The 57,671-nt window shown below is 61.2% G+C and carries 48 protein-coding genes (1 of these 48 running past the window's edge); 26 read left to right on the top strand and 22 right to left on the bottom strand.

What is annotated here, in order from left to right:
• The 3 genes from CWS72_RS21155 to amrS form a co-directional block, all read right to left on the bottom strand.
• Positions 1–1,215: the 5' portion of a leucyl aminopeptidase gene (locus tag CWS72_RS21155; RefSeq protein WP_101252635.1), read on the bottom strand. 282 nt of this gene lie to the left of the window's left edge; 1,215 of the gene's 1,497 nt are visible here — the first part of the coding sequence; the start codon lies at positions 1,213–1,215; its stop codon lies beyond the left edge, outside the window.
• An 84-nt stretch (positions 1,216–1,299) separates the two neighbouring features.
• Positions 1,300–2,256 (bottom strand): lysylphosphatidylglycerol synthase transmembrane domain-containing protein, encoded by a 957-nt coding sequence (locus tag CWS72_RS21150; protein WP_101252634.1) that lies wholly within the window; start codon positions 2,254–2,256, stop codon positions 1,300–1,302.
• Between the two features lie 127 nt (positions 2,257–2,383).
• Complete coding sequence (gene amrS, locus CWS72_RS21145; RefSeq protein WP_101252633.1) at positions 2,384–3,487, bottom strand: AmmeMemoRadiSam system radical SAM enzyme; 1,104 nt, start codon at positions 3,485–3,487, stop codon at positions 2,384–2,386.
• A gap of 116 nt (positions 3,488–3,603) precedes the next feature.
• Between amrS and CWS72_RS21140 the strand changes: the two genes are divergently transcribed.
• On the top strand, positions 3,604–5,361 hold the full coding sequence (locus tag CWS72_RS21140; protein ID WP_101252632.1) for a S49 family peptidase: 1,758 nt from the start codon (positions 3,604–3,606) through the stop codon (positions 5,359–5,361).
• A 76-nt stretch (positions 5,362–5,437) separates the two neighbouring features.
• Here the strand turns inward: CWS72_RS21140 and CWS72_RS21135 are convergent, their stop codons facing one another.
• The 3 genes from CWS72_RS21135 to CWS72_RS21125 form a co-directional block, all read right to left on the bottom strand.
• Positions 5,438–5,794: a cytochrome c3 family protein gene (locus tag CWS72_RS21135; RefSeq protein ID WP_101252631.1), complete on the bottom strand. Its 357-nt coding sequence runs from the start codon at positions 5,792–5,794 to the stop codon at positions 5,438–5,440.
• Positions 5,795–5,843: 49 nt separating this feature from the next.
• Positions 5,844–7,283: an FAD-dependent oxidoreductase gene (locus tag CWS72_RS21130; RefSeq protein ID WP_101252630.1), complete on the bottom strand. Its 1,440-nt coding sequence runs from the start codon at positions 7,281–7,283 to the stop codon at positions 5,844–5,846.
• Positions 7,284–7,513: 230 nt separating this feature from the next.
• Positions 7,514–8,803 (bottom strand): MFS transporter, encoded by a 1,290-nt coding sequence (locus tag CWS72_RS21125; protein WP_101252629.1) that lies wholly within the window; start codon positions 8,801–8,803, stop codon positions 7,514–7,516.
• Positions 8,804–9,080: 277 nt separating this feature from the next.
• On the opposite strand from CWS72_RS21125, the gene CWS72_RS21120 reads away from it, so the two are divergent.
• A complete protein-coding gene (locus CWS72_RS21120; protein WP_101252628.1) occupies positions 9,081–9,992 on the top strand; it encodes a LysR substrate-binding domain-containing protein in 912 nt (303 codons plus the stop codon).
• 4 nt (positions 9,993–9,996) lie between these two features.
• Here the strand turns inward: CWS72_RS21120 and CWS72_RS21115 are convergent, their stop codons facing one another.
• On the bottom strand, positions 9,997–10,377 hold the full coding sequence (locus CWS72_RS21115; RefSeq protein ID WP_158240753.1) for a MarR family winged helix-turn-helix transcriptional regulator: 381 nt from the start codon (positions 10,375–10,377) through the stop codon (positions 9,997–9,999).
• 207 nt (positions 10,378–10,584) lie between these two features.
• Between CWS72_RS21115 and CWS72_RS21110 the strand changes: the two genes are divergently transcribed.
• Positions 10,585–11,874 carry an MFS transporter gene (locus CWS72_RS21110; protein WP_199175854.1) on the top strand — a complete coding sequence of 430 codons (1,290 nt, stop codon included), beginning with the start codon at positions 10,585–10,587 and terminating at the stop codon, positions 11,872–11,874.
• A 3-nt stretch (positions 11,875–11,877) separates the two neighbouring features.
• Here CWS72_RS21110 and CWS72_RS21105 read toward each other — a convergent pair whose 3' ends face one another.
• The gene (locus CWS72_RS21105) at positions 11,878–12,624 is read right to left on the bottom strand and encodes a TlyA family RNA methyltransferase (RefSeq protein ID WP_101252626.1); all 747 of its coding nucleotides are present in this window, start codon (positions 12,622–12,624) and stop codon (positions 11,878–11,880) included.
• Positions 12,625–13,133: 509 nt separating this feature from the next.
• Here CWS72_RS21105 and CWS72_RS21100 point away from each other — a divergent pair.
• From CWS72_RS21100 to dxs, 3 genes are read left to right on the top strand one after another with little or no spacing between them, the layout of a single operon-like run.
• The gene (locus CWS72_RS21100) at positions 13,134–13,379 is read left to right on the top strand and encodes an exodeoxyribonuclease VII small subunit (protein ID WP_101252625.1); all 246 of its coding nucleotides are present in this window, start codon (positions 13,134–13,136) and stop codon (positions 13,377–13,379) included.
• Between the two features lie 15 nt (positions 13,380–13,394).
• Complete coding sequence (locus tag CWS72_RS21095) at positions 13,395–14,282, top strand: polyprenyl synthetase family protein (protein ID WP_241911835.1); 888 nt, start codon at positions 13,395–13,397, stop codon at positions 14,280–14,282.
• 16 nt (positions 14,283–14,298) lie between these two features.
• Positions 14,299–16,212, top strand: coding sequence for a 1-deoxy-D-xylulose-5-phosphate synthase (gene dxs / locus CWS72_RS21090; RefSeq protein WP_101252624.1), 1,914 nt, complete (start codon positions 14,299–14,301; stop codon positions 16,210–16,212).
• A 258-nt stretch (positions 16,213–16,470) separates the two neighbouring features.
• Here dxs and CWS72_RS21085 read toward each other — a convergent pair whose 3' ends face one another.
• The 4 genes from CWS72_RS21085 to CWS72_RS21070 form a co-directional block, all read right to left on the bottom strand.
• Complete coding sequence (locus CWS72_RS21085) at positions 16,471–17,484, bottom strand: MBL fold metallo-hydrolase (protein WP_241911834.1); 1,014 nt, start codon at positions 17,482–17,484, stop codon at positions 16,471–16,473.
• A 64-nt stretch (positions 17,485–17,548) separates the two neighbouring features.
• Positions 17,549–18,232, bottom strand: coding sequence for a cytidylate kinase-like family protein (locus CWS72_RS21080; RefSeq protein WP_101252622.1), 684 nt, complete (start codon positions 18,230–18,232; stop codon positions 17,549–17,551).
• A gap of 136 nt (positions 18,233–18,368) precedes the next feature.
• Complete coding sequence (locus CWS72_RS21075) at positions 18,369–19,100, bottom strand: protein phosphatase CheZ (protein WP_241911833.1); 732 nt, start codon at positions 19,098–19,100, stop codon at positions 18,369–18,371.
• Between the two features lie 74 nt (positions 19,101–19,174).
• On the bottom strand, positions 19,175–19,675 hold the full coding sequence (locus CWS72_RS21070) for a bacteriohemerythrin (protein WP_158240752.1): 501 nt from the start codon (positions 19,673–19,675) through the stop codon (positions 19,175–19,177).
• A 203-nt stretch (positions 19,676–19,878) separates the two neighbouring features.
• On the opposite strand from CWS72_RS21070, the gene CWS72_RS21065 reads away from it, so the two are divergent.
• Positions 19,879–20,883, top strand: a complete 1,005-nt coding sequence (locus tag CWS72_RS21065; RefSeq protein WP_101252620.1) for an endonuclease/exonuclease/phosphatase family protein — start codon at positions 19,879–19,881, stop codon at positions 20,881–20,883.
• The gene (locus CWS72_RS28730) at positions 20,876–22,729 is read left to right on the top strand and encodes an ROK family protein (RefSeq protein ID WP_338056213.1); all 1,854 of its coding nucleotides are present in this window, start codon (positions 20,876–20,878) and stop codon (positions 22,727–22,729) included. Before CWS72_RS21065 ends, CWS72_RS28730 begins: the two co-directional genes overlap by 8 nt.
• On the opposite strand, the gene CWS72_RS21055 is transcribed toward CWS72_RS28730, so the two are convergent.
• Positions 22,721–24,859 carry an EAL domain-containing response regulator gene (locus tag CWS72_RS21055; RefSeq protein ID WP_101252618.1) on the bottom strand — a complete coding sequence of 713 codons (2,139 nt, stop codon included), beginning with the start codon at positions 24,857–24,859 and terminating at the stop codon, positions 22,721–22,723. The genes CWS72_RS28730 and CWS72_RS21055 overlap by 9 nt on opposite strands.
• A gap of 194 nt (positions 24,860–25,053) precedes the next feature.
• Here CWS72_RS21055 and CWS72_RS21050 point away from each other — a divergent pair, with 194 nt between their 5' ends.
• Positions 25,054–26,010 (top strand): crotonase/enoyl-CoA hydratase family protein, encoded by a 957-nt coding sequence (locus tag CWS72_RS21050; protein ID WP_101252617.1) that lies wholly within the window; start codon positions 25,054–25,056, stop codon positions 26,008–26,010.
• Positions 26,011–26,064: 54 nt separating this feature from the next.
• Here CWS72_RS21050 and CWS72_RS21045 read toward each other — a convergent pair whose 3' ends face one another.
• From CWS72_RS21045 to fabD, 6 genes are all read right to left on the bottom strand, one after another.
• Positions 26,065–28,536, bottom strand: coding sequence for an ATP-binding protein (locus CWS72_RS21045; RefSeq protein ID WP_101252616.1), 2,472 nt, complete (start codon positions 28,534–28,536; stop codon positions 26,065–26,067).
• A gap of 57 nt (positions 28,537–28,593) precedes the next feature.
• Complete coding sequence (mltG, locus tag CWS72_RS21040; RefSeq protein WP_101252615.1) at positions 28,594–29,607, bottom strand: endolytic transglycosylase MltG; 1,014 nt, start codon at positions 29,605–29,607, stop codon at positions 28,594–28,596.
• A gap of 7 nt (positions 29,608–29,614) precedes the next feature.
• On the bottom strand, positions 29,615–30,874 hold the full coding sequence (fabF, locus tag CWS72_RS21035; protein ID WP_101252614.1) for a beta-ketoacyl-ACP synthase II: 1,260 nt from the start codon (positions 30,872–30,874) through the stop codon (positions 29,615–29,617).
• Between the two features lie 77 nt (positions 30,875–30,951).
• Entirely contained in the window at positions 30,952–31,185 is a 234-nt protein-coding gene (locus CWS72_RS21030; protein WP_101252613.1) for an acyl carrier protein, read from the bottom strand.
• 158 nt (positions 31,186–31,343) lie between these two features.
• Positions 31,344–32,081, bottom strand: coding sequence for a 3-oxoacyl-[acyl-carrier-protein] reductase (gene fabG, locus CWS72_RS21025; protein WP_101252612.1), 738 nt, complete (start codon positions 32,079–32,081; stop codon positions 31,344–31,346).
• Positions 32,082–32,094: 13 nt separating this feature from the next.
• Complete coding sequence (gene fabD, locus CWS72_RS21020; protein WP_101252611.1) at positions 32,095–33,033, bottom strand: ACP S-malonyltransferase; 939 nt, start codon at positions 33,031–33,033, stop codon at positions 32,095–32,097.
• Between the two features lie 160 nt (positions 33,034–33,193).
• Between fabD and CWS72_RS21015 the strand changes: the two genes are divergently transcribed.
• Complete coding sequence (locus CWS72_RS21015; RefSeq protein WP_101252610.1) at positions 33,194–34,162, top strand: D-2-hydroxyacid dehydrogenase family protein; 969 nt, start codon at positions 33,194–33,196, stop codon at positions 34,160–34,162.
• Positions 34,163–34,191: 29 nt separating this feature from the next.
• Here the strand turns inward: CWS72_RS21015 and CWS72_RS21010 are convergent, their stop codons facing one another.
• On the bottom strand, positions 34,192–36,273 hold the full coding sequence (locus CWS72_RS21010; RefSeq protein ID WP_158240751.1) for a methyl-accepting chemotaxis protein: 2,082 nt from the start codon (positions 36,271–36,273) through the stop codon (positions 34,192–34,194).
• 391 nt (positions 36,274–36,664) lie between these two features.
• Here CWS72_RS21010 and rpsF point away from each other — a divergent pair, with 391 nt between their 5' ends.
• The 15 genes from rpsF to CWS72_RS20935 all read left to right on the top strand — a co-directional run bounded on the left by rpsF (position 36,665) and on the right by CWS72_RS20935 (position 52,748).
• Positions 36,665–37,105 (top strand): 30S ribosomal protein S6, encoded by a 441-nt coding sequence (rpsF, locus tag CWS72_RS21005; RefSeq protein WP_101252608.1) that lies wholly within the window; start codon positions 36,665–36,667, stop codon positions 37,103–37,105.
• The gene (gene rpsR / locus CWS72_RS21000) at positions 37,102–37,371 is read left to right on the top strand and encodes a 30S ribosomal protein S18 (RefSeq protein ID WP_101252607.1); all 270 of its coding nucleotides are present in this window, start codon (positions 37,102–37,104) and stop codon (positions 37,369–37,371) included. Before rpsF ends, rpsR begins: the two co-directional genes overlap by 4 nt.
• A 54-nt stretch (positions 37,372–37,425) precedes the next feature.
• The gene (locus tag CWS72_RS20995) at positions 37,426–38,364 is read left to right on the top strand and encodes a DUF2232 domain-containing protein (protein WP_101252606.1); all 939 of its coding nucleotides are present in this window, start codon (positions 37,426–37,428) and stop codon (positions 38,362–38,364) included.
• Entirely contained in the window at positions 38,364–38,939 is a 576-nt protein-coding gene (rplI, locus tag CWS72_RS20990) for a 50S ribosomal protein L9 (RefSeq protein WP_101252605.1), read from the top strand. Before CWS72_RS20995 ends, rplI begins: the two co-directional genes overlap by 1 nt.
• Before the next feature lie 138 nt (positions 38,940–39,077).
• Positions 39,078–40,298 carry an SAM-dependent methyltransferase gene (locus CWS72_RS20985; protein ID WP_101252604.1) on the top strand — a complete coding sequence of 407 codons (1,221 nt, stop codon included), beginning with the start codon at positions 39,078–39,080 and terminating at the stop codon, positions 40,296–40,298.
• An 80-nt stretch (positions 40,299–40,378) separates the two neighbouring features.
• Positions 40,379–41,896, top strand: a complete 1,518-nt coding sequence (locus CWS72_RS20980) for a replicative DNA helicase (RefSeq protein WP_101252603.1) — start codon at positions 40,379–40,381, stop codon at positions 41,894–41,896.
• 102 nt (positions 41,897–41,998) lie between these two features.
• A complete protein-coding gene (gene alr / locus CWS72_RS20975) occupies positions 41,999–43,150 on the top strand; it encodes an alanine racemase (protein WP_101252602.1) in 1,152 nt (383 codons plus the stop codon).
• Positions 43,147–43,920 (top strand): MlaE family ABC transporter permease, encoded by a 774-nt coding sequence (locus tag CWS72_RS20970; RefSeq protein ID WP_101252601.1) that lies wholly within the window; start codon positions 43,147–43,149, stop codon positions 43,918–43,920. Before alr ends, CWS72_RS20970 begins: the two co-directional genes overlap by 4 nt.
• On the top strand, positions 43,917–44,690 hold the full coding sequence (locus tag CWS72_RS20965; RefSeq protein WP_101252600.1) for an ABC transporter ATP-binding protein: 774 nt from the start codon (positions 43,917–43,919) through the stop codon (positions 44,688–44,690). Before CWS72_RS20970 ends, CWS72_RS20965 begins: the two co-directional genes overlap by 4 nt.
• A 60-nt stretch (positions 44,691–44,750) precedes the next feature.
• Positions 44,751–46,151, top strand: a complete 1,401-nt coding sequence (gene radA, locus CWS72_RS20960; protein WP_101252599.1) for a DNA repair protein RadA — start codon at positions 44,751–44,753, stop codon at positions 46,149–46,151.
• 25 nt (positions 46,152–46,176) lie between these two features.
• Positions 46,177–46,833: a CvpA family protein gene (locus CWS72_RS20955; RefSeq protein ID WP_101252598.1), complete on the top strand. Its 657-nt coding sequence runs from the start codon at positions 46,177–46,179 to the stop codon at positions 46,831–46,833.
• Between the two features lie 19 nt (positions 46,834–46,852).
• Positions 46,853–48,310, top strand: coding sequence for an amidophosphoribosyltransferase (gene purF, locus CWS72_RS20950; protein WP_101252597.1), 1,458 nt, complete (start codon positions 46,853–46,855; stop codon positions 48,308–48,310).
• A 5-nt stretch (positions 48,311–48,315) separates the two neighbouring features.
• On the top strand, positions 48,316–49,029 hold the full coding sequence (locus CWS72_RS20945; protein ID WP_101252596.1) for an SDR family NAD(P)-dependent oxidoreductase: 714 nt from the start codon (positions 48,316–48,318) through the stop codon (positions 49,027–49,029).
• 172 nt (positions 49,030–49,201) lie between these two features.
• Complete coding sequence (locus CWS72_RS20940; RefSeq protein ID WP_101252595.1) at positions 49,202–52,024, top strand: EAL domain-containing protein; 2,823 nt, start codon at positions 49,202–49,204, stop codon at positions 52,022–52,024.
• 175 nt (positions 52,025–52,199) lie between these two features.
• The gene (locus CWS72_RS20935) at positions 52,200–52,748 is read left to right on the top strand and encodes a DUF4405 domain-containing protein (RefSeq protein WP_158240750.1); all 549 of its coding nucleotides are present in this window, start codon (positions 52,200–52,202) and stop codon (positions 52,746–52,748) included.
• Between the two features lie 7 nt (positions 52,749–52,755).
• Here CWS72_RS20935 and CWS72_RS20930 read toward each other — a convergent pair whose 3' ends face one another.
• Positions 52,756–54,030, bottom strand: a complete 1,275-nt coding sequence (locus CWS72_RS20930) for a nucleoside recognition domain-containing protein (RefSeq protein WP_101252593.1) — start codon at positions 54,028–54,030, stop codon at positions 52,756–52,758.
• Positions 54,031–54,175: 145 nt separating this feature from the next.
• Positions 54,176–56,683, bottom strand: coding sequence for a hemerythrin domain-containing protein (locus tag CWS72_RS20925; protein WP_241911832.1), 2,508 nt, complete (start codon positions 56,681–56,683; stop codon positions 54,176–54,178).
• Between the two features lie 392 nt (positions 56,684–57,075).
• Between CWS72_RS20925 and CWS72_RS20920 the strand changes: the two genes are divergently transcribed.
• On the top strand, positions 57,076–57,564 hold the full coding sequence (locus CWS72_RS20920; RefSeq protein WP_101252592.1) for a hypothetical protein: 489 nt from the start codon (positions 57,076–57,078) through the stop codon (positions 57,562–57,564).
• Positions 57,565–57,671: the final 107 nt, after the last annotated feature.

Below are 57,671 nucleotides of genomic sequence, written 5' to 3'. Positions count from 1 at the left end.
CTTGCCGGCGGCCAGCAGTTTTGCGGCCAGATCGTCATCGTTGGCGAAAAGGCCGGCATAATGATCGCCCAGCGAAATGATGATGGCCCCGGTCAGGGTCGCCAGATCGACCATGATCCGAGGCTTGAATCGGTCCTGGGTGTACCAAAGCGCATCGGCCAACACCAGGCGTCCCTCGGCATCGGTGTTGATCACCTCCACCGTCTGGCCTGACATGGTGGTCACCACGTCGCCCGGACGCTGCGCGGTGCCGGACGGCATATTCTCCACCAGCCCGACGACACCGACGACATTGACCTTGGCCTTGCGCAGGGCCAGTGCCTTCATCAGGCCGATGACCACGGCGGAGCCGCCCATGTCCCACTTCATGTCCTCCATGCCGCCGGCCGGCTTGATGGAGATTCCGCCCGAATCGAAAGTCACGCCCTTGCCGATGAAGGCAACCGGCGCCTGGCTGTCGTCACCCGCGCCCATCCAACGCATCACCACCAGCTGCGATTCCCGCTCGCTGCCCTGGCCGACGCCCAGCAACGCCCCCATGCCCAGCTTGCGCATCTGCTTTTCGCCCAGCACCTCGATCTCGACGCCGAGATCGCTCAAGGCCTTGGCCTGGGTCGCCAGACTTTCCGGATAGATGACATTGGCAGGCTCGGAAGCCAGATCGCGGGTCAGGAACACGCCTTCGGAGATCCCCTCCAGCGGTGCGAACAACCGCTTGGCCGCAGCTGGTTCGGCAAGGGTGACGACCAGCTTCTTGACGCTGGGCTTGTCTTCCTTCTTTTCCTTGGTCCGGTATTTATCGAACCGATAAGACCGCAGCTTGGCGCCGAAAGCGGCATGTGCGGCCAGATCAGCGGCACCGGTCGGCGCGCCTTCGATCCCATCGACGGCCAGGGTGACGATATGATCGCCGGCCGCCTGTAAATGAGCCAGGGCGTTTCCGCCGAAAGCCTGAGCAGCCAGGACATCAAAGGATTGAGACTTCCCCAACCCCAGCAGCAGCAGACGCTGCGCCGGGAGGCCTGCGGGGGCTTGCAGCAACAGGGACTGATCCTTCTTGCCCTCGAAGCGGCTGCCAGCCATGGCCCGGGCGATCAGCCCGCCGGTCTGTTCATCGATCAGTCGGGCGGTCGCCGTCAATTCGCGATTTTCCAGGATACCGACAACCAGCGCACCCTCGGTCGGCAAGGCCGCCTTGGCAAAGGAGATCTTCATCGAATGGATGTCCTCAAATCAGGAAATTGCATTTTGTTGGATCACTGTAACACCAGCCCCATCCATGAAAAGGGGGCCCTTGGATCAAGGATCGCTTGCCTGCGGGCTCTCTCCCGCGGCTTCGCGCTTGGACAAAAGCCAGAAGACACCACCGGGCAGGGAAATCAGAACGCCAACGGCTCCAAACAGCACGGACAACGCCGTGGCATGCTCTTTCGAAACGCCGATGAAGCCAAAGGCGGTGATCATCGCCATTTCGCGCGGCCCCCAGCCGGCCATGGAAATGGGCAATGTCGCCACCAGAATGACCGGAGGAACAAGCACCAGGCAGTCCACGACGCTGACGTCGATATTGAGGCCCAGGGCCAGAACATAAACCACGAAGGCCAAGTTGATATGGCCAAGCACGACGACAGCCAAAATCGGCACGGCCCGGAAAGGCCGGAAAAATATACGGCGGCTGTCGTTGGCCAACTGAATGAAGCCGCGGACGAGACGCCATCCGGGCAGGACGACGGACAGACGATCGAGCAGGCTGAAAACCGCGATGCCGGCGGCACTAGCCACCGCCAGCCCGGGGAACACCCATTCGGGGAAACGCCCTTCCAGACGATCGAACAGCAGCGGTTCACAGGCGGCAGCCAGCAAAATGAGGCCGAAAACGGTCGCGATCCGTTCAATCACCACCGAATTGACCGCCGCCGTCAGCGACAAACCCGCCCGGTGGGTCCTCCACATACGCACGGCGTCTCCCCCCACCGCTCCGGGGAGGATCTGTCCGAAGAAATTACCGATACAGAAGAGTTCGCAAGCCTGACGAAACGGCAGATCGGCGCCGAGCCCGCGCAGCACCAGCCGCCAGCGCCCCCCGCAGATCAGCACCTGAACCACCTGCAGTAGGAAGGCTGCGAGGAACATAAGTGGCGAAATGGACTTGCCGACGTTCCAGGCGGCACCGAGGTCAACCTTTGCCTGGAGGTACCAGAGCGCACCGCCGGTCAGAGCGATCTTCACCGCCCAGGAGGCCCAACGTTTAATCATTCACCAATGTCGCCTAGCCATGACGCCGGCATCGCTCCGAGGCGTCGATCCGACAAGTTGCGGACCCTAGCCAAGGCAGGCCACATTGGCAAGGAAAGAGGCGCAAGCGGTCCCGACTTTATGCTTTTCAAACGGGCCCTTGCCGCAAACGCACCGGCTGTCGCCGGGCCCCCCAGGTTCCCGCCTCGGCTTCGAAATGGCCGGAAACGACCGTGCCGCACGAACGGCAGCTCCCCGCCCCCTCCGGCGTGACGGCAAGGTTCCATCGCCCCAGGCGGTACCAGTCCCGCTCGATGAGCAAGGCGCCGCATCCCGGGCACCAGGTCGATCCGCCCCGGGGATCATGCACATTGCCCGTATAGACGAAACGCAAGCCCTCCCCCATGGCGATGGTCCGCGCCCTGGTCAGGGTCAAAGGGGGCGTGGCGGGCGTGTCGGTCATCCTCCAATCGGGATGAAAAGCGCTGAAATGCAAGGGCACGTCGCCGCCCAAACGATCGGCGATCCATCGCGCCAAAGCGCGCAACTCGTCGTCACCATCATTCTCGCCGGGAATCAGCAAGGTGGTGATCTCCAGCCACACCTCCGTCCGATGGCGCAGATAGTCGAGCGTTTCCAGCACAGGCGCCAGCTCCGCCGAACAAAGCCGCTGGTAGAAGCTCTCGCTGAATGCTTTCAGATCAACGTTGGCGGCATCCATGTGGGAGAAGAAATCCGATCGCGCCGCCGCCGTCATATAGCCGGCGGTTACCGCCACCGTCTTCAGTCCGCGGGCACGGCAGGCATCGGCGACATCGGCGGCATATTCCAGAAAAACCACAGGATCGTTGTAGGTGAAGGCGACCGAGCGGCATCCCAGGCGCACCGCCGCTTCGGCGATCGCCTCGGGCGAGGCGGCATCATTCAGCCGATCGACCTCGCGCGCTTTGCTGATATCCCAGTTCTGGCAGAATTTGCAGGTCAGATTGCAGCCGGCGGTCCCGAAGGACAAAACGGGCGTGCCGGGCAGGAAATGGTTGAGCGGTTTCTTCTCGATGGGATCGACACAAAAACCGGACGAACGGCCATAGGTGGCGAGAACCATTTCCGCGCCCTGCCGCTCTCGGACGAAACACAAGCCCTTCTGCCCATCGTGCAGTTTGCAATACCGCGGACAGACATCGCATTGCAGCCGTCCATCGGACAGCCGGTGCCAGTGACGCGCCGGAACGGGCGAAAGGCTGTCGCTCATGGATGGATTTTAGGCCGCCATCGCCGGCATCGCAACACAAGCCCGTCTATTGGATTGACCCCCAGGTCCTCACCCCCCATAACCAAGGCAGTCAACAGCACAGGGGAGATCCCATCATGCGGCTGTTCGGTCGCATCATTCTCGTGATTCTGGCAATCATCGGAACCTTGACGCTGGCGCTTGCCGGCCTTGGTACCTTCGCCGCCCTGAAACAGAGGCCCGAGCCGCTGCCCAAGCAGATGGCCCTGGTGTTGGACTTGAATGCCGGCGTCGCGGAAACGACGCCGGACGGTCCTTTCGCCCAGCTGGAGATGGGCCATGCCTATGTGCTGAAAGACATGGTCGAGAGCCTCGACCGGGCGGCGCACGATCCCAGGGTGACGGCCCTGGTGGCGCGTCTCGACGGCGGCGCCATCGGCATGGCCCGGGCGCAGGAGATTCGCGACGCCGTTCTCGCCTTCCGCAAGTCGAACAAGCGGACCGTGCTGTTTTCCTCGGGCCTCGGGGAATCGGGCAATGGCACGATCCCCTATTATATCGCCTCGGCCTTTCAGGAAATCTGGCTGCAGCCCTCGGGGGATATCGGTCTGACGGGTTTCGCCGCGGAAAGCCCCTTTTTCAAGGGCGCCCTGGACCTGTTGGGCGTCAAGGCCGAATTCGGCGCCCGCCATGAATATAAATCGGCCATCGAGGTCTTCACCCAGACCAAATTCACCAAGGAAAGCCGAGAGTCCCTGCAATTGCTGCTCGATTCCTGGACCCGGCAGGCCACCGGCGGAATTGCCGAGGGACGCGGGCTTTCCGTCGCCCAGGTCAAGACCCTGATCGATCGCGCGCCCCTACTGGCCGACGAAGCCAAGGCGGGCGGTTTGGTCGACCGTCTGGCCTATTGGGACGAGGTGGAAAAAAGCGTCACCGGAGGAGGTGCCAAGCTGGTCGGCCTGCATCGCTACGAGGACCGGCTTCAAGACGAACCCAACGCGGTCAAGATCGCCCTGATTTATGGTGTCGGCGCCGTGCAGCGAGGCGAGGGGGACGCCAGCCCGTTGGCCGAAGGCAATGTCATGTCGTCGGAGCGGATCACCAAGGCTTTCCGTGATGCGGCGAAGGATCCGGAGGTCAAGGCGATCCTGTTCCGCATCAATAGCCCCGGGGGATCCTACAGCGCGTCGGATTCCATCTGGCGGGAGGTCGGCAACGCCCGTGCCGCCGGCAAGCCGGTCGTCGTCTCCATGGGAGACATGGCCGCCTCGGGCGGTTATTTCGCCGCCATGGCGGCCGATCGCATCGTCGCCGAACCGGGAACCATCACCGGATCCATCGGCGTCTTCATGGGCAAGATGGTCCTCGCCGATTTCTGGAAAAAGCTCGGCGTCTCCTGGGATGAGATCCACAACGGCCAGAACGCCACCCTGTGGAGCAGCAACAGCGATTTCTCGGCCACCGGCTGGGAACGGGCCAACGCCATTTTGGACCATATCTACGCCGACTTCACCGAGAAGGCCCAGCAAGGCCGGAAATTGAAGACCGAGGACATGGACAAGCTGGCCCGTGGACGTATCTGGCCGGGCGATGAAGCCAAGCGCGTCGGACTGGTCGACCTGAACGGCGGTTATGCCACCGCCATCGTCCAAATTCGCGAATTGGCCAGGCTTCCATCGCAGATGCCGGTCGATCTGGTGCAATTTCCCCGCGCCAAACAGCCTTTGGATTATCTGCTCGACATGGCGCACGGCCGCCTGCCCGACGGGCTGGTCGGCACCTTCGCCGCGGAAGCCCGGATCGCCAAAGTGGCTGCCGTTCTGAAGCCGCTGACCGTGTTGATGGAATCGGGTGGATCGGAACTCAGAATGGCTCCGATCGAGATGAAATAAGGAGATCAGCCGCGCCCGATGATGGTCCGCCGTGCCGCCGGGAACCCACCCTCGCGGCACGGCGGTCAACGGGCCCTTACTCCTTCATCGGTTCGGCCTTGTGGCAGGTCCCGCAATAATTCTCGGACTGCTTATGGCCGCGATGGCAGGTCGTGCATTGCAGATCGACGAAATGGCCCTGATGCGGGTTTCTTTCCATATTCGCGGTCTTCAAGGCGACCTTCTCGTAGGACTCGTGGCATTTGACGCATTTGTCCATCGAGACCTTGCTCTTCTTCTCGCCCTCGTCATGGCAGGCGGCGCATTTGACGCCCTCGGCCTGATGCTTGTCCGCCATGAAGGACGACTTGCCCTCCTCGGCAAAGGACACGCCATGGAGCGCCGCCGCGAGACCGGCGGCCACCAGCACCATCATTATCTTTCTGAAAAACATGTCTTTCGATTCCCCTAGTCCCGAACGATTTCGGATGCGACGACGCGCCTCACTGGGCCTGCGCCAACGCAGCGGCGTTCTTTCCCGCGATCCGGCCGAACACCGAAATCGCCGTCAACGAATTGCCGCCGGCACGGTTGGTGCCGTGGATGCCACCGGTGGTTTCCCCCGCCGCGAACAAGCCGGGAATGGCGTTTCCATCGAAATCCAGAACCTGGGTCTGAGAATTGATGTGCAGGCCGCCCTGGGTGAAGTGGACGCTTTCACGCTCGACGCCGACGTAGTAAGGCGGCTTGTTGATAAGCTGCGTGAAGGTGGTCCGGCCGAATTCGGGATCCTTCTTCTGGGCAGCCATCTTGTTGTAGGCGTCCAAGGTGGCCTGGAGAGCCTTGGCATCGACGCCGATCTTCTCGGCCACTTCCTTGAGGCTGTTCAGCTTGAAAACCACGCCGCTGCGGATCTTGCCTTCGGTCGTCGCGCCCTTCACTGACTGCTCGTCGGTGATCACCCAGCACATCTGGCCCTTCTGGCGCATGATGGCCTCGGTGATGACGTCACGCCGTCCGCCTTCGTTGACGAAGCGCTTGCCGTCGGAATTGAGCCAGATATCCGCGCCGACATAGTCGGTGACACGACCGCCGGTGAAGGGAATCAACTGGATGTAGTCCATGCCGACGACATCCCCGCCGATCTTCTGGGCCATCGTGATGCCGTCGCCGGTGTTGAAGGCCGGGCCGGTTCCGGCCGGATTGGCCGTCGTCCGGAAGCTTTCGTTGAGACGCGGGTCATATTTCATCCGCATCTTGACGTTGCCGGCAAAGCCGCCGGTGGCGATGACCACGGCTTTCGCACGGAAGGTAATCGCCCCGTCCTCATCGACGGCCTTCACGCCGGTGACAGGTCCGGAGGCCCCGTCCCTGATCAGGTCGACGGCCCGGGTGTTCATATGGATATCGACGTTATGCGCCTTGGCGGCGTTGTAAAGGACGCGAACATAGTCGCGGCCTGCGGCTGCGGCGCCGGTGTTGTGCCCGCGCGGAAAAAGACCGCCGAACGGCTCGAAGACGCGGTCGGCCCACTTGACGCCCAGCGATTCGTACCAGCCCATCAGATCGGGGGCGTTGTCGACCAGCGTGCGAACCAACGCCGGATCGTTACGGTAGTCGCCGGCGGCCAGTACCTGTTGATACATCAGATCGGGAGAATCCTTGATTCCCATCTTTTCCTGGCGCAGCGGGTCGGGGAAGTTCATCGAACCACCCGAAATGATCGTGGCGCCGCCGACCGTCGGCTGCTTTTCCAGAACGATCACCTTGGCATTGGCCATCGCCGCGGTTACCGCCGCGTTCAATCCGGCGCCACCGGCGCCGATCACGAGGACGTCGCTGGATATGACCCGTTCCGGCGCATCCTGCCCGGCGAAGGCCGAGCCCCCGCTCACCAGACATAAGGCCGCCAAACCAGCCCTCAATCTATACTTTCCGAACATATACTCACTCCTCACATTACCGAGGAACGTCGCCAGTCAGCGCCCGGGATGTCTTTCAAATATTTAAAATTTATTTTTGAAGCGCCGCGCGTGCGAACGCGGACGGAACAAAACCATGAGAATACAGGATATTCTCACGCAGCCCCCGGGCCTTTGGCCAGCTCAGTCCTGACCTAAACAATAGCCATATTTTTCATATGGGATAATGCTTTTAAACGTTTGTTCCATGCCTAGAAGGCATCCATGTCAGAGAACCCCGCCCGCCGCCTGAAGAAGACGATCCGGCGCGCCTCGCCCTCGGGCAGGAAGGCAACCACGAGACAAATCAGCCCCGACAGGCAAAGAACCGAAGAAACGGGAAGAAATCGCGCCGCCGCCCCCAGCATCAGGCCGCCGAAAGGAACCATGCCCCAGAAAGCGACGGCGCAACAGGCGGCCAGACGCCCGCGCATGGCCTCGGGGATCTGCAGATGCAAAGCGGCGCTGGCCGTGACGATCTGCCACATCAGGCAGAAGCTGGCTCCGAACACGCCGAACAACGACAGCTCCCACCAGCGGGACACCCCCAGCAGCATGAGACAGGCCGAAGCACCCAGGCATAAGGGCCACTGCCGTCCCGGCGCCCCCTCCCGAATTTCCCGTCCGACCAGACAGGAGGCCGCGATCGCCCCGAGACTGGACATACTGATCATCCAGCCCAGCATTTCCGCACCGGCGGTCAGCACGCCATGAACATAGGCGGGGAGCAGAACGGTAAAAGGCAGGCCGGTCAGACTGAGAAGACAGAGCCGCAGAAACGCTTTTCGCGCGTCGGAGCGCTGCCGGATCCACGCCCAGCCCTCCGACAAGCGGAGACCGTTTCTCGGGCCGGTTTCGCGCCGAACCAGTCTTCCGGGCCGGAAGACCAACGCCAGAAGAGGGGCGGCGTAACTGAGGCCATCAAGAAGGAAACACAGAGCCTCGCCGCCAAGCGCGATGAACAGACCCGCCAGCGACGGCCCCAGCAGCCGGCCGATATTGACCACCAGGGAATCGGCGGCCAAGGCGGGCAGACAGGCCTCTCCGTCGACCGCCGTCCGGCACAGAAAGGCCTGCCGGGCCGGCAGTTCGAAGGCCGCGACCCCCCCTCTGACCACCGCCATTCCCAGCAATGTCGCGATATCGAGATAACCCGTCCAGGAAAGAGCGGCCAACCCCACCGCCTGAGCGGAGGCCAAGCCATAAGTGACGGCGAGAATGCGCCGACGATCAAAGCGATCGATGATCGCGCCCGACAACGGCGCCAGCAACAACACCGGCATCTGCCCGGCGAAGCCGGCGACGCCGAGCCAAAGCGCCGACCCCGTCAGGCGGAAAATCAGCCACCCGATGGCCACCCTGGTCATCCAGCTTCCCGCCGTCGACAAGAGCTGTCCGCCAAGAAACCAGCAGACGTCGCCATCGGCCAATACGGGCCACAAAGCCTTGCGACGGGAGATCAGGCGGAACCCGGGCGACTGCGCCAGCGACGGCCTGGGCATGGATGAAGCGATCCTCTTTCCAACTTTTGCGGACGGCGCCAAAGGCCACGCCGCAGCGGGAGGATGCTACCGCGCCGATGAATGGCCGGTAACTGCTTTCCACGCCTAACATCAGTCCTTCAAGGCATGGAGATGGGTCCCGCAGGACCATCAGTCTCTGCCAGGAGCATCGGGATGGCGCCGAAATTTATCATTTGACCGCGGCCCCCAAAATTATTACAAAAGGCATATTATAAAATATTCTTGCAAATAGAAAAGACTGACCATCACTGACAATATGGCCATGGAACTCCGACAGATAAAATATTTCGTTGCAGTTGCTGAAGATTTAAATATATCGCAAGCAGCTCGGCGACTTCATACATCGCAACCGTCGCTGGGCCGGCAAATTCAAAGTCTTGAAGAATTTATCGGCGTTCCGTTATTCAGCAGGAAGAATCGCCGACTGACGCTCACCCAGGCGGGAGAAATTTTCCTGGCCCGGTCAAAAAATATATTGTCCGATATTAACGACGCCATCTCCAAGACAAGATCCGCGTCTCATGGAAACAAGAAAAGCATTACGATAGGATATATACCAACAGCGGCATCAAAAATATTCCCATTTTTTCTACCTTATCTTCAAAATAATAATCCAGATATTTATCCAATATTAAAGAATATTTCTAGCGAACTTCAAATAACAGCACTCAAGAATGAGTGCATAGATATTGCGTTTATACGAAAAGGGGTCGATGACGAGGATATCGTTAAAGAAGTCATTCTTCGCGAAAATCTCGTCGTCCTCCTTCCCGCCGCCCATCCCCTCGCTGAAAAGACGGCGGTAACCTTGACCGAACTGTCGGCCCTCCCCTTCGTCGAGGTGAGCACGCCCTTGAAGATGGAGCTGGAGCAGATGTTCGGCCCCCTGAACTTCAAGCCGGTGGACGCCTCGGGATCGGGCGAACGCGACAGCCTGTTCGATCAGTTCAGCCTCGTCGGCTCCGGGCTCGGCTTCACCATCCTCAGCGATTTCGTCCGCGAATTCACCCCGCCCACCGTCGCCGTCCGCGATCTGGCCGTGAAACCCGCGCCACGCACGGAACTCTACATCGCTTACCGGAAACAGGAAGCCTCGCCCGTCCTGGCGGAGTTCCTGCGCGCGCTGCGCCGCTGGAAAAGCCAGATGGGACACCTCGAAGCCGAATAACCCATCATTCCGATGGATCGGCGGCCAGTCGTTCGCACACCAGATCAAGCAACCGATGCAACTGGGCGAGATCCCGCCCCCCCATGCGCTCACGGATTTCGTCCTGCGCGGCCCGCCAATGGTGTTCCGCCTCCCGGTGGAGGAGCTTCCCGGTTTCGGTGAGGCGGACGATCCTGCTCCGGCGATCGTCTCCCGGCGCCGATTCGATCAATCCCCGAGCCTCCAACGGCGCCAACGTCCGGGACAGGGACGTCCGATCCATTCCCATCACCGCCGCCAGCCGATGCATGTCCGGCGCCACATCGCCGGTCAGCTTGGCAAGTACGGAATATTGCGTAAGCGTCAGATCCACCACCTTCAGATGAGCATCGTAGAGCCGCGTCATCGACCGGGTGGTCCGCCGCAACCGAAAACAAGTGCACCCTTTGGGGGCCGCTTCACCCATCATCCTGGAATGCCATCCGGAAATCACCGCGTCATCGCCATAATGGCTCAATCGAATCAGAAAATGTGTTCGAAACAAGGATTGACGCCTTCCCCGCCGATGAATATGTGTATATGCACATAAATCAGCGGTCAAGGATTCCCCCGAATGCCGATACAGGCTCTGGCGCGCCGGATTGAACGGAAATTCCACTATGCCTGGATCGTCGCCGGAGTCGTTTTCCTGGCCCTGCTGACGGCCGCCGGAGTGCGCGGCACCCCAGGCGTTCTGCTGGTGCCCCTGATGAACGACATGGGATGGGACCGCACGACCATCTCCTTCGCCATATCGGTCGGCATCGCCCTTTACGGCCTCACCGGCCCCTTCGCGGCCGCCGTCATGCAACGTTTCGGCATTCGGAAAACGCTGCTGGGCGCGCTTACCATGCTGTCGCTGGCCGTGGCCTCGACGACATTGGTTCGGACTCCCTGGCAGATGGTCCTGACCTGGGGTGTCCTGACCGGCTTGGGAACGGGAACCGTCGCCCTGGTCCTCGGCGCGACGGTGGTGAACCGCTGGTTCAGAAAGCGTCGAGGCCTGGCCATGGGCTTGCTGACGGCCAGCACCGCGACCGGCCAACTGGTCTTTCTCCCCCTGCTGGCCCACATGATCGAAATCGAGGGCTGGCGGCTGGCCACCCTGATCGTGGCGGGCGCCACCGCCCTGGTGATTCCCGTGGTGTTCCTGCTGGTCCCCGAACGACCGTCCGATGTTGGGCTGCGGGCCTATGGGGCGGAAGAAAACGACCGGGACCCGCCAAGTCAGGGCAATCCGCTGGCCAACGCCTTCCAGGCCTTGGGACGCGGCATCCGCAAACCGGTTTTCTGGCTGTTATGGAGCAGTTTCTTCATCTGCGGCCTGTCCACGAATGGGCTGATCGGCACCCACCTCATCGCTCTTTGCCTGGACCACGGCCTGCCGGAAGTCAGGGCGGCGGGGTTGCTGGCGGCCATGGGCCTGTTCGACCTGGTCGGCACGACGGTGTCGGGCTGGCTTTCCGATCGCTACAACAATCGGATGCTGCTGGCCTGGTATTACGGGCTTCGGGGCCTTTCCCTGCTCTTCCTGCCCTTCTCCGATTTCAATTTCTTCGAATTGTCGATCTTCGCCGTCTTCTACGGACTGGATTGGATCGCCACGGTACCGCCGACGGTCCGGCTCGCCACGGAGGAATTCGGCGATCGCGACGCGGCCATCCTGTTCGGCTGGATTTCCGCCGGCCATCAGATGGGGGCGGCGGCGGCGGCCTTCGGCGCGGGGCTGCTGCGCGCGGAACTCGACACCTATCTGCACGCATTCCTGATCGCCGGCGCCGCTTGCGTGGCCATCGCCCTGGTCCTGCTGGGCACCGCGCATCTCACGCGACGCCCCACGCCGGCGCAGCAGGCGGCGGAATAGATCTCACCCCGGCGGCGACTTTTGACCGACGATGAGGAATTCCTTGTTTCCCTCGGGGCCGGTGATCGGGCTTTCGACGATGCCCCGCACCGTCCACTCGGGAAGGGCCGACAACCAGTCGCGGATGCGCTCGCAGACCTCGGCATGAAGCTCGGGTTCCCTCACCACGCCGCCCTTGCCGACCCGCCCCTTCCCCACCTCGAACTGCGGCTTGATCAAGGCGGCCAGCCAGGCATGCGGCTTGGTCAGGGCGAGCGCGGCCGGCAGCACCACTTCAAGCCCGATGAAACTCGCGTCGCAGACGACCATGTCGACCGGCTCGGGAATCTGCTCGACGGACAGATGGCGGGCGTTAACCCGTTCCAGCACCACCACCCTGGGATCATTCCGCAGCTTCCAGGCCAGCTGGCCATGTCCGACGTCGACCGCATAAACCTTGGCCGCGCCATGGGTCAGCAGCACGTCCGTGAAGCCCCCGGTCGAGGCCCCGACATCGATGGCGGTCAGCCCCGTCGGATCGATGGTGAACGCCTCGATGGCTTTGGCGAGCTTCAAACCACCGCGCGATACCCACGGATGATCCTGGCCTCGCAATTCGATGGCGAGCTCTTCGGCCACGGACACCCCCGGCTTGTCGAGACGCCTCTCGCCCGAAAACACCAAGCCCGCCATCACCAGGGCTTGTGCGCGGGCCCGGCTTTCCACCAGACCACGGTCGACAAGCAATTGGTCCAATCTTTTCTTCGTCATGATCGGCGCATGATGCCGAAGCCGTGGCCGAATGGCTAGTGGTCCGATCCCGACGCCTGTTTCCCAAGCGTCGGGTGAATAGACCCACCAACTCATTGAATAGTGTTCGGATTCTGACGGAGGATATGGTCACCATCCGTCAGAATCCGAACAGCAGGACGTCATAAAATTTTTATAAATTGCGTAAAAACAGATAATCCGGCAATTTTATCTCCACGACAGACTCCATGCGGAACTTTAAATGTCCATATCGCCCGGAACCACCAGCCCCCCCCGCCCCGAGCGCCCACCGCCCCGAGTGATCGGCAAAAAAGACGTCCGAATTGTCACATTTTTTAAATCTGGCTGGCATCCGCCACCGAAGAGAGTTATGACCTTTTCGCGCGCGCTGTGCCCCAGCCAGCAGCGCCCAGCAGCAAATCGATCACATTGTGACTTTTCCGCCCGCCCTTGTTGCGGGCTTTGACACGACGGCGTAAACTGCCGCCCTTTCATCCGGGAGTGGAGCGTTGGTAGAGTTGCCCACCGACATTGCGGCCTTGAGCTTCGAAGACGCGCTCGGCGAGCTTGAGCGCATCGTCCGCCAGTTGGAGGAGGGCAAAGGCCGGCTCGACGAGGCGATCGATGCCTATACCCGCGGCATCGCCCTGAAACGCCATTGCGAAGGCAAACTGGCGGAAGCCCAGGCGCGCGTCGAAAGTATCGTGCTCGGCCCGGAAGGCATCCTCTCCACCCAACCCGCCGATATCGGGTAAAGGAAGTAAATCGCTGTGACCACATTGAAGGCCGCCCTCGCTGACACCGCCACTGCGGTTAATGCGGAACTCGACCGACTATTGCCGTTGGTCGAAGGACCGGAAAACCGCCTCATCGAGGCCATGCGTTATTCGACGCTCGACGGCGGCAAGCGGCTTCGTCCGTTTTTCGTTCTGCAGACGTCGCGCCTGTTCAACGTCGCCGAGGAGGCGGCCATCCGTGTCGCCGCAGCCATTGAAATGGTCCACTGTTATTCATTGGTCCATGACGACTTGCCTGCCATGGACGACGACGATTTGCGGCGCGGACGCCCCACCTGTCACAAGGCCTTCGACGAGGCCACGGCGATTTTGGCCGGGGATGCCCTGCTGACCAAGTCGTTCGAGGTCGTGGCCGGCCCCAACACCCATTCCGACCCCCAGGTTCGTTGCGAACTGGTCCGGGAGCTGGCGCTGGCCGCCGGCGGCCAAGGCATGGTCGGCGGGCAGATGTTCGACCTTCGGGCCGCGGAACTCGACATGGACGTCCAGGCGGTGACCCGGCTGCAAAATCTGAAGACCGGTCGCCTGATCGATTTTTCCTGCGAAGCCGGCGCCATCCTCGGCAAGGCCGCCTGGCAATTGCGTCAGGCCCTCAAGGCCTATGCCCACGATCTCGGATTGGCGTTCCAGATCGCCGACGATCTTCTGGACGTCGAAGGCGATCCGGAAAAAGTGGGCAAGGGTTTACGCAAGGACGCCGAGGCGGGCAAGGCGACCTTCGTTTCGCTACTGGGTATCGAACGGGCTCGAGCTCAGGCCGAGATGCTGTCGCGGCAAGCGGCTCAGCACCTCGACTGTTTCGATGACAAGGCCGATCTGCTGCGCGAGGCCGCACGCTTCGTCGTAGAACGCAGCCTGTGATGAGTTGGTGACACCGATGAGCAAGAGACCATTGTTGGACAAGGTTCTGGACCCCTCTGATATCCGGGGCATGAGCATTGAGGAACTGACCCAGTTGGCGGACGAGGTTCGCCACGACATGATCGAATCCGTCTCGCTGACCGGAGGACATCTGGGCGCGGGTCTCGGCGTCGTCGAACTGACGGTGGCCTTGCATCACGTGTTCGCCACGCCGGATGACCGGATAATCTGGGATGTCGGCCATCAAGCCTATCCGCATAAGATTTTGACCGGCCGGCGCGAAAGGATGCGCACGCTGCGTCAAGGCGGCGGACTGTCGGGCTTCACCAAGCGCACGGAAAGCGCCTACGACCCCTTCGGCGCCGGACACTCCTCGACCAGCATTTCCGCTGGACTGGGTATGGCCGTCGGCCGCGATCTGAAAGGCGCCTCGAACCATGTCGTCGCCGTGATCGGCGATGGCGCGATGAGTGCGGGAATGGCCTATGAGGCCTTGAACAATGCCGGCGCCATGCATTCGCGCCTGGTGGTCATCCTGAACGACAACGACATGTCGATCGCCCCGCCGGTCGGCGCGATGAGCAACTATCTCTCGCGTCTGCTGTCGTCGAAATCCTACCGTTCGCTGCGCCATTTGCTCAAGGATCTGGCCTCCATGTTCCCGCCGCCGCTGGAACGGGCGGCGCGCCGTGCCGAGGAATTTGCCCGCGGCATGGTTGCCGGCGGCACCTTGTTCGAGGAACTGGGATTCTATTATGTCGGCCCGGTCGACGGGCATAACCTTGAGCATCTGGTTCCCGTGCTGAAGAACGTGCGCAATGCCGGCGATGCGGCGCCGATTTTGGTGCATGTGGTGACCAAGAAGGGGCATGGCTACGCTCCGGCCGAAGCGGCGAGCGACAAATATCACGGCGTCGGCAAGTTCGATGTGGTGACCGGCGCGCTGGCCAAGCCGAAGGCCAATGCCCCCTCCTATACCTCGGTCTTTTCCAAGGCATTGCTGGAAGAAGCCCGGCATGACGAGAGAATCGTCGCCATCACCGCGGCGATGCCGGCGGGAACCGGATTGGACAAGTTCCAGACGGCCTACCCGAAGCGCTGTTTCGATGTCGGCATCGCCGAACAACATGCGGTAACTTTCGCCGCCGGCTTGGCCAGCGAAGGCTTCAAGCCGTTCTGCGCGCTTTATTCGACCTTCCTGCAGCGCGGCTATGACCAGTTGGTCCATGACGCGGTCCTGCAACATCTGCCGGTGCGTTTCGCCATCGACCGCGCCGGACTGGTCGGCGCTGATGGAGCCACCCATGCCGGCAGCTTCGACCTGGCCTTTCTGAGTTGTCTGCCCGATATCGTCCTGATGTCGCCGGCCGACGAGGCCGAACTGATGCATATGGTGGCCACCGCCGCGGCCATCGACGACCGGGTCTCGGCCTTCCGCTATCCGCGGGGCGAGGGGGTCGGCGTCGAATTGCCGGAACGCGGTCAGGTGCTGCCCATCGGCAAGGGCCGGATCATCCAGGAAGGGACCACGGTCGCCCTGTTGTCGCTGGGCACGCGCCTGGGCGAATGTCTGAAGGCCGCCGACGAACTGGCCGCGCGCGGCCTGTCGACGACGGTGGCGGACGCCCGCTTCGCCAAACCCCTGGACGAGGATCTCATTCGCCGTCTGGCGATGAATCACGCCTTGCTCATCACCGTCGAGGAGGGGTCGATCGGAGGCTTCTCAAGCCAGGTCCTGCATTTCCTCGCCCATGCCGGGCTGCTGGAAACCGGTCTCAAGGTGCGCCCGATGGTTCTGCCCGACGTCTTCCTCGATCATGACTCACCCCATGTCCAGTATGACAAGGCGGGCCTGAACGCCTCCAATATCGTCGCCCAGGTTCTGGCCACCATCGGACAATCCGGCATCCAGGCCCCGGCGAGGGCCTGATCGGTTCCCCCCCGCCTCCGTTGCGGCGGGCGGGGGGCTCGAGCAATTTGCGACCACGTTGGGTCACTTACCCTTTCGTCATTGCCGGGCTTGACCCACGGCTGTCCGGCACGGATCGTGCGTCGCCTCATTTGAGTGGTGAGCACAACCCAAAACCGTCATTGCCGGGCTTGACCCGGCAATCCATGGACCCCCGGATCAAGTCCGGGGGTGACGGAAAAAACGATGATCCAATACGATCGAAAACCGCTCTCGCCCTCAGATCCGATGAAACCGGTGAATGCCCATTCCATCGATGGTACGGCCAAGCAGGCCTCCCTCCACCAGATAATGGAGATGGGCGAGGCTTTCCCCGATCGCGAAGAAAAGCTGGTGGTGATCGAGCTCGCGGGGAAACATGATGGCCAGTAAATCGTAGGCCGATATCGGACGCCTGCAGGCGTCCAGCGTTTCCGCCAGCCGGTCCTGATGATGCCGAAGCAGAGCGTCGATCCGCTCATGCAGCCCGAAAAACGGCCGGCCATGCGACGGAAGCACCAGACAATCGGCAGGCAGTTCCCGGAACTTTTCCAGAGACTTCAAGAACAGACCGAGGGGATTGGCGTCAGGTTCGCTGGGCCAGACACTGACATTGGGGCTGATCGACGGCAGGAGCTGATCGCCCGAGATCAACACATTCCTCTCTTCGCACCACAGGCAGGCCATTTCCGGGGCATGCCCCTCACCCACCATGACCCGCCAGACATGCGGGCCCAGGTGCAGCCGGTCGCCATCGCGAAGCCGTCGGCAGACCGTTGGAATATGTTTTATCCGCGCGCCGTAGGCATTGCCCCGCTCGGCGACAAGCGTCAACAGGTCGGGACCGAACCCCGCCCCACGGTAAAAATTCAGCGATGCTTCCCGAAAGGCCTCTCCGGTATCGAGGCTCAGCATGCGGCCATAAAGCCACTCCGCCTGCGTCGTTTCCATCACGACCGGGAATTTACGGGTGAACCAGGCGGCCAGCCCCATATGATCGGGATGGAAATGACTGACGAGCAGTCGGGAGACGGGACGCCCCGCCATGGGGCCAGCCAATACGCCGCGCCATAAGTTCCTTGTCCTGTCGTCGGGAACACCGGTATCGACCACGGCCCAGGAACCGCCATCCTCGATCAGCCAGAGATTGATATGATCGAGAGCGAACGGCAACGGCATGCGCAACCACAGGAGCCCCGGCGCGAGCGCAATGACCTGACCGGAGGAAGGCGGGTCGGCAAACGGATAGTCCAACGGCTGGGGCCTTTCATCATCATCGTAAAGCCGCCGGCCAGCCCTCGCCCCGGGTGCTTCCGCCTCAGACCGGCTGCGGAACCGGCGGACGGATCATTTTCATCGCATCGATCAGCATGTCCACCACCTTTTGAAGATCGGAAATATGATCGGTATTGATGATCAGATCGAAAGTCCGGGGATCGTTCGAGCGTTCCTGAAAATGGTCCCAGACAAACTTTCCGCGATGGTGATTGACCTCCTCGACCCGCTTACGGGCAGCTTCGATATCGATGCCCTCGGTTTCGGCGATCCGCCTGGCACAGATGTCGTGCGACCCGGTGATCCGCACGCGCAGCGCACCGCTGTTCGCCAGAATCAGATGCGCCCCCCGCCCCAGGATGACGCCCCCACTACGCCCGATACTGACGATGACGTTGATCAGATGACGTTTATAGTGGTCCGCATTGAGATTTTGCCCCGTCACCAGCGAATAGAGCCAAAGATCCCGCAGATGACTGGCCCCCGCGTCGAGAGCCCGCATGGTTTCCGGCTCGGCGTCGAGACGCTGGGAAATCCGCTCGACAATGATGCGGTCGTAAACGTCAACGCCTAGTCGTTCAGCCAGAAGCCGCGCGACTTCGTCGCCGCCGGTTCCACAATCGCGCGAAATACAGACAACAGGCCGCTCCGGGGAAACGAGACGCGAGCCGTCGCTGGTGTTGATTGTGCTGACGATGGCCTGGATTGCTTCTTGGACGTCGGGCATGGCAGCCCCCTCTCTTTGGTGCAATCTCGGTGTCACCAAGATACCATGGCGAATTGCAATCCGCCATTCCCACCTAAAGTAGGGTGCGAGGAACAAGTCCTTGCCACCACGACGGAAACCGGCCGCAGCAGCGGTACTAGCCGAACAGTTTGTCGATATCGTCCTGGCTGACGCCCTGATTTTCCAACTGGGGACCGTTAAGCAGACGGGACTCGTCGTCGGGACTGACCTCCGCCGGAGTATCCAGTTCCTCGAAGGTATCGGCCCCCCAGATCTCGATCATCTTATTGACCCGATCTTCGATGTACTGGAGCGTCTTCACCACCTTGGTGATGCGTTGACCGGTGATGTCCTGGAAATTGCATGCCTCGAAAATCGCCACCACGGCCTCGCGGATGTCTTCCGAAACATGGCCGGCGAAGCCGTCGGTCGCCTGGGCCTGCAATTGCCCGGCCAAGGTATCGATCTTCTCGGCCGCTTCCAGGATACCGTTGGTCGCGCTCTCGGTGGAAGTGACGATGGCGTCCAACTCGTTGGTGACGGCGATCAGTCGATCGTCATCCGAATTCTGCGGACGGAGCGCCGCGATTTCGGCCTTGGTGTGCTGAATGGCCAGGGACAGGGCCCGGACCTCGTTCTTCAGCATGTTCACCTCGGCGCGGCTGCGCTCGTTCGGGGTTTCCGAAATCACCTGCTCGACGATTTCCTCGCCACCAGCGCCCTGTTTGATGCCCCGAACTTCTTCCCGCAAGGCGTTGATCGCGGCCAGGACCTCAGAGAGGTCGCCACTGATGGGAGGCGCGGCAAGCGCCATTCCCATGGTCTTGAGCCGTTGCATCTCCGCAGTGAACAGTTTTTTTTCAGCCACCTTGCCGGTCCCTCATGACAAGTAACAAACGGAAACGGCCTAGCTCCACCGGAATGCCGACCTTCAAAGTCGGCTCACTCCTGAACGGCTGGCGCCAATTCCCTGGGGGCGATACAAGCCCCCTCCACCCACGATCTGATGTGAGTGTCTTCGCCGATGATGTGTTCGACAAGCCAATTGTTCAGGAAATCCAACAATTCGTCTACCGCCGTGTGACAACCGGCCTCATATTGCCGCTGATATTTTTGTACACGCTCGGCAATTCGTTGATGTTGCTGGCGATGCTCTGCCAAACCGGAAAAGCCGCATAATTCCATCAACCGCTCTTCACGAGCGAAATGTTTGATTGTGTATTCGATCAGAACATTAAAAACGCTGCCGACGACATCCCGCGACTGCCCTTCTTCACGTGTTTCGGAGAGTTGGTTGAGCAAGCTGATCAGAACCTGATGATCGGCATCGATGTCGGCCACACCGATGGTGAACGTGTCCTGCCAGCGAATCAAAGACATTCCGGGCGCCCCCGCACCTTGTTGAAAAAATCCCCGTCGCCCTTCCTGAAACAGGTCGCGCAACCCCGCCATCCCTGTGCAGAACCGTTGATCCGGCGGAGAAGACCGGAACAGCCGCACCTGTCAGACACATCGGCGCTTCCCCATACACTAGTTCGCTGTTTGCCAGCAACATCCAGGAAGTCCTTGAACGCCCTTCTTCTGGCCAAAAGAACCGATTGGCGCCAGAATGGTGGAATACTGAGCGCCATGCGGGAGGGGATCAGATGACCTCCAGGCTGAAGATCGCTACTTTCAATCTTGAAAGCCTCGACGACCGGCCGTGCTGCGAAAGCGATTTTCCGGATCGCCTGGCCATTCTGCGCCCCCAGTTGGCAAGACTGCGCGCCGACGTTCTCTGCCTCCAGGAGGTCAACGCCCGCGCCGTCAGCCGTCGCGGCCCTCGCGACCTCGGCGCTCTTGACCAGCTGCTTGAGGGCACTCCTTACGCCGATTTTCACAGAACCGTCAGCACCAATCGCGCCGGGAAACGACCTTCGGATCGCCACAACCTGATCGTTTTGTCCCGCTGGCCCATCGGCCGGCACCGTCAGCTTTGGCACGATCTGGTCTCTCCCCCCCAATATTCTCCCGTCTTCGGAGGCGAGGGGATCGCCGTTGAGTGGGATCGGCCGTTGCTCTATGTCAGAATCGACGCGGGACAGTGCCATCTGCATGTCCTCAATCTGCATTTGCGCGCGCCCCGTGCCGCCTTCGTCGCCGGGCAAAAGGATCACGGCGTCTGGAAAAGCGTCGGAGGATGGGCGCAGGGATTCTTCCTGGCCGCGGTCAAACAAGCCGGTCAGGCCTTGGAGGCGCGACTTTTGATCGATGAGATCTTCGATGAGGACCCTCAGGCTTTGATCGCGGTTTGCGGCGACTTCAACGCACGGGACAGCGAGGTCCCGGTCCGTGCCATCCGGGGCGACGAGGAAGACACCGGCAACGGGCATCTGGCCATGCGCACCCTGGTGCCAATCGATCGCAGCCTTCCCGAAAGCCGGCGCTACTCGGCCATTCATCACGGACGCCCCCTCATGCTGGATCACATTCTCGTGTCGCGCTCGCTCCTCGGCTGGTATGTGGCGACCGAAGCGCATAACGAGGCTCTGGGTGATGAATTGATGTCGCCCGCACTGGTACACCGGCCTCCCGACAGTTACCATGCCCCGATCGTCGCCGCATTCGAGCCGCCGGACGCGTCTAGGGAATCATGGGCAGCAAGTGAATAAGAACTGGCGAATCGGCATCGATCTCGGAGGAACGAAGATCGAGGGGCTGGCAATCGATGCCCATGGTCGGGAAAACCTCCGTCTCCGCGTTTCGACCCCTGCCGGCGACTATCACGGCACGTTGTCCGCGATCCGTTCGCTGGTCGAGGACATGGAGGCCCGGCTGGGAGAGGGGGCATCAGTCGGCGTCGGCATCCCGGGCGCTCTATCACAGGCCACCGGACTGGTCAAAAACGCCAATTCCACCTGTCTGATCGGCCGTCCGCTCGACCGCGATCTGGCCGACGTCCTGAAGCGTCCCATCCGCCTGGCCAACGATGCCGATTGCTTCGCCCTCTCCGAAGCCACGGATGGCTCCGCCAAAGGCGCCCCTGTGGTTTTCGGCGTCATCCTCGGCACCGGCGTGGGCGGCGGCATCGTTATCAACGGCCGGTTGCTGTCCGGCCCCAACACCATCGCCGGGGAATGGGGCCACAATCCGCTGCCATGGCCCACGGACGGAGAGCGTCCCGGGCCCACTTGCTATTGCGGGCGCGCGGGCTGCATCGAAACCTTCCTGTCCGGCCCCGCTTTCTCCCGCGACGACGGACGCGGTCTTTCCGCCCGGGACATTTTGGCCGCCGGCGATGCCCAGACCGAGGTCAGCCTGGCACGCTATGAACAGCGTCTTGCCCGCGCGCTGGCCCATGTCATCAATATCATCGACCCCCACGTCATCGTGCTCGGAGGGGGGATGTCCAACATCGCCCGCCTTTACGAAACCGTTCCAAGGCTCTGGGGGCAGTGGGTCTTTTCCGATACCGTCCACACCAGTCTTCGCCCCCCCAAACATGGCGATTCAAGCGGAGTCCGGGGAGCCGCATGGCTCTGGCCGGCACCGGGAGGCGAGCCGGAAAGCGGATTTGCGGTCACGACAGAACCATCGGTTGCGCAAGATTGCGACCCGATCCCCGAGACTATCTGGTTGACCCGCGACCCTCCGGATCCGGATACGCCACCGCTGCCGGAACGACCGCTGCCTCCGCTTCGCGGAGAGGGAGAGGCGGAAAGCCCCCGCCCCGAGACGGACAGCCTTTCCCAGATGGAAATCAACCTGTTGTTGACCCAGCGGGAATTGATGGTCGCCAAGACCGAAGCCGCCTTGGCGGACGCCGCCAAATCTCGCTTCCTGGCCGCCGCCAGCCACGACCTGCGGCAACCCTTCCAGGCGATGAATCTCTATCTACAGGTTCTTGAGATGAGCAATCTCGAACCACGCGCCAGGACGGCGCTCTCGCTGCTGCATAATTCGATGATGGCCGGTGAGGAATTGCTCAAGGCGCTGCTCGATATTTCCGCGTTCGAAGCCGGCATGGTTTCATCCCATGTCACGGTTTTTCCGGTGACCGAGATCTTGCACGAACTGGCCGACGAATACCGCAACCTGGCCGACGAACGGGGTTTGAGCTTTCGCACCCATGCGATCGGGGCCCTGGTCGAAACAGACCGCGTCCTCGCCAAACGCATGTGCCGGAATCTGGTGCACAATGCCTTCCGCTACACGCAGAAGGGAGGAATTCTGATCGGCTGTCGCCGGAGGGGCAACCGTCTCCTCATCCAGGTATACGATACCGGTCCCGGCATCCCGACCGACAAGCTGCAGATGATTTTCGAAGACTTCTACCAGTTGGACAATCCGTCGCGCGACAAGACGAAGGGTCTGGGCCTGGGTCTTTCGATCGTCCAGAGGACGGCCCATCTTCTCGGCCAGAATGTCTGGGTGGCTTCGCGCCTCGGTCGTGGATCGGTCTTCAGCATCACCCTGCCCCTGGCGCCCCAGCAAGAAGACCCGCCTCCATCAGGGTGATTCGGCCGCGCGCCCGTTCGCCATCAGACGTTCGAAGGCCTCCGCTTCCGACGGACGGCTGATCAGATACCCCTGATAATGATGACAACCATGGATTTTGAGAAAATCCAGTTGGGCCTTCGTCTCCACACCTTCTCCAACGATTTCCAGACCGAGGCTCTGGGCCATGCCGATGATCGCCGAGACGAGCGCTCCGCCATCGGGATTGTCCGGCGCATCGGCGATGAAAGCCTTGTCGATCTTCAGGGCGTTGAAGGGGAAACGCTTCAAATACATGATGGACGCATAGCCGGAGCCAAAATCGTCCAGAGCCAGCCGGACTCCCATTTTTCGCAGGCGATCAAGGGCATCGAGGGCGTGACGGACATCCCGCATGAGCAGCCGTTCGGTAATTTCCAGCACCAGGGTCTCTGGGGGCAGCCCGGTTTCGGCCAATGCCGCGGCGGTCTCCGCGACAAAATCGTTCCCCACGAATTGACGATAGGAAACGTTGACCGCGATGGTCACGGCTTTCCCTGACGCGCGCTGCCAGTCGGCGGCTTGACGGCAGGCGGCTTTGAGGGCCCATCGGCCGATGGGGACAATCAGCCCGGTTTCCTCGGCCAGCGGAATGAAGGAGTCCGGCGGCACGGTGCCCAATTCACGGCTGTTCCACCGCAGCAGCGCCTCCATTCCGATGACATCGCCCGTCCGGACGTCGGCGATGGGCTGGTAGGCCAAGTGGAACTCCTGGCGCTCCAAGGCGTGCTGAAGCAACGCCTCCATTTCGACCCGGCGCGCGGCGCTCTCGGTCATTTCTTCGGAGAAGAAGCGATAGCATGCGCCGCCGGCGGCTTTTGCCCGATACATCGCCGCTTTCGCATGCTGAATCAAGTCCTCGGGCGCCGAACCGTTTTCGGGAAATATCGATATACCGACGCTGGCGCCGATATGAAATTCCTCACCATCGATTAAAAAGGGCCTGTCCAGCGCATCAATCATCCGGTGGGCCACCGCGTCCAACGGATGATCGCGCTTACAATCCGGCAATATGGCCAGGAATTCGTCGCCGGACAGCCTGGCGACCGTATCAGCGGTTCCCACGCAATCGGATAAGCGTGCCGCGGCATTGACCAGTAGACGATCGCCCACAGCGCGGCCGACAAGGTCGTTCACCTTTTTGAAGCTATCGAGATCGACATAAAGCAGGGCGACCCGGGTCTCATCGGGAAGGGCACGCACCATCTCTTGCGACAGGCGATCGATCGCCATCCGGCGGTTGGGCAGGCCGCTCACATGGTCGTAATCCGCCGGATAGACCAGGCAATCCTCCGCCTCCTTACGGTCGGTGACGTCGAGGGAGACGGTAACCACGGCGTCGATTCGACCGTCGTTGGCGAACAATGGCGTCTTTGAGGTCAAAAAGACACGTTCGTGGCCGAAAGCGTCCGATAGATATTCCTCAAAGGGGGGCTGCATTTGCCCCGTCTCCAGCACGCGCCGATCCAGCGGCGCGTGACGACGCCAATAGTCGGACCCAAATAGGCCTTCGACGGTGCCGTTCTGCACGTCCGGGCCCGACGCCAGAAGATTGCGGTAACTGTTGACCATCAGACAGCGCCCCTCGCCGTCGCTGGTGACGATAAGAGCGGGAACCGTATCGATCAGACGCCGCAACTTCATCTCGCTGCGCCGCAACGCCTCGGCCTGCTGACGCAAGGCCTCGTCAAGTTCACGTTCGAGCAAGGTGGCACGCTGGCGAATGATCCGGCGTTGACGGCCGATCGTCAGAAGATTGCCCGTCCGCGTCCGGAATTCCCGGTGATCTATCGGAGAAAGCAGAAAGTCGGTGGCTCCGGCTTCAAGAGCCCGGTACCGAAAATCCCGATCCTCATAGGCGGTGATGACGACGATCGGAATTTCCGGATCGGCGAGATCGCGGCGGCATCGCGTCACGAACTCCGCGCCATCCATCTCCGGCATATTGAAATCGGTAATGATCAGATCCGGCAGCCGTTCCCTCATGGCCGCCAGAGCCAATGCCGGACGATCGAACGCTACGGCCTCAGCCCCCGCCTCTAATGACCTCGCCAGACGACACAGTATATTTCGATTTGTGGCACGATCATCAACAACAACTATAAATGACAAAACCGACCCCCAACCGCATATTGTTCAAATTTTATTTTAAATAAAAATGAATAACTCGTTTTTATACTTATGAATGTTAATTCTATGCTATTTTATGCAATGCAGCAATGGATGGACTTCCCCAAAAACACTCACCGATGCTGCAAAAACGCATCCTTTCATCACACGTCAAATATCGTCATTGAGAGGCAACAATGCAAAACCACGCTCGTTCCCAAGTCATCAACTATCAGACTGCTCTCGATCAAACGTCCGGACAACAGGACAGCGGATCATGGCTAACCTCCATCTCCGATTTGCCGGAGTTGGACGTTTGCTACGAAGCGGAGGAAAAGATCCTTTGGCAATATATGAAACCGGCGGGCCGTCCGAGTTTCACCCTCGGATTGCTCCGCGATCTCGCCGCAGTGCTCGATGCCGTCGAAAAGTCCCACCTTTCCTCGGAACACTCACCAATACAGTACATGATTCTCGCCTCCCGCCTTGCGGGAATCTATAACTTGGGGGGTGACCTCACCCGGTTCCAGGAAATGATCAAAATAGGCGACCGGGAAGGCCTGCGCCATTATGCGCACAGTTGCATTCACGTGCAGCATCGGCGTGCCAGCCGCATGAATTTGCCTATTTGCACGATTGCCCTGGTCCAGGGCGACGCGTTGGGCGGCGGTTTCGAGGTCGCACTGGCTCATGATGTCATCATCGCCGAGAAAAGCGCGAAGTTCGGGCTTCCGGAAATTCTTTTCAACCTCTTCCCGGGCATGGGCGCATACAGCTTCCTTTCGCGCCGATTGGACGGGGCTCGCGCCGAACGCCTGATGACCAGCGGGCAACTTTATTCGGCCCAGGATATGTACGACATGGGGATTGTCGACGTCCTCGCCGAGGATGGGGCCGGCACACTCGCGGTATCTCGCTACATCGAACAGCACAGAAGGGCTTCGAAATCAAGAATGGCCATCGCCAAAGTGCGCGACATGGTCTCCCCGGTGACGTTGGAGGAGATGATGAATATCACCGATCTTTGGGTTGAGACGGCATTGACCCTGGATCCGCGCGATTTGCGCAAGATGCAGCACCTGGTAGCCGCGCAGGAGAGACGCGTCGCGCGCACCGATATCGTAGAGGACGAAACCCACCGGGCCAGCGCCTAATATGCTAGACCTTTCCGCTGGATGAGACCTGGTGCACCGCCTCGTTTCAATGAGTCAGCAAAGCCGTTGGGCGGATGGCGTATTTTGTTCGAGATAATGCGCCATCTCCCTACGGAAAATCGTTAACTCTTCCCGCGCGCGAACACAAAAGGATGGTCCGACGCGGGTAAAATCCCCCGTTTTGTAAACACTATCCTGGCAAAGGCGGGTAACCCCCCGGGCACCGACGTTGGCGGCGCAACTTCGCAAGGCATGACAATCGGCTCGAAACTGCAAATTGTCGCCACTGGCGGCGGAACGCTCCATGGCATCGATCAGATTCGAAGCATCTTCGATGAAATCCGCAGACAGTTCGCGCACCAACTGCCGGTCCCCCAGTTCCACCAGCGCATCGATGGTCGGCCAGTCGACCGGCAGATCGTCCGGGCCGGAATAGGACGGGTGTCTGGTCAGATCAGACACGTTGGCAAGCTCTCCGACTTCGCCCAACGGAAAGGCGTCACGAGTCAGCCGGTCTATCGTCGAAAGCAGAAGCCCCGCCACCACCGGCTTGGTCAGGTAGTCATCAATACCCGCCGCCTCGCATTCGCGACGCGTCTCGATAGTCGCATCCGCACTCAGGGCGACAATGGGTAAAGCAGGCAAATGCGGCGTCGCCATCCGATGCAGTTTGACGACCTCGGTCAACGGAATGCCAGGCATATTGACATCGGCCACCACGATATCCCAAGCCCCCTCGGCCATCGCATCCAGCAACGCATCGCCGGTTTCCACGATGGTTACCTGATGCCCCGCCTTTTCGAGAATCATGCGGATCACTTTGATGTTCACCCGGTTATCCTCGGCGATGAGCACCCGACGTGACATTTCGGCGGCCCCCGGAATCCCCTCATCGACGTAGAACCCCCGTCCCGCGAAAATCCGGCAGGCACGCAAGGCGTTGATCAACACCGGCTCCGCCGCATCGGCGTTGATGGAAACCAATGCGCCGGTCAAACGACCAGTGGGATCACCGACGACCAGGATAGGGACGCCCTGGATATGCGCTGTCGCGATAAGATCTTCCACCTCGCGCCCCTCTGTCTCGTCCAGCAGCAAAGCCGTCTGCTTGCGGATACTCGCCGTGGCCAGAGCCGCCTTGACCTGACTCGCGGCGGCGGGGAAGCTGACCCGCTCTACCAGCCCACTGACGCGTGAGGCTATCGCACGGTCTTTGCAGAAGGCGATCACATGCAAGGGAAACGGCAGAACCGGTTCGTAAGCGACCGGCATAAGCGGTAGATCAAAGGAAAAACGGCTGCCTTCGCCCACCCTGCTTTCCACCGCCAGGGCACCTCCCATCAATTCGGTCAGTTGCCGGGAAATGGCCAATCCCAAACCCGCTCCGCCAAACCGGCGGTTCATCGTATCCTCGGCCTGGGCGAAAGCGTCGAAGATCACCTCGAGCTTTTCTTCGGCGATACCGATACCGGTATCCTCCACTTCGAAGAACAGCCTGTCCCCCGATAACGAAGGACGGACCTGCACCCGCAGCATGATGCGGCCGCTGTCGGTGAATTTGACGGCATTGACCAGAAGGTTGGTCAAGATCTGTCGGATATGGGGCCAGTCGGCCTGAAGCACCGGAGGAACGTCAGATCCAAGGAAGACCAGCAGAGACAAGCCCTTTTCGGTCGCCTGATGACGCAGAACCGCAACCAATTCGACCAGATTGCGATGCAGATCGATGGTCTCGCGGACGATCACGGTCTTGCCGGCCTCGATCCGCGAAAAATCCAGAACGGAATCGATCAGGGAAAGCAAAGCCTGTCCGGACAGATAGGTGGTGCGAGCCATGTCGAACTGATCGTCGTCCAGCCTGGTCCGGAACAAGAGATCGGACATGCCGATGATCGCATTCAACGGTGTCCTCAGTTCATGGCTGATAATTGCCAGGAAACGACTTTTCGCGCGACTCGCCGCCTCCGCTTGCGCCTTGGCTTCCGTCAACTTGCGAATGAGCGATGCCGCATAGCCCGGAATAGCCACCAGACCGCCCAGCAAGCCGAATGACAACGCCGGATGATCTTTCCATGGCGAGGTGAAAGCGATGATCAGGGTGAACCCGCCGACGCCCATCGCCGCGGAAATCAAAAGATATTTCAGACCAAAGCGAAAGCCATTGCCGAGAATAACCCACAAATAAAGGGGGTAGAGGGCCGTGCCGGCTTCTCCGCCAAGAAATATATTCACGGAAATCATGCCGAAATCCGTCGACATGGCCAGGAAACGCCGCAAGGGATTCCGCGCAGGGCTGGCAAGGATCCACAGGACGTAGCCAATCGACAGAAACTCGTAGAAGCCGAAAATCCAACTGGGAGCATCGAGATCGATGCCCGGGATCGGAAGGGCTCCATCGACCAATCGGAAATAGAGATACAGACCGCCGACGAGCGCTACGCGGATCAGCGCCTGCTCATGTTCGCTATCGGAACGTTTGCTCAATCGTTCGAGTAACAGGTGAAACGCCTTCGCGAAACCTGTCATGCGGCACCTCGGTTTGGGTACTGGCTTTGCGATCGGCGTACCGCCATTGTTCAGCGATCAACGAGGCGATTTGCTCTTCTTGACAGCGGGAGGGACGACCTGTCCATTCTCCAGACGCCGTAGATTGCCGACGTTCCTGTTGTGATCGGTAAGCGATTTCGAAAAGACGTGCCCCCCCGATCCGTCAGCGACGAAATAGAGATCATCGACGGCCATCGGATGAAGGACGGCCTCCAGACTGGCTCGACCCGGATTACAGATGGGACCGGCCGGCAACCCTTCGACCTGATAGGTGTTGTAGGGGCTTTTCACCGCCAGATCATCGCGGGTCAACGGCCGGTCGAGAATGCCCTCGGCATTGCTCACGGCAAAAATGACCGTCGGATCCGATTGCAGCTTCATATGCAGCCGCAGCCGGTTGAGAAAAACGGCGGCGATATGGGGCCGCTCCTCTGGGATGGCGGTCTCACGTTCGACCACCGAGGCCAGGATGAGGGCTTCGATCTTATTGTTGAACGGCAGGTCGGGTGCGCGACGCCGCCACAACTCGTCGATCAGTTCGTTCATCGCGTGGGTCATCCGCGCCAGCAAGGCGTCACGGGTATCTCCCAGCGAATAAAAATAGGTTTGCGGCAGCAGACTTCCCTCTTCCGGGCTCTGTGCGGCGTTGCCTGTCAATCCGCCGGCCTGTCGCATCTGCGCCATGACCTGATAGACCGTCAGGCCTTCGGCGATGGTCAGCTTATGGACGACGGTCTGCCCACGGCGCATCATATCCATGATGGTGGCTATGCTGGCATGGGCCGGGAAATTATACTCTCCGGCCATCAGGGCTTGATGGCCCGACAGATGGACGGCTGTCAGAAACAGCCACGGATGATCGATGACATCCGCCTCTTGCAAGAGCGAGGCGATGTCGGCGGTTCCCGTTCCCCTGGGAATCACCACCGAGGCAGACTCCATAGCCGGCCCCGGTTGAGCGATTTTGGCTCGCCCCCACCACAACGCCGTCCCGGCCATCGCGATGATGATGACCAGAACGACCAGGAAACGGGCCAGCCAGCGGTTCATCGATGCATCAAACAGCCCTGAAAATCAGAGAAGCGTTGGTGCCGCCGAAACCGAAGGAGTTGGACAGAGCAACCCGCACCTTGCGCTGTTGCGCCACATGCGGAACCAAGTTGATGTCGCAAGCTTCGGAGGGGTTGTCGAGGTTCAGCGTCGGGGGAACCACACCATGGTTGATCGCCATGAGCGAATAAATCGCTTCGACGCTCCCGGCGGCCCCCAGCAAATGACCAATCGCCGATTTCGTCGACGACATCGCCAACTTATAGGCGTGGTCGCCGAACAACCGCTTCACCGCACCCAGTTCGATTTCGTCGCCGAGAGGCGTCGAAGTGCCGTGGGCATTGATGTAATCGATCTCTTCGAGAGCGATGCCGGCCCGTTTGACAGCCGCCCGCATCGCACGGAAGGCGCCGTTGCCGTCTTCGGCCGGAGCCGTGATATGATGGGCATCGCCCGACATACCGTAGCCGATGATTTCGCCATAGATCTTGGCGCCACGAGCCTTGGCATGCTCGTATTCCTCAAGAACCAGGACACCGGCGCCCTCGCCCATGACGAAGCCGTCACGATCCTTGTCCCAGGGACGGGATCCTTTGGTAGGCGTGTCGTTGAATCCGGTCGACAAAGCACGCGCGGCGCAGAATCCGGCAACCCCGAGGCGGCAGACCGCCGCTTCGGCACCGCCGGCGACCATCACATCGGCGTCACCGAACATGATCAGCCGAGAGGCGTCGCCGATGGCGTGCGCTCCGGTCGAACAAGCGGTGACCACCGCATGGTTGGGTCCCTTGAAACCGTATTTGATCGATACGTGGCCCGAGGCAAGATTGATCAGGCTGGCCGGAATGAAGAAGGGCGACAGCTTGCGCGGACCGCCTTCCTTCAGAACCAGGGCGCCATTGGCAATCGCCGGCAACCCGCCGATCCCCGAACCGATCATCACGCCGGTCTGTTCGCGGTCCTCTTCGGCTTCGGGCTTCCAGCCCGAATCCTCGACGGCCTCGATCGCGGCGCAAAGAGCATAGACGATAAAATCGTCCATCCTCCGGCGGTCCTTGGACGAACACACATCATCAGGATTGAAGAGATGCGGATCCCCGGTGCCGGTCGGCACGAGCCCTGCGATCTTCGCCGGCAAATCCGACGTATCAAAATGTTCGATGGCACGAATGCCGGATTCGCTCTTCGTCAAGCGATCCCAATTGGCCGTGACGCCGACGCCAAGCGGCGTGACCATCCCGAGCCCGGTGATGACAACTCGTCTCATGCGTTCCGCTTATCCGTTCCGAAAGGAAGACATCCGCGCCGACCGGCCACAAGCAGGCCAGCGCGGTGGGTATCGCCTTAACTATGCGACGAAATGAAGTCGATGGCGTCCTTGACCGTCAAAATCTTTTCGGCGGCGTCATCCGGAATCTCACAGCCAAACTCTTCTTCGAAAGCCATCACCAATTCAACGGTGTCCAGGCTATCGGCTCCCAGATCGTCGATGAAGCTGGCCGTCTCAGTGACCTTGGACTCCTCGACGCCCAGGTGCTCGACAACGATCTTCTTAACCCGCTCGGCGACATCAGACATTTGTAAAACCCCTCGAAAATCTTAGGTGGGCAGGAACTTGGGACTTAGGCGGTCGAGGCAAGCCGATCCCCCCCCGTCCGGAAAAAGAGCCGTTACGTAGCATACTTTTTTCAGCCTGACTAGCGCATAGGCGAGGCATCCGAAACGGCCCGAAACCCTTATATCATCGCCATACCGCCATTGACATGCAATGTCTGACCGGTGACGTATGACGCTTCGCCGCTCGCCAAATAAACGGCCGCCGCGGCGATTTCGGCAGGATCCCCCATTCTTCCTAAGGGAACCCCGGCAAGCAACTTCGACTTTTGTTCGTCGGTGAGCACCTGGGTCATGGCGGAGGTGACGAAGCCCGGCGCGATGCAGTTGACGGTGATGCCCCGCGACGCGACCTCCTGGGCCAGGGCCTTCGACATGCCGATCAGGCCGGCCTTCGAGGCGGCGTAGTTCACCTGTCCGGGATTTCCCGTGACGCCGACGATCGAGGTGATGTTGACGATGCGCCCGAAGCGCCGCCTCATCATCCCCTTGACGACCGCGCGGGACAGCCGGAAGGCGGCGCTCAGATTGACATCCAGAACCTTCTGCCAGTCGTCGTCCTTCATCCGCAGAACCAGACCGTCCCGGGTCAATCCCGCGTTGTTCACCAGGATATCGAGCGACCCCAGGGCCTGCTCGGCGTCCTTGGCCAACTGCTCCACCGATGATCCGTCAGACAGATCGCACGTAAGCACAGGGGAAGTTCCGCCCAATTCGGCGGCAAGCGCCTCCAGGGCGGGCCGGCGGGTGCCCGAAAGAGCGACGACGGCCCCTTGCGCCTGCAAGGCCCGGGCGATCGCCCCCCCGATGTCCCCCGAAGCGCCGGTCACCAGCGCCGTCTTGCCTGTCAAATCGAACATGGGTGCGCTCCTGTCAGGCCTTGAGGAAGGCTTCGATGTCGGCCGGCGTTTGCAGCGAGACGGCCGATATCTCCTTGTCGATACGTTTGGCCAAACCAGCCAGCACCTTGCCTGACCCCGCCTCGACCAGGTTATCGACACCGGCGGCCTTCATCGCCAGAATGCTTTCGCGCCAGCGCACCGTCCCGGTGACCTGGGCCACCAGCAACTTGCGGATCTCTTCCGGATCGCGGGTCTGGCTCGCCGTCACATTGGCCACCAGGGGGACCACGGGGGCCTTCATCGCCACCTGGGCGAGCGCCTCGGCCATGACGTCAGCCGCCGGCTGCATCAGGGAACAGTGGAAGGGCGCCGATACGGGAAGCAGAACGGAACGCTTGAAGCCCTTGGCCGCCGACAGGGCCATGGCGCGCTCGACCGCGGCCTTCGCCCCGCTGACCACGACCTGGCCGGGGGCGTTATCATTGGCCGCCTCGCACACCTCTCCCTGCGCCGCCTCGGCGGCGATCTCGCGGGCCTGGTCGATTTCCACGCCCAGAAGCGCCGCCATCGCGCCGACGCCGACCGGAACGGCCTTCTGCATGGCCTGGCCGCGCGTTTTCAGAAGCCGCGCAGTATCGGCCAGACTGAAGGTGCCAGCGGCGGCCAGCGCCGAATATTCGCCCAGACTGTGCCCGGCGACCAGGGCGGCTTTGTCGGCGATGGTCCAGTTGCCCTGTTCGGAAAGCACCCGCATGACCGCCATGCTGACCGCCATCAACGCCGGCTGCGCGTTCTCGGTCAGGATCAACTCGCTGTCCGGCCCCTCCCACATCAGCTTGGACAGCTTCTGCTTCAGAGCCTCATCGACCTCGCTGAAGACATCGCGAGCGACGGTGAAAGCGTCGGCCAGCTCACGGCCCATTCCGACCGCTTGCGACCCTTGGCCCGGAAAGACGATTGCACGCGACATATAGCCCCCTCATCTAAATCGGCGACAAGGAATAGCGCGTACTTCGGTGGTGTCAAGCATGCAGCCGTCGAAGATGCGGCGCCACGTGATCATTGTCAGGGGTTTCCGCCGCGGCTACCCTTGAACTTTCACTCTTCGGCCGAAACGACAGGAGCGAGAAATGCGGATCGTGATTCCCGATGATTATCAGCATGCCGTCGCCGGCCTTTCCTGCCTGAAGCTTCTGCGGGGGCATCGGGTGAGCATTCTGGGCGATCTGGCCAGGGAGACGGACTCTCCCCGCTGTCTTGCCGAAGCGGAGGCCTTGGTTCTCATCCGCGAGCGGACGAAAGTCGATGAGGCCTTTCTCAAGGGCACCCCCCGATTGCGCTGCATCAGCCAGACGGGAAAGATCGCCGGACATGTCGATCTCGCCGCCTGCACGGCGGCCGGCGTCGCCGTTCTCGAGGGTGTCGGATCGCCCATCGCTCCGGCCGAACTGACCTGGGCGCTGATCATGGCCGCCCGCCGCCAACTGCTGACGGCGGCCCGGGATCTTCGCCAGGGCCTTTGGCAAACCACGCTTGGCGAATGCCTGCACGGCCAGGTGCTGGGCATCTGGAGCTATGGCAAAATCGGTCAGATGATCGCCCGCTACGGCAAGGCCTTCGGCATGGACGTCGCCGTTTGGGGAAGCGAGGCATCCCGGGAACGCGCCGCCGCCGACGGTTTCAGGCTTTTCCCGTCGCGTCAGGCTCTTTTCGAGGGCTCCGACGTGCTCAGCCTGCATCTCCGTCTCGCGGCGGGGACAGCCGGCCTGATCGGCGCGGATGATCTGGCCCGCATGAAATCCAGCGCTCTCCTGGTCAACACCAGCCGTTCCGGCCTGATCGCCCCCGGCGCCCTGGAATCAGCCCTGGCCGCCGGACGTCCGGGGTACGCCGCCGTTGACGTCTTCGACGAGGAACCGGTTTACGATCCGCACCACCCGCTGCTTCTCATGCCCAATGTGCTGTGCACACCGCACATCGGCTATGTCGAGAGAAACAGCTATGAACTCTATTTTTCCAAAGCCTTCGAAAACATCCTGGCCTTCGATCGCGGGCAACCGGCCAATGTCGCCAACCCCGGGGTTCTGAACGCCGGCTGATGGCATAAACGCCGCTCGGGCTCACTCACTTATAAAGAGCGAATACCCGCCAGGAAGGAAGCCACCTGCCGTCGCAGCATATCGGCACGCTCGTTCAACTCTCCGGCCGCGGTCCGGACGCCGGCCGCGGCATTCCCCGTTTCCCCGGCGGCCCGACTGACGCCGGCGATATTGCTGGAGACCTCCTGGACGCTCAGCGCCGCCTGCTGCACATTGCGGGCGATATCCTGGGTTGCCGCCCCCTGCTCCTCCACCGCCGAGGCGATGGCGGCCGAAATGCCGCTGATTTCGGAGATGGTCACGCCGATCTCGCGAATCGCCTCGACGGATTCGCCGGTCACCGCCTGCATCAGGGATATCTGCGCGGTGATATCCTCCGTCGCCTTGGCGGTTTGATTGGCCAGGCTTTTCACCTCTCCGGCCACCACGGCGAATCCTTTGCCCGCCTCGCCGGCGCGAGCCGCCTCGATCGTGGCGTTCAATGCCAGCAAATTGGTCTGCGAGGCGATGTCTTGAATCATTTTCACCACATCGCCGATTCTTTGCGCCGCCTCAGCCAGACCATTCACTGTTTTGTCGGTCCGCTGCGCCTGTTCGACGGCACGCCCGGAAACCGACGCCGACTGTGTTACCTGCCGCGAGATCTCGCTGATCGAACTGGACAGTTCCTCGGTGGCGCCGGCGACCGTCTGCACGCTCTCGGAAGTCATGTCGGAGGCGGAAACGACAGCCGAAGCCTGTACGCTGGTATCCCCGGCCGACCGCGACATACCGTCCGACATGGCCGTCAGTTGTCCGGCCGCCGTCGAAAAAGCCTCCAGCGCCTCGGTCGCCGCCTTCTCGAAATCGGCGATGGCGCTTTCGACGGCCGCCTGCCGGCGTTCCTTCTGCGCCTGCGCCTCTTTCTGGCTGGCGGCCAGCCGTTCCTTTTCGAGGGCTTGCTCCTTGAACACGGCCAAGGCATCCGAAAGATCGCCGACTTCGTCACGCCGATCGCGATAGGGGATCTCGGTCGACAGATCCCCCGCCGCGACGGTCTGCATGGCCGAAACGATGCCGTGGATCGGCCGAACGATACGCCGCCGGATAACGGCGATAGCGAGGATTCCCACTCCCAGAGCCGCCACGAGCAGAGCCAATTCGGCAATCAAATGACGGTTCGCCGTCGCCGCCTGGTCTTCGGCGTGTTCACGGGCGGCCGCCAAGGCCTGCGCGGGAATCCCGATGATCGCCGTCAAGGCCTTGTCGGATCCCGCCATGACCTCGTCCATTCCAACGGGGGAAGGACTCCCCGCGATCAGCGCCGTGCGAATGCGCTTCAGCAGCGGCCGAAAACCGTCAAAATATTCCGCCTGGGTCCTCTTTACCGCCTCGACGACCCCGGCCGGCGCCCCCGGCCTGGCAGTCAGATCGGCAATGATCGACCAGGCCACGTCGATTCGCGAATCATAGTCTGCGATTTTGGCGGCGTTCGCTTGCGAAATGGCGCCGTTTTGTATGGCCTCGCTGAACAGCGTCCCCATGAAGCCGGCCGAATCCCGAAAGATCCATCCGGCCTGCTTGATCGCCATCGCCTCGCCGATGACCGGATCGACCAGACGAACCTCCGTCGACAGATGGTTAGACAGGATCTCCAGGCGGCTGATCAGTACGCTGGCGGTCTTGTTCCAGCGCTCGGCGATACCGGTGTTGCGCTGCTCGAGCGGGAGAGCGAGATCGCGATCCGCCTCCTCCCGCACCTTGTCCACATCCGCCCGGTTGCGCCGAAGCGCGTCCATCTCCTCCGGTTCGGCGCAAACAATGGTCGAGCAGATGGCCAGCAGTTGGTCCATCGCGGGATTGGCGCCCGCGCGCATCGCGACGATGTCGCCGCGGATCCTCTCGCTTGCCGGCGACGCCCCCTGCAAACCGACACGCGCCCGCCCGCGCTCGATCCGCAGGCTTTGCACGGCGGAAAAGATGGACTGACCGGCTTTATTCACCTCAACGGCCCGTTCCGCGGAGTGACGCTCCAGCACGATCGCCCAGACATCGGACAGCAGGACCCCGGTAATGATCAGCAGCACCGCGCCGAACAGGATCTGCATCAACGTCCCCACGCGCAACGACATGGCCACACCCCATCTCAGCACAACATGCAGCACTAAAAACCTTCGCATGAAAGGCAATTAATCTTTAACAAAAAGGATTATATTTTTACTTAAAAACGATCAATTAACCAATTAACATCGATCATTCTTGTAATGAAAAACCTATGGCCATCTATATACATCAGCGAATGATTCAGGAACACCCCTCCCTAAGGCAGATCCCCCAAGAACGCCCCGGAGCCCGAACGCGCTCCCGGACTCGGGTTTCCGCGCTTTCGACGCCCCGCTTGCATGCCAAAAGGATTCGTGTATATTGCGCGCCTTCTTGCTCCTTGCCGGCAGGGGCCGGCTATGCTCGCACGCCTTCGACATGGGGCGCGACGAGAAGAGACAAGCCATAAGGAGTGCTTGAATGTCGCTTTACGAGTGCGTGGTCATCGCGCGCCAGGATCTTGCCACCCCTCAGGTGGAAACCCTGACCGAAGAATTGGCCAACATCATCATTTCCAACGGCGGCCAGGTTTCCAAGCGTGAATATTGGGGCCTGCGTAATATCGCCTACCGCGTCAAAAAGAACCGCAAGGGCCATTACGTCCTGTTCAACGTCGACGCTCCGGCACCTGCCGTGAAGGAGTTCGAGCGTCAGATGTCGATCAACGAAGACGTCTTGCGCTATCTGTCGGTTCGCGTCGACGAGCTTGAAGAAGGGCCGTCCGCCGTGATGCTCAGTAAAAATCAGCGAGACGAGCGTCCGCGCCGCGACGGCGACGATCGTCCGCGCCGTGAAGGTGGCTATGGCCGCGAGGGCGGTTACAGCCGTGCACCCCGCGCCACCGAAGGAGGTGAGGCATGAAGACCGAAACCCGTACGCCGGGTGCCGGCGCCAGCGCCGCTCCGCGCAGACCCTTCTTCCGTCGCCGCAAGACCTGCCCGTTCTCGGGCGAAGGCGCTCCGAAGATCGACTACAAGGACGTCAAGCTCCTGCAGCGCTTCATTTCCGAGCGCGGCAAGATCGTCCCGAGCCGCATCACCGCGGTTTCGGCGAAGAAGCAGCGCGAATTGGCCCGGGCCATCAAGCGTTCCCGCTTCCTTGGTCTGCTGCCCTACGTCGTGAAGTAAGGCTGGCACGATCGCCCGGCCTGCCGGGCGATCGTTCCGCCATCCGGGGAATGCATGTCCAAAGACCTCGGTCTGTCGATCGTCGCAGGGGTGGCCAGCGCGCTAGTTTATCTTTCGGTTCTAACCGGAGGAGGAGGACTGGGCGCGGTTCTGGCGTATGTAATGCCCTTACCGCTTGTGATGATCGGCCTCAGTTGGGGGTTTGGACGGACCTTGCTGGGAAGCGGCTTGGGTTTGGCCGTGATCGTGGCTGCGGCACCATCGGCGGCACCGGTATTCGCCGCAGCGGCGCTGTTGCCGGCGGTCATTCTGGTGCGGCTCGCCGTGCAATATCGACCGGTTCCTCAGGGAGGAGTCGTTTGGTATCCGCCGGGCTCGTTACTGGCTTGGCTTGCTGCCGCGGCGGTCGTCCTGATGGTCTTGGGTACGTCCCTGATCATGGGCTCCGGGACCGGTTTCGAGGAGCAGGCGCGGCGTTATGTGACGCAGCTCCTCGATCAGATGGGGCCCTTGACGCCGGTGGAAGTTCGCGACGGTGCCGTCGCTTTGTGGTCCGCCTTGTTTCCCGCCATGCTGGGAAGCGCATGGTTGATCATGGCGGTGCTGAACGGGATGCTGGCGCAATGGACGGTGGCGAAGGCCGGACATGCGTTGCGGTCGTCGCCGGACTACGGTGCGCTGGAATTGCCGCTTTGGATGTTGGCGGCTCTGGTCGGCGCGGCGATTATCGGCCTAACGGCCGGTGGTAATGTCGGATACCTCGCGCGTAACGCCGCCGTGGTATTGATGTGGCCGCAAATGTTTGTGGGATTGGCGGTGGTGCATCAAACGCTGCGCCGCCGGTCCAACGCGGGTATGATGCTCGCGTTTTTCTATGTGGCGTTTTTTGTGTTGTTCGGCTGGGCGCAGGTCGCCGTTGCGGGACTGGGATTGGTTAGGCATTGGACGAGGCTGCGGCGACTTCAGGTCGTTGGCCGCCAGGAGGAGAAGTGATGGACGTCATCCTGCTTGAGCGCATTGAGAAGCTGGGCCAGATGGGCGACACCGTGAAGGTGAAGCCTGGATTCGCCCGTAATTATTTGTTGCCGCAGAAAAAGGCTCTGCGCGCCACCAAGGAAAACCAGATTCGTTTCGAATCGCAGCGGGTTCAGCTCGAGGCGCAGAATCTGCAACGCCGCGAAGAGGCCCAGGCCGTGGCCGTCAAGCTGGATGGTCTCGCCATCCTGATCATCCGCCAGGCCGGTGAGGGCGGCATGCTCTACGGTTCGGTTTCGGGCCGTGACGTCGCCGACGCGGTCAAGGAGGCAGGGTTCACCGTCGAACGCCGCCAGGTCGCCCTGGATCATCCGATCAAGAGCTTGGGATCCTCCCAGGTTCGCGTCTCCCTGCATCCGGAAGTCTCGGTGCTGGTGAAGGTCACCGTCGCCCGGTCGCAGGAAGAAGCCGAACGTGCGGCACGGGCTGCGAGCACGAACGTCGAGGCCCCCGCCGAGGACGAGGAAGAGGTCGTCGACGCCGTCCAGACGGATGACGCCGAGGTCGAGGCCGAAGCCGAAACCGAGGCCTGAGAAGGCTTTTCCAACGTTCCGCTGCCTGACATATGGCACGCCCTTCGGTAGCTTTACCGAAGGGCGTGTTAGATTTTTTAACAGCATGACCAAAGACGCCTGGAAAAAGGCGGTCTTTGTTCCTATGTTTCATTTGTCATGCTGTTGTTCGTGCCATTTCTGCGCCATCTCGTGCGCTATGGCCGCCTGACGGTAATCGATGCCTCGGGACGGCCCCACCTGTTCGACGGAAAGCCACTGCCGGAATTCCGTCCCGTTACTGTACGCCTTCACGACAGACGCCTTCACTGGCGCATCGTCATCGAGCCATCGCTGGCCGTCGGCGAAGCCTATATGAACGGCACGCTCACCATCGAGGAAGGCACCCTCCACGATTTCATCGCCCTGGCCAGCGAGAATATGACTCGCGCCAATCCCCGTTTCAGTTTCCAGGAGCGGCTTTCCTTTCTCGTCCGCCGCCTGCAGCAATGGAACCGGGTGCAGACGAGCCGGCGCAACGTCGCCCATCATTACGATCTTTCGGACGAGCTTTATAAGCTCTTCCTGGATCCCGATCGCCAGTATTCCTGCGCTTACTTTACCGCCTCCGACACGACCCTGGAAGAAGCGCAACAGGCGAAGAAATATCACATCATGAGCAAGCTGCTGCTGGAGCCGGGGCAACGTATTCTCGATATCGGCTGCGGATGGGGCGGCCTGGCCCTCAGCATCGCCCGCCATCACGATGTCGAGGTGACCGGCATCACCTTGTCCGAGCAGCAACTGGCCGTGGCCCGGCGCCGCGCCGAGGAAGAGCAGCTTTCCCACCGGGTCAAGTTCATACTCGCCGATTACCGGCAACTCGCCGACCGCTTCGATCGGATCGTTTCGGTCGGCATGTTCGAACATGTCGGCGTCGGCAACTATGGGACTTTTTTCCGCCGGATGGGCGAATTGCTGAACGACAAGGGTATCGCCCTGCTGCACGCGATCGGCCGCAGTTACGGATCGGGGGCCACCAACGCCTGGATCCGCAAATACATCTTTCCCGGTGGTTATTCGCCGGCGCTTTCGGAAGTGCTGTCGGCGGTGGAGGTGAGCGGCCTGCGCGCCACCGACATCGAGATCCTGCGCCCCACGCATTACGCCGACACCCTGCGGCATTGGCGGATGCGCTTCGAGCAACAGCGGGCAAAGGCGGCGGCACTCTACGATGAGCGTTTCTGCCGCATGTGGGAATTCTACCTTTCAGGATCGGAGAGTGCCTTCCGTCATCAAGGCTTGATGGTCTGGCAGATGCAGTTGGCCCACCATGCCGAAGTTTTGCCGGCGACACGCGATTACATGGCCTTCGCCGAGACGAGTTATCCCCATAGTTAACAGGGCACTTTTCCCGTTTTCCACAAGGCCGGACGCCACTTCGCCCTGACGAGCCCCCCGCCTTCTGCTACCATGTCGCCATGCTGAAACCGGTGACCCCCGATATGGCGCCCGACGCGGGCGCCATTTCCCGCACGCCTCCCCTGAATTACGAGGCCGAGCAGGCCCTGCTGGGCGCGATTCTGATGAACAACCGCGCCCTGGAGCGCGTTTCGGAATTTCTGCTGGCCGAGCATTTCGCCGATCCGGTGCATGGCCAGATCTACGCGGCCTGCCAGCTTCTGGTGGGAAAGAACCAGATCGCCAATCCGGTCACCTTGAAAACCTATCTGAGCAACGCCCCCGGCCTGCAGGAACTGGGCGGAGACGCCTACCTGACCCGATTAGCGGCGGCGGCGGCATCCATCATCAACGCCGAAGACTACGGACGGCTGATTTTCGATCTGCATTTACGCCGGGAATTGATCGCCGTCGGCGAGGATATGGTCAACGACGCCTTCGAAACCGAAATCGAAAGCGACGCCAAGGGCCAGATCGAAACGGCGGAAAAGAAGCTGTTCGACCTGGCGACGGCGGGTCAGGCGGAAGGGGGGCTCAAGGAATTCCGCGTCGCCCTGATCGAAGCCATCGAGCAGGCCGAAACCGCCCATAAGCGCGAAGGCAAACTTTCCGGTGTCACCACCGGCTTGCGCGACCTCGATCAGAAGTTGGGCGGCCTCCACTCTTCGGATCTGCTGATCCTCGCCGGACGTCCGTCGATGGGAAAAACGGCGCTGGCCACCAACATCGCCTTCAACGCCGCCAAGGCTTACCGCGAGGAAATCGGCCCCGGAGGCGAGAAAAAGGTCATCGACGGCGCCAAGGTCGCCTTCTTCTCCCTGGAAATGTCGGCCGAACAGCTGGCCACCCGTATCCTGGCCGAACGGGCGGAGATCGCCTCGCACAAGATTCGTCAGGGCGAACTGTCGCACGAGGAATTCGAGCGCCTGGTGATCGTTTCGCAGGAACTGCACCAACTGCCGCTTTATATCGACGACACGCCGGCGCTGTCGGTCTCGGCCGTCCGCACCCGGTCGCGACGCCTGGCCCGGACCCACGGCCTGGGCATGATCGTCGTCGACTATCTGCAATTGCTGGCCGGGACCACCGGCAAGCGGGTGGAAAACCGCGTCCAGGAAATTTCGGACATCACCCGCAGCCTGAAAGCACTGGCCAAGGAACTGAACATACCGGTGCTGGCCCTGTCCCAGTTGTCCCGCCAGGTCGAAAGCCGTGAGGACAAGCGCCCCCTGCTCTCGGACTTGCGAGAATCGGGCTCGATCGAGCAGGACGCCGACGTGGTCATGTTCGTGTTCCGCGAACAGTATTATCTGGAACGCGCCGAACCGGGACGCCGTCCCGAAGAAAACGAAGAGAAGTTCAATACCCGTTACGCCGACTGGCAGAAGCGATGCTCGGAGGTCTTCAACACCGCCGAGGCCATCGTCGCCAAACAGCGTCACGGCCCCGTCGGTTCCGTCCGCCTGTTCTTCGACGGCCAATACACCCGGTTCGGTGACCTGGACAACTGGCACGGCACCGAGATTCCGACGGAATGACAGTCACCTTGAGACCGATATCTCCCCCGCCGCTTTTGTCGTCATCGCCTTGTCCGCGGACGAAGCGATGACGCATTTCAAAATAATGGGTAACGAGCAACCATGACGGAGTCCGACGGACGCTTGGCCGGTCCAAGCGTCGATCACGGCGCGGCGCGCGCCGGAGCGATCCTCACCATCGACCTGGACGCCATCGTGGCCAACTGGCGTTTCCTCAATGCGAAGGTCGCCCCGGCGTCCCGTTGCGCCGCGGTGGTCAAGGCCGATGCCTATGGACTGGGAGCGGCCCGCGTCACGCCCGCCCTTTATGATGCCGGCTGCCGCCGCTTCGTCGTTGCCACCCTGGATGAGGCGCTGGTCCTTCGCCCCCTTCTGCCCGAGGCCGAGATCTTCGTGTTGAGCGGGCCTTTCTCCGGTTGCGAGGAGGAATTCCCCGCCGCCGGCGTCACCCCCGTCTTGAACTCCACCGAACAGATCGCCCGCTGGCGGGCGGCGGCGAACCGCCTCGGCCGCCCCCTGCCCTCGGTGCTGCATGTCGACACCGGCATGTCCCGTCTCGGCTTGTGCGCGGATGAAGCTCGCCTTCTTGCCGGAGACGCCGAGACGCTGGCGGCCATCCGGCCAATCCTGCTGATCAGCCATCTGGCCTGCGCCGACGAACCGGCTCATCCCTTGAACAGGAAGCAACTCGAAGCCTTCCGGTCCGCCCGTGCGCTGTTTCCCGGTCTGCCCGGTAGCCTGGCAGCCTCGTCGGGTATCTTTCTCGGCTCCGATTGGCAAGCCGACTGGTGCCGTCCGGGAGCCGCCCTCTACGGTGTCCAACCCACCGCAACCGGGGACAATCCGATGCGCCCGGTGGTCAGGCTGGATGCCAGGATCATTCAGGTGCGCGACGTTGACGCCGGGGAGAGCGTTGGCTATGGTGCGACGCATCTTGCCCGGACTCCCGGCAGATTGGCGGTGGTCGCGGCGGGATACGCCGACGGATTGTTCCGTACGCTGGGTAACCGGGGCTGTGGATATTTGGGAGAACATCGAGTGCCGCTGGTTGGACGCGTATCGATGGATCTGGTGATTTTCGATGTCACAGGCCTCCCCAATGAACTCGCCACGCCCGGCGCCACCATCTCTCTGATCGGTCTGCACAATTCCGTCGATGATCTGGGCCGCGCCGCCGGCACCATCGGCTATGAAATCCTGACATCGCTCGGGCGCCGCTATCATCGCCACTATCTGAACGGATCGCCGCGATGAACCTGCTCGCCGCCGTTGGGCGCGTCTTTCTGAGTTTCCTGGAACATACCGGGCGCCTGTCGGTCTTCACCGCGGTTGCCCTGTCGCATTGCCTGCGCCCACCGATCTATCATCGGCTGATCGGCCGGCAGATGCTCGAAATCGGCTATTTTTCGCTGCCGGTGGTCGGCCTGACGGCGATCTTCACCGGCATGGTTCTCGCCCTGCAAAGCCATACCGGGTTCGCCCGCTTCCAAGCGGAGGGAGCAGTCGCCACAGTGGTCGTGATCTCGATGACCCGCGAATTGGGGCCCGTGCTCGCGGGCCTGATGGTGGCGGGGCGCATCGGCGCGGCGATGGCGGCGGAAATCGGCACCATGCAGGTCACCGAACAGATCGACGCCCTGGCCACCCTATCGACCAATCCTTATAAATATCTGGTGGCGCCGCGCCTCATCGCCGGGATCCTGATGGTCCCCTGCCTGGTATTGATCGCCGACATCATCGGCGTTTTCGGCGGGTTCCTGGTCGGGGCCTATCAGTTGGGCTACAATCCGGCGACCTATATCCACAGCACCTGGGAATATCTGAAGCCGATCGATGTGCTGTCGGGCCTGGTGAAGGCCTCGGTGTTCGGCTTCGTCATCTCGCTGATGGGCTGTTACAACGGCTATCATTCACGCGGCGGCGCCCAGGGCGTCGGCCAGGCGACGACCAACGCCGTGGTTTCGGCCTCGATCCTGATCCTGACCACCAATTACGTTCTGACAGCATTGTTCTTCAACAAATGACCGACCAGCCCAAGATCCAACTGATCGACGTCCACAAGAGCTTCGGTCCGAAGACGGTGCTGGACGGTGTCACCGTGGACATCGCCCGAGGCGAATCCTTCGTCATCATCGGCGGATCGGGAACCGGAAAATCGGTGACGCTGAAATGCATCCTCGGCCTGATGCGCCCCGATCGGGGCCGGATTCTGGTCGATGGAGAGGATGTCGTCGACATGTCGGCCCGCGACCATGAGCGGGTGATGAAGAAGTTCGGCATGTTGTTTCAGGGGGGCGCCCTGTTCGATTCTCTGCCCGTCTGGGAAAACGTCGCCTTCGGCCTGATCCAGGGATTGCGCATGGACCGCCGGAAAGCCCGGAAGAAGGCGGTTGAAAAGCTGGCTCAGGTCGGCCTGGCCGCGGACGTCGCCGACCTGTCCCCGTCGGAATTGTCGGGCGGCATGCAAAAGCGCGTCGCCCTGGCCCGCGCCATCGCCGCCGAGCCGGAGATCATCTTTTTCGACGAGCCGACCACCGGCCTCGACCCGATCATGGCCGACGTCATCAATGATCTGATCGTCAAATGCGTCAAGGAATTGGGCGCCACCGCCGTCTCGATCACCCATGACATGCACTCGGCCCGCAAAATCAGCGACCGGATGGCCATGCTTTATCATGGCCGTCTGATCTGGACCGGCGCCACCGTCGACGTCGATCGCGCCGACAACCCTTATGTCGATCAATTCATCCATGGCCGGGCCGACGGTCCGATCAAGATGGAACTGCGGCGGTAATAAAATCATTCCCCCCGTCCATGTTGCGGACGAGGGACAGGAAATGACGGAGCCTTCTGTTTGGCCAAAAACTCCCCCCGCTACGTCTGCCAGGAATGCGGCGCCACCCATGTGCGCTGGGCCGGCAAGTGCGAAGCGTGCGGCGCGTGGAATTCGATCACCGAGGAGGCCCCCGCCGAATCCGTTCCCAAAGGCCTGAGCGGCAAGGGCGGCCGGCACATCGATTTCGTCGGCCTCGACGGCGGATCGGAGCCGCCACCCCGGCGGCTCACCGGAATCGCCGAATTGGACCGGGTCTGTGGCGGCGGGCTGGTCCCCGGTTCCGCCCTTCTGGTTGGCGGCGATCCCGGCATCGGCAAATCGACCCTGCTGCTGCAGGCCGTCGCCGCCTTGGCCAGCCAAGCCACCTGTATCTACATTTCCGGCGAAGAAGCGATCGAACAGGTTCGTCTGCGGGCCAGGCGCCTCGGCCTGCAAGGCGCGCCCGTGCAATTGGCCTCGGCCACCGCCCTGCGTGATATCGTAGCCAGTCTCGACCATGGCGAGTCCCCCGCAGTGGTTGTCATCGACTCGATTCAAACTATGTATCTGGACAGTCTCGATTCGGCGCCAGGCACCGTCGCACAGGTGCGCAGTTGCGCCAGCGAGCTGATCCGGTTGGCCAAACGCCGGGGTTTTACGTTGTTTCTCGTCGGCCATGTGACCAAGGACGGGCAGATCGCCGGCCCTCGCGTTCTCGAACATATGGTCGATACCGTCCTTTATTTCGAAGGCGAACGAGGTCATCCGTTCCGCATTCTGCGCTCGGTAAAAAACCGGTTCGGCGCCACCGATGAAATCGGCGTCTTCGAGATGGGCGATGCCGGCTTGGCCGGTGTAGCCAATCCGTCGGCCCTGTTTCTCGCCGAACGGCGCGGTAACGTAAGCGGCTCATGCGTGTTCGCCGGCATTGAGGGAAGCCGGCCGATGCTGGTGGAGATCCAGGCTTTGGTGGCTCCGTCCGCGCTCGGCACGCCGCGCCGGGCGGTAATCGGTTGGGATGGTGGACGCCTCGCCATGGTTCTTGCCGTGCTCGATGCGCGTTGCGGTCTTGCTTTGGCGGGAAATGACGTTTATTTGAACGTCGCCGGCGGTTTGCGTATCAGCGAGCCGGCGGCTGATCTGGCGGTGGCCGCCGCTTTGCTGTCCTCGGCCAACGACGTGCCGGTGGAAGCCGATCTGGTGGTCTTCGGCGAAATCGGGCTGTCCGGCGAAATTCGCGCCGTCAGCCAGATGGATGGTCGTCTGAAGGAGGCGACGAAACTGGGCTTCGCCCAGGCTTTGATGCCGGTGGTCCGCAGGCAGTCCTCGCCGGCGGGCAGGACATCCGGCAAAAACGCTGGTGTAGGGTCGATCGGCATTCGCCGCGTCGGCCATGTGCAGGATTTGGTGTCCTTGTTCCGCCCGGGCGGCAAGGCTTAAAGTGTCATTGACGGGATAAAGAACCGTGAACGCTGTCGACATTGCCGTCGTCGTCGTGCTGCTTGCTTCCGGGGTGTTCGCCCTGATGCGCGGCTTCGTCTACGAAGTGCTGGCCATGACCGGCTGGATTGCCGCCGGTCTCGCCGCCTTGTGGGGATTGCCGATTGTCCGGCCCCTCGTTCATCCCTACATTGCCAGTCAGACCCTGGCCGATATTGCCGGTGGCGTCGCCATTTTTCTGGTCGCCCTGTTGATTTCCTCTTTCATCACCCACGCCATTTCCCGGCGTGTGCAGAAAAGCGCGATCAGCTCCGTCGACCGCTCCTTAGGCTTCGCCTTCGGCCTGCTGCGCGGTCTGGTTCTGGCCAGTCTGTGCTTCATGGTGGTGACCAAGCTGATGGCCCCGGAAGAGCCGCAGCTTCTGACCAATGCCAAGACACGTCCCCTGCTGAAGGCCGGGGCGAACATGATACAATCGCTGGTACCGGCTTATGTGACCGGTATCGATGAGAAGGCTTCGGACGCCAGCAACGCCGTCAACCAGGCCCGCCAGGCCAAGGAAATGTACGAACGACTGTCGATGCCGAAACCGAAATCCGCCGACCAATCCCAGAACGACAAACAACCTGCCTACGACAGCCATAGCCTTGAGCGGCTGATCGAAACGACAGGTAGCAAGTAGCCAGGAGCTCGCCGTCATAATGCTGACCACCCATCCCTTCGACGACGATCATCTGCACGAAGAGTGCGGGGTGTTCGGCATCTACGGCCATTCCGACGCCGCCTCCCATACGGCTCTGGGGCTGCACGCCCTGCAGCATCGTGGCCAGGAGGCGGCAGGCATCGTCGCCTTCGATGGCGAGCATTTCCACAGCCACCGCGGACTTGGCCACGTCGCCGACAACTTCGGCTCGGAAGCCATCATCAAGACCCTGCACGGCCATATGGCCATCGGTCACGTCCGCTATTCGACGACGGGCGAAACCATGCTGCGCAATGTGCAGCCCCTGTTCGCCGATTTTGAATTCGGCGGACTGGCCATCGGCCACAACGGCAACCTGACCAACGCGCTGACCATCCGGAAACAACTGGTGCGCCGCGGCTGCCTGTTCCAATCGACGACCGATACCGAGGTGATCGTCCACCTGATCGCCATCAGCCTCTATTCGACCGTGGAGGAGCGCATGATCGACGCGCTACGCCAGGTCGAAGGCGCCTATTCGCTGGTGGCCCTGACCCAGAACTCGGTGATCGGCGTCCGCGATCCCTTGGGAATTCGCCCGCTGGTTCTCGGCCAGTTGCCGAGCGGCGCCTGGATTCTGGCCTCGGAGACCTGCGCCCTCGACATCGTCGGCGCCAATTTCGTCCGCGACGTCGAACCCGGCGAATTGATCATCCTCGACCACAACGGCCTCAGAAGCATCAAGCCCTTCGTCAAGACCCGCAGCCGCTTCTGCATTTTCGAATATATTTATTTCGCCCGTCCCGACAGCGTCATGGAAGGGACCAGCGTCTATTCGGTCAGGAAGCAGATCGGCCGCGAATTGGCCCGCGAGAGCGCCGTCGAGGCCGACGTGGTCATTCCCGTTCCCGATTCCGGCGTGCCGGCGGCACTCGGCTACGCGGCGGAGGCCAATATTCCGTTCGAGTTGGGGATCATCCGCAATCATTATGTCGGACGCACCTTCATCGAACCGACCGATACCATCCGGCATCTGGGCGTCAAGCTGAAACACAACGCCAATCGGGCCCACATCGCTGGAAAACGGGTCATCCTGGTCGACGATTCCATCGTGCGCGGCACCACCTCGACGAAGATCGTCGAAATGGTCCGCCAGGCGGGCGCCACCGAGGTGCATATGCGCATCTCCTCGCCGCCGACGACGCATTCCTGTTTCTATGGCATCGATACGCCTGAACGCGAAAAGCTGCTGGCCTTCAATCACGACGTCGAACAAATGGCCAAGCTGATCGGCGTCGACAGCCTCGCCTTCATCTCGCTGGACGGCCTTTACCGGGCGGTCGGAGAGAGCGAACGCAACGCCAAGCATCCCAAATATTGCGACGCCTGTTTCACCGGCGATTATCCGGTGATGCTGGCCGACCAGAATGGCGGCCAGGGCCAGGAAGGCCTGTCATTGATGACCGAAGGCCTTTAACGGCGATGTCCCTCAAGCGGCTGCAAGGGCGGGTCGCCCTCGTCACCGGGGCCTCGCGCGGCATCGGCGCGGCCGTCGCCCGCCGTTTCGCCGCGGAGGGGGCGCATGTCATCCTTCTGGCCCGCACCCAAGGCGCGCTGGAAGAGATCGACGACCAGATCCGCAAGGACGGCAACCAGGCGACGCTGGTGCCGCTCGACCTCAGGAACGCCGACGCCATCGACCAGATGGGCGCGGCGCTTTATCAACGCTTTGGACGTCTCGACATTCTGGTCGGCAATGCCGCCGTCCTGGGCGGCCTCAGCCCCGTCGGCCATTTCGCCTTGTCCGACTGGACGGAAGTGATGGCCGTCAATGTCACCGCCAACTGGCGGCTGATCCGCGGGTTCGACGCCTTGATGCGCCAATCGGATGCCGGTCGGGCGATCTTCGTCACCTCGGGCATAACCAAGGGCGCCCATCCCTATTGGGGGGCCTACGCCGCCAGCAAGGCGGCCCTGGAAACGCTGGCCCGGACCTGGGCGGCGGAAGCGGCCACCACCAGCCCGCTGAAGGTCAATCTGGTCGATCCGGGCGTCGTCCGCACCCGCATGCGGGTCGAGGCGTTTCCTGGTGAAAATCCACAAACCCTCACGCCACCCGAGGCCGTCACCGAGGTTTTTGTCGACCTGGCCGCTCCCGATTGCCAACGCACCGGAGAAATCGTCAGCGCTTATTGATAGCGAAGTACCGCCGTCGGAAGGGATTCCTCAAGACAAGACCACCCCGCGTTGATCCATTAACAATTGAATCAACCAGAGGGGTGATCTCGCTTTTGCAACATCGGCATTGGCGTTAAGCTACCCTGGGATACGGGCGGAGGAGCCGCCCATCTGAGAGTAGTGATCCGAGATGGCACGCCCGCCCTATCTGACGCACAGGATCGTCGTCTTCGTCCTTGTCGATCTGTTGATCGCGTTCATCGTGATCGCTGCGCTATTCCAAAGCCGCCAGCAGGCCCATGACCGGGCGGCAACGTTGGTGGACGGTTTGGCGCAGGTTCTCGAACAGACCATTTCCGCCATGGTTTATCGCATCGACATCACCTTGCTCGATACCGTCGAGGAAATGGAGAGCGAGCTTGCCAAGGGGATCGATGAAACATCGATCAACGTTTTTCTCCATCGTCAGATCAAACATCATCCGGAACTCGACGCGCTCAGGATCGTCGATGAGACGGGCCATCTTCGCTACGGAATCGGGGAGGCGGCGGGCAACACGACCAGCAGCAGCGTTGCCGACCGCGATTATTTCATCCGTGCCCGCGACGACCCGGATTCCGGCCTGTTCGTCTCCAAGCCGGTGATCGGACGGATCAGCGGAAAGTGGTCGATCGCCCTGGGCCGGCGCATCAATCGTCCCGACGGTTCGTTCGGGGGCGCGGTTTTGGCGCTGATCACGCTTGAGCAATTCCAGAAGCTGTTCAGAGCCATCGATATCGGCCCCAAGGGCGTCGTCACCTTGCTCGACCTCGACATGGAAATCGTCGCCCGCCATCCGGAAGCGAAAGGCCGTTATTCGTCGACAGGCACCAGGATCACGCAGGAAGCGTTAACCAGGGCTCTCCAAAAAGCCCCGGAAACCGGCGCATATGATGTAACGAGTTGGCTGGACAAGACCGCCCGCGTCATGTCGTACCGCAAAGTCGACAATTATCCCGGCTATATTTTTGTCGGTATCGCCAACGACGACTTCCTCGGCGATTGGCACAAGCAATCGGTCATGACGATCATCCTGATGGTTCTGGTCGTCACCATCACCGGAATCGGCATCAAAAAAAGCGAACGGGCGGAGAAGGAGCGGCAACGCCTTACCCGGGCCTTGCGGCTTTTAAGCGAAGGCAACCTGAGCTTGGCACGCGCCGCGGACGAGCCGGCGCTTCTATCCGATATCTGCCGACTGGTCGTCGAGGTGGGGGGATATCTGATGGCCTGGGTCGGATTTGCCGAAAATGACGAGGAAAAAACGGTCCGGCCCGTCGCCCAATCGGGTTATGAGGACGGCTATCTGGAGAACACCCGGATTTCATGGAGTTCCGAGCTTGCCATCGGCCGAGGTCCTACCGGCAAGGCCATCGACACCGGAAAATGCCAAGTCAACCAGAATATCCTGACCAATCCGACCTTGGCACCGTGGCGAGAAGCCGCGATCAAGCGCGGCTACACCGCCAGCATCGCGCTCCCCTTGGTCAGCCATGCGCAGACGATAGGCGCTCTCACCATATATGCCGCGGAATCCGACGCGTTCGGCACCGAAGAAATCGCGCTGCTGGAGGAGTTGGCACGCAACCTCGTCTTCGGCATGGAAACCCTGCGGACGCGCAGCCAGATCAAAACGGCGCAGACTGAAATCGAATATCTCGCCTATCACGACCCGTTGACGGACCTGCCCAACCGCCGGCTTCTCCTCGATCGGCTCCACCGGACCCTGGCGTCCCGCGAACGCACCAAATGCGGAGGGGCGCTGATGCTCATCGATCTGGACAACTTCAAAACGCTGAACGACACGTTCGGTCATGAAACCGGAGATCAGTTGCTTCGACAGGTGGCGGAACGCCTGTCCAATTGCGTCCGTAAAGGCGATACCGTGGCCCGCCTGGGAGGCGACGAGTTCGTCGTCATGGTGGAAAATCTGAGTGAAAACCCGGAAGAGGCGGCGGCCCAGATCAAGACGATCGGCGAGAAAATCCTCGCAGCCCTCTCCTCTCGTTACAGCGTTTCCGAACATGAACATCATGGTACGGCCAGTGTCGGCGCAGCCTTGTTCGGAGACCATCAGGAAAGCGTGGAGGAGTTGCTGAAGCAGGTCGATATCGCCTTGTACCAGGCGAAGGCCGCAGGCAGGAACACGCTGCGCTTCTTCGATCCCGAGCTGCAGGCCGCCGTCCAGGCGCGCGCCGCCATGGAAGCGACCTTACGCCAAGGAATCAGGGACAATCAGCTTCTGCTCTACTACCAGCCCCAGGTGGACGGCGCCGGCCAATCGGTCGGTGCGGAAGCCCTGGTCCGCTGGCACCACCCCGACCGCGGCATGGTCTCCCCCCACGAATTCATCCCCCTGGCCGAGGAGACAGGATTGATCCTGCCGCTGGGCGAGTGGGTCCTGGAAACCGCTTGCAGCCAGATCGTCGCCTGGTCACACCAACCGGGCATGGCTCATCTCAGCCTGGCGGTCAACGTCAGTGCCCGCCAGTTTCGTCAAACCGATTTCGTCGAAAAAGTGCAGGGCGTGTTGAAACGCACCGGAGCCAATCCGCAAAGGCTCAAACTGGAACTGACCGAGAGCATGCTCGTCGACAATGTGGAGGACATCATCGAAAAAATGTCGGCATTGAAAAGAGCCGGAGTGAGCTTCTCCCTTGACGATTTCGGCACCGGCTATTCCTCCCTGTCCTATCTGAAGCGCCTGCCGCTCGATCAGCTGAAGATCGATCAATCGTTCGTTCGCGACGTGCTGACCGATCCCAATGATGCGGCGATCGCCCGGACCATCGTCGCCCTGGCGCAGAGTCTCGGTCTGTCGGTCATGGCAGAAGGGGTGGAAACGGAAGCGCAACGCGCATTTCTCTCCTCCCATGGCTGCCATCATTACCAGGGATACTATTTCAGCCGACCGCTGCCTGTGGAAAGTTTCGAGCTCTTCGCACACCGGAGCGTGGAAGAGACAATTCATTAGAAGCGGCCATTGAGGCCGCGGCCAAGCACGCGGATGCGTGCGCTAAGGCCAAGGGCTTGAAAAACAAGCTAGCTGAACGCAACCATTCGTTACATAAAGCCCCCTCGATGACGCAATCACGCAACAGAGTCATGAGACTCTTCGTCAACGTTTCATCCTGACAGGAATTTCGACGGTGTCGCATATCCAATCCGCCCCCCTCACTCCCACGCTTCCCCTGACCACGCGGCTGTTGCGCCAATATGCCACGGCCATCACCACCGCCTTGTTCGCGGTGATCGCGGTCACCGGCATCCTGATGTTCTTTCATCTTCAAGAGCGCCTGGTGAAATCCGCCCATGAATGGCTGGGCCTGATATTCGTGGCGGGCGCGGCCTTCCATGTGGCGCGCAACTGGAGCGCCTTCGCCAATCTGGTGACGAAGAGACGCTCTCTGGCGATTTTCATCGTGGTCATGGCGATCACCGGCGGGTTCATCGCCTCCGCGAGCGGGACCGGCGGAGAAGGCAACCCCATGGCCCGGGTCGTCAAAGCCGTCGAGCGGGCTCCGTTATCGGCGGTAGCCCCGGTCCTCGGCCAACCTGCGGACCAGATGATCGAACGGCTGCGATCCGCCGGCTACCCCGTGTCCGGCCCCGATGATTCCCTGGCGGAAATCGCCGCCGCCGGGCAAACCAGGCTTCCGAACCTGCTCCGCGTTATCCTGGACGAAAAGCCCCGCTGAACGGGGACTATCCGTAAAGCCATCCGCAGATCAACACCGAGAATACCGTCCCGCCCAGGTCGGCCAGCAGCCCGGCCAGCAGGGCGTGACGGATGCGCTTGACGCCGGCGGCGCCGAAATAGACGGCCAGGACGTAAAAGGTCGTCTCGGACGAACCGTAGATGGTGCTGACCAGCATACCCAGATAACCATCCGGCCCGATGGCGGGATCCTTGAGCAGGGCGGCCAGATAACCGAAGGACGCCGAACCGGACAGCGACCGCAGAACGGCCATGCTGAGAGCTTCCGGCGGCAGACCCAAGGCGCCGGTGAGCCGGCCGAGCGGGACGATCAGCAACTCCATCGCCCCGCTGTCGCGGAACATCCCGACCGCGACCAGGATCGCCACCAGATAGGGAAGGATGCGCAAGGAAACGGCCAGGCCGTCCTTCGCCCCTTCGACGAAGGCCTCGTAGACGGCGACCCGGCGGATCAGGCCGTAGCCCAGAACGCCGACCAGCATGGACGGAATGATCCATGGCGAGACGACACGCCCCCAGATCACCGTCACGGGGATCACCAAAAGACAGACCACCCCCGCCAGGACCGATACCCAAAGCGGATAAGCCGGAGGCACCTCTTCCGGAACGGGCTCGTCCGCCATCTCATCCGTCCGTTCGGAGGAAACGGCGCCGTCCGCCGGAAACCAGCGGGCCCCCCATTTGGCAAAAAGGATGGCGAAACCGGTCGACCATAGGGTCGCGAACAAGGTCGTGGGAATCACCGCCGCCGGATCATGCGAACCGATCGCCGTGCGAAGCGCCATCACATGGGTCGGCAGCAAGGTGACGTTGGCGGTGTTAAGCGCGAGGAACAGCACCATGGCGTCGGTCGCCACACCCTTGCGCGGATTGAGCCGGTCGAGTGCCTGCATGGCCCGAACACCGAAGGGCGTCGCGGCATTGGACAGGCCCAGGACATTGGCGGCGACATTCATCACCATGGCGCCCATCGCCGGATGATCAGGTGGAATCTCGGGAAACAGCCGATGCAGCAAAGGCCTGAGCAGACGGGCCAGCACCCGCATCAGGCCGCCGGCCTCGGCGATCCTCATGATGCCGAGGAACAGGGCCATGGTGCCGATCAACCCCAGCCCGAGGGTGACGGCCCCTTCCGCCGACTTCAGGGCGGCTTGTCCCAGAGCCTCCATCGGGACGCCGGCCGCCGTGGGCGATTGCGTCACCTGGCGCCACCCGGCAACCCCGAAAGCCGCGGCGATCAGGACAAAAAAGACGATATTCACCGGCGCTCCCCTTCCCGCCTTTCCGGAACAGGATACGATTCCGTCGAATCATGCTCCAAGATCGCGCCTGCAACCCCAATAAGGTTCATCTTCCACACCAAGGCGCAAGGCGCCGAGACGGGAAGTCTCGGATCCGGACGGGGCTCTATTCGGCATATCCACCGTACAGATATCGCGCGAACTTTCTATCCTCTTTGAAGATATGGTCAATGATCCAGGCATGGAAAAATTCGATAAATTCCGACCGATCAATCAGTTCCATCGCATCACCATTTTTCCACACAGCCATCCCCACAACGATATCTTTCCGGAATTTAGCATGTATTATTTCGTGCTGTTCCACGTCAGGAAATGCGATCTTTTTGAGATATTTTATCTCTTCATCGAGATGATACTTATTATATTCAAAAAGCTCGAACAGGGTCCGGCTCGTTTCGGCGACATCCCCGCGGTCAAACGCCAAAATGACCCGGTTGGCGATTTCGAAGAGTTTCTGATGCTGGTGATCGATCAGCGGCACCCCCACCGCATAATCGGCACTCCATGGAAAAACCGACCCCACTCCGGACGGCGCCACCAGCACGCTGAGACGGCGGAGATAGGTCTCGAACAATTTCCAGCGAACGATGGGAATGTCCCGCAGCATCGCCCCCGGTATGGCAATCAGGTCGCAGGCCTTATGGGCGATGATGCGGCTGAGCGGTCGCCGGCCATGCAAGACCATGGATTCGCCGAAGAAATCTCCAGGCTCGAGAACCTCCGCGACTTTTCCCCCGATCCGCCGATCCAGCAGTCCGGAGCGGATGAGGAACAGGCAATCGCCGCCTTCGTCCACCGCTTCGCCGGGCTTGAGCGAGAGCGTCGAGGAGACCCGCACCAGGCGGTTCAACACGGGGATGGAGACATTTTCACCGAACAGCCGCGTGCGGGCGAAAATGCCGCGCATGTCGGCCGTGGCCAGAATGGTTTCCATCAGGTGATTATGCCGGATGAAGTTGCGGTAAAACTCGGCCGGCCAGGTGAGCGCCTTGACGAAGCTGGCCGCGCGGTAGGTCTTGGTGACCGGACGTTCATGAAGGCAGGCGCATTCGCCGATCAGAATGCCCGATGACAGCAGATAACGGCTGTCGCCCTCGTTGTCGACCACCTCCATCAAACCGGTCAAGGACATGGTCACCGCACCGCACAACTCCCCCTGGCGCAAAACGATGGCCTCGGCGTTGATGTCGAGGATCGGCCGGTTGAGCAGCATTTCCAGGTCGTTGGACGGCACGTCCGGAAAATAGGCGGTCAGAAAACCATGCGCCTTTTGCAAGGCGTAATCGCGCACCGAGGGAATCAGGACGTCCACCGTCCCGAATGGAGCGCCCGATCCGATCTTGCGCTGGGTGTTGGACAATTCCACCGCCGTATGGGCGAGAATGATCCTGCTCGAGCGGTCCTCCGCGAAATCCTCGGCCGAACCGTGGATCAGGCCGCCGCCGATATCGATCTTCTTGACGTCGACGGGCATCAGATAACTGTCGCGGACCTTGGCCGCCAGCGCCGGGGAGATCCCGGACAGGTTCGGATCCTCCGTGGTCATCTGGTCAAGAACGTCGAAGGAGACAATATCGGCATAATGCCCGTAAGACATCACCCCGGATTCGGACAGGGCCTGAAAGGCGAAGATCGTCGTTTCCACCGGATGGGGAGAGAACATCGGCTTGACGTTCAATCCGTCCACGTCGTTCCAACGGTCGATTTCCAAATCGCGGACGTCGAAATATTCCTCGAAGCTGGCCTCGGTGATGGACATCAGCGCGGCCAGCTTTTTGGTGACTGCCGCGCGCACCGCGGCAGTCGCAAAATAGCGGATGCGCCGATCGGCCCGGATCAGGGTGGTCAGCCCGCAGAAATGATCGTCATGACTATGCGTCTGGAAGATCCCCTCGACCTCATTGATGCTGATCCCCAGCGACTTCAACACCGCATGCAGATTGGGACCGGCGTCGATCAGGAAAACTTTCCCCTGGAACATCAGGACGCTCGACATGGTGGGCCGGTTGACGTCCCAGCCGTCCCCCTCCCCCGAATGGACCACCGCGAAATATTCGCGCCGCAAATTGTGATAATTGAGCGGATAGGGCGGCTCATAGGTTTCAAAGGGTTCAAGATTGAGATTAATCACCACGCCGTCCGTTCCGTGGCGGATCTCGTAGACATTGAGGTCGAGCCGCCGGATGGTCACCCCGGGCCTTATATCCACTGGCGTCTCGCCGATGATGCAACTGTCGATCAGTTCATGCGATGCCCGTATCCGACCAAAGGCGAAGCGCTGCTTTACGCGCATCCATTCGACGGCCTCGGCCTCCGGCACACCGGCGGCGATCAGCTCCTCTTTCGAGGTCAAACCGTAATTGCCTCGATGAATGTAGGCGAGTTGCGCCGCGACCTGCTCCTTGAGGCCGATCAGCAGCGGCCTCGCCCCCTTGTTGTTGGGATGACCGGGAAGAATCATCCCCTGCCGGTAGAGCATCTGCAGGATGGGAAATTCGGACAGGTTGCTGAACTCGCCGTTCTGTACGGCCACGTCCGAGAGAAGAATGGCATTCGGCCCCGTCTCGCAGGCCGAACCGTCGATGTCCGTTTTTTGCACCAGCCCGCGTTTCATCAGATGTTTGATGGCATCCGCCGGGCAACCGCATAGGATTCTGAGGTCTACCTCAGGAAGATCCACCCAATGAATGCCTGTGGCAACTTTTACAACGCGCATCCGTTTCCCCAGGAAAACAGCCTGCATTGCGAACAATAAAATATTACATCCGCAATATGTTTGGAATTCGACGTGAATATCAAAGCAAGACATCACATACTCAACAATATGTCTTAACCAATCTCGACACATTGATCACGATGTATTTTCAAGAGCCATCCCTGATCTACGGATAATTCCAAAAATATCCGCGACCACCGGCGGCTCCACTCATTGACTGCCCCGCGCCCCGGAATTGAAAAAGGAAGTTCAGGCTGGCCCCGATCAAACGCCTATGGTAGCCATTCCCCATGCTTCGACATGTCGTCATAACAATCTGCTTCGCCGCCGTCTTATCCGCCGCATCGGCCAGCGCCGTGATGGCGGGCGAGCAGCGGGACCATGACGGCGCAGTCCCGTGGCGCATCATCGGCACCGACGAACGCGCCACCTCCAGCCGCTGCATCGGTCGCGCCGAAACGCCGCTTTGCGCCGTCGAAACCTTGCTGGCCTGTTTCGAATGGGGCCGGCCGGACCTGTGCCGCATGGTCGACGATGACGAAGAGCAATATGCCGGAATTTTCAGCGACCCCGCGGATCCGACGAAATACCTGGCCTACCGGGTCATCTCCGAGCGCAGCGTCACCCCGGACCAGGACGTCGAGATCATCATCGAACAGCAGGAAATGTCCGCAGGCCAAGTCATCGGCCCGGCGACGGCGCCGTCAAGCGGGTTCCATCTGCAACGCCAGACCGACGGCCGCTGGAAGGTGGTCGGCTGGGGCGATCTGGATCGCTAGTGCATTGACGCAAACGGAGGATTCACAGGCAGCCTGAATCATGCGATTCTCTCGGCATGGCTCAGACCGTCTGCATCCTGCTTTCCGTCGAAGACCGCGAGCGTTTG

The sequence above is a fragment of the Telmatospirillum siberiense genome, assembly GCF_002845745.1.
GTDB classification, from domain to species: Bacteria; Pseudomonadota; Alphaproteobacteria; order Rhodospirillales; family Magnetospirillaceae; genus Telmatospirillum; species Telmatospirillum siberiense.
This window is presented reverse-complemented; position numbering and strand designations above follow the sequence as displayed.

Excerpts from the sequence above, each read along its gene's own strand:
- CWS72_RS21065 (WP_101252620.1), top strand. The coding sequence starts at position 19,879 with ATGACCTCCAGGCTGAAGATCGCTACTTTCAATCTTGAAAGCCTCGAC.
- CWS72_RS20925 (WP_241911832.1), bottom strand. The coding sequence starts at position 56,683 with ATGAAACGCGGGCTGGTGCAAAAAACGGACATCGACGGTTCGGCCTGC.
- CWS72_RS21045 (WP_101252616.1), bottom strand. The coding sequence starts at position 28,536 with ATGACAGGTTTCGCGAAGGCGTTTCACCTGTTACTCGAACGATTGAGC.
- CWS72_RS20945 (WP_101252596.1), top strand. The coding sequence starts at position 48,316 with ATGTCCCTCAAGCGGCTGCAAGGGCGGGTCGCCCTCGTCACCGGGGCC.
- rpsF (WP_101252608.1), top strand. The coding sequence starts at position 36,665 with ATGTCGCTTTACGAGTGCGTGGTCATCGCGCGCCAGGATCTTGCCACC.
- rpsR (WP_101252607.1), top strand. The coding sequence starts at position 37,102 with ATGAAGACCGAAACCCGTACGCCGGGTGCCGGCGCCAGCGCCGCTCCG.
- CWS72_RS20970 (WP_101252601.1), top strand. The coding sequence starts at position 43,147 with ATGAACCTGCTCGCCGCCGTTGGGCGCGTCTTTCTGAGTTTCCTGGAA.
- dxs (WP_101252624.1), top strand. The coding sequence starts at position 14,299 with ATGAGCAAGAGACCATTGTTGGACAAGGTTCTGGACCCCTCTGATATC.
- CWS72_RS21110 (WP_199175854.1), top strand. The coding sequence starts at position 10,585 with ATGCCGATACAGGCTCTGGCGCGCCGGATTGAACGGAAATTCCACTAT.
- CWS72_RS20965 (WP_101252600.1), top strand. The coding sequence starts at position 43,917 with ATGACCGACCAGCCCAAGATCCAACTGATCGACGTCCACAAGAGCTTC.
- fabF (WP_101252614.1), bottom strand. The coding sequence starts at position 30,874 with ATGAGACGAGTTGTCATCACCGGGCTCGGGATGGTCACGCCGCTTGGC.
- alr (WP_101252602.1), top strand. The coding sequence starts at position 41,999 with ATGACGGAGTCCGACGGACGCTTGGCCGGTCCAAGCGTCGATCACGGC.
- CWS72_RS20995 (WP_101252606.1), top strand. The coding sequence starts at position 37,426 with ATGTCCAAAGACCTCGGTCTGTCGATCGTCGCAGGGGTGGCCAGCGCG.
- CWS72_RS21080 (WP_101252622.1), bottom strand. The coding sequence starts at position 18,232 with ATGCCCGACGTCCAAGAAGCAATCCAGGCCATCGTCAGCACAATCAAC.
- CWS72_RS21140 (WP_101252632.1), top strand. The coding sequence starts at position 3,604 with ATGCGGCTGTTCGGTCGCATCATTCTCGTGATTCTGGCAATCATCGGA.
- fabD (WP_101252611.1), bottom strand. The coding sequence starts at position 33,033 with ATGTCGCGTGCAATCGTCTTTCCGGGCCAAGGGTCGCAAGCGGTCGGA.
- CWS72_RS20940 (WP_101252595.1), top strand. The coding sequence starts at position 49,202 with ATGGCACGCCCGCCCTATCTGACGCACAGGATCGTCGTCTTCGTCCTT.
- mltG (WP_101252615.1), bottom strand. The coding sequence starts at position 29,607 with ATGAACCGCTGGCTGGCCCGTTTCCTGGTCGTTCTGGTCATCATCATC.
- CWS72_RS21050 (WP_101252617.1), top strand. The coding sequence starts at position 25,054 with ATGCAAAACCACGCTCGTTCCCAAGTCATCAACTATCAGACTGCTCTC.
- purF (WP_101252597.1), top strand. The coding sequence starts at position 46,853 with ATGCTGACCACCCATCCCTTCGACGACGATCATCTGCACGAAGAGTGC.
- CWS72_RS21105 (WP_101252626.1), bottom strand. The coding sequence starts at position 12,624 with ATGACGAAGAAAAGATTGGACCAATTGCTTGTCGACCGTGGTCTGGTG.
- CWS72_RS21030 (WP_101252613.1), bottom strand. The coding sequence starts at position 31,185 with ATGTCTGATGTCGCCGAGCGGGTTAAGAAGATCGTTGTCGAGCACCTG.
- rplI (WP_101252605.1), top strand. The coding sequence starts at position 38,364 with ATGGACGTCATCCTGCTTGAGCGCATTGAGAAGCTGGGCCAGATGGGC.
- CWS72_RS21015 (WP_101252610.1), top strand. The coding sequence starts at position 33,194 with ATGCGGATCGTGATTCCCGATGATTATCAGCATGCCGTCGCCGGCCTT.
- amrS (WP_101252633.1), bottom strand. The coding sequence starts at position 3,487 with ATGAGCGACAGCCTTTCGCCCGTTCCGGCGCGTCACTGGCACCGGCTG.
- CWS72_RS21010 (WP_158240751.1), bottom strand. The coding sequence starts at position 36,273 with ATGTCGTTGCGCGTGGGGACGTTGATGCAGATCCTGTTCGGCGCGGTG.
- CWS72_RS20920 (WP_101252592.1), top strand. The coding sequence starts at position 57,076 with ATGCTTCGACATGTCGTCATAACAATCTGCTTCGCCGCCGTCTTATCC.
- CWS72_RS20985 (WP_101252604.1), top strand. The coding sequence starts at position 39,078 with ATGCTGTTGTTCGTGCCATTTCTGCGCCATCTCGTGCGCTATGGCCGC.
- CWS72_RS21135 (WP_101252631.1), bottom strand. The coding sequence starts at position 5,794 with ATGTTTTTCAGAAAGATAATGATGGTGCTGGTGGCCGCCGGTCTCGCG.
- CWS72_RS21125 (WP_101252629.1), bottom strand. The coding sequence starts at position 8,803 with ATGCCCAGGCCGTCGCTGGCGCAGTCGCCCGGGTTCCGCCTGATCTCC.
- fabG (WP_101252612.1), bottom strand. The coding sequence starts at position 32,081 with ATGTTCGATTTGACAGGCAAGACGGCGCTGGTGACCGGCGCTTCGGGG.
- CWS72_RS21130 (WP_101252630.1), bottom strand. The coding sequence starts at position 7,283 with ATGTTCGGAAAGTATAGATTGAGGGCTGGTTTGGCGGCCTTATGTCTG.
- CWS72_RS21120 (WP_101252628.1), top strand. The coding sequence starts at position 9,081 with ATGGCCATGGAACTCCGACAGATAAAATATTTCGTTGCAGTTGCTGAA.
- CWS72_RS20980 (WP_101252603.1), top strand. The coding sequence starts at position 40,379 with ATGCTGAAACCGGTGACCCCCGATATGGCGCCCGACGCGGGCGCCATT.
- CWS72_RS21115 (WP_158240753.1), bottom strand. The coding sequence starts at position 10,377 with ATGACGCGGCTCTACGATGCTCATCTGAAGGTGGTGGATCTGACGCTT.
- CWS72_RS21150 (WP_101252634.1), bottom strand. The coding sequence starts at position 2,256 with ATGATTAAACGTTGGGCCTCCTGGGCGGTGAAGATCGCTCTGACCGGC.